Source organism: Streptomyces sp. NPDC051322 (assembly GCF_040689485.1).
GTDB lineage: Bacteria > Actinomycetota > Actinomycetes > Streptomycetales > Streptomycetaceae > Streptomyces.
Window position 1 is genome coordinate 1 of record NZ_JBFBAK010000017.1, and the last position, 57,671, is coordinate 57,671.

The window sequence follows — 57,671 nt, forward strand, 5'->3', positions numbered from 1 at the left end:
CGTCAACGTTCTGTGGGCCTTGATCCGTGACCGACGGTGCTATCAAGTCGCACCTCCAGTGACTATGACTGCTTGACAACAGCATTAGGAAGCGATGCGTTCGAAGACCGCGGCGAGGCCTTGGCCTCCGCCGATGCACATGGTCTCCAGGCCGTAGCGCGCCTCGCTGCGGTGCATTTCCCGGCTGAGCGTGGCGAGGATACGGGCGCCGGTGGCTCCCACGGGGTGGCCGAGTGAGATGCCGGAGCCGTTGACGTTGATTCGCTGCTCGTGGTCGATCGCGCCGAGGCCGAGCTCGCGGGTGCAGGCGAGGACCTGGGCGGCGAAGGCCTCGTTGATCTCGATCAGGTCGAGGTCGGCGAGGGTGAGTCCGGCGCGGCCGAGGGCCGCGAGGGTGGCCGGCACGGGGCCGATGCCCATCGTCGCGGCGGGGACACCCGCGCGTGCGAAGGAGACCAGACGGACGAGCGGGGTCAGCCCGAGCCGTTCGGCGGTGGCGGCGCTGGTGACCAGGCAGGCGGCGGCCGCGTCGTTCTGCCCGCTCGCATTGCCTGCGGTGACGGTGGCCTGCGGGTCGGCCTTGGCCATGATCGGGCGTAGCGCCGCGAGTTGCTCGGTGGTGGTGTCCGGGCGGGGGTGCTCGTCGGCTGTGACGGCCGTCTCGCCCTTGCGGGTGCGTACGGTGACGGGGACGGTCTCCGTGTCGTAGCGTCCCTCCTTCGCGGCGCGGGCGGCGCGGGCCTGCGAGCGCAGGGCCAGGGCGTCCTGGTCGGAGCGGCTGATGGAGTAGGCGCGGCGCAGGTTCTCCGCGGTCTCGATCATGCCGCCGGGTACGGGGTGATGGACGCCCCCCGCGGTGACTCGCCCTCGCGCCAGCGAGTCGTGGAGTTGGAGGCCGGGGCCCTTGATGCCCCAGCGTCCGTCGTGCGTGTAGTAGGGGGCGGCACTCATGACGTCGACGCCGCCCGCGATGACGATGTCGCTGAAACCGGCCCGGATCTGCATGGCGGCGTCGAGGACGGCCTGTAGACCGGAGCCGCAGCGCCGGTCGATCTGGGCGCCGGTGACGGTGTCGGGGAGGCCGGCGTCCAGGGCAGCGACGCGGCCGATGGCGGGGGCTTCGGCCGAGGGATAGGCATGTCCGAGTATCACCTCGTCCACCCGGGCCGGGTCGATCCTCGTACGAGCGACGACCTCGGCGATGACGCGTGCGGCGAGCGCGGCCGGTGTCTGCTGGGCGAACGCTCCGCCGAAACGCCCGATGGGTGTGCGCAGCGGCTCGCAGATGACGACATCGGTCTGGTCGGGCACGGCGGAGCACCTTTCGGCGGGTTCGGGTGTGTGGGGTGACCTTCGCACTGGACCACTGAGTCGGTCCAATATCGAATTTCCTCCCTTTCAAGACGCCACGCGTCTCAATCGGACGGCAGGGTCCTTCCTGCTGATCAGGTTGCCCCCGCGAGCCCGGCATGACCCGAACGAGCGGCCCTACGGGGTCGGCAGGGCCTCCTCGGCGACTGCGAGCACGGCGCGGAGCGCCGCCGAGGGATTGTCCGTGCGCCAGGCAAGCGCGGCCTGCCGCCGGATGGGTGGCCCGGCGAGGGACCGGTAGACCAAACCGTTCTGCTGGATGTGCCGGACGGAGGAGACGGTGAGCGTGACGCCGACCCCCGCAGCGACGAGGGCCAGAATCGTGTACGAGTCGGGGGCCTCCTGCACCACGCGCGGGTTGAAACCGGCGTCCTCGCAGACCAGGACCATCGCGTCGCGCACCGTGGAGCCGGCGTTTGCGGGGAAGGAGACGAACGGTTCGTCGGCCAGGATTCCGATCGGGATGCTCTCGAGGCGGGCGAGCTGGTGGTCGGAGGGCAGCGCGCACAGCAGCTCCTCCTCGTCGATCACCCGGTAGGCCACCCCGGGCTGGGTGACCGGGAGGCGGACGAACCCCAGGTCGAGGGAGCCGTCGGCGACCCGGGACAGGGCGACGTTCGCGTATGTCTGGCCTTTCATGGCCAGCTCGATCCCGGGGTGGGCGGCCCGCACGGCCCGGGTCAGCAGCGGCAGCGTCTCGTGGCTGGAAGCTCCGGCGAAGCCGATGGTGACCCGGCCGTACTCGCCCCGCCCGGCGGCCTTGGCCGCCCGTACCGCCGTGTCGAGGTCGTCGAGCACGGTCCGTACGGGTTCGAGGAAGGACTCCCCCGCGCTGGTGAGCCGCACCGAGCGGGTGTTGCGTTCGAAGAGCTGGACGCCGAGTTCCTTTTCCAGCTGCCGGATCTGCTGGCTGAGCGGTGGCTGGGCCATCTGCAGCCGCTTGGCCGCACGGCCGAAGTGCAGTTCCTCGGCGACGGCGGTGAACGCGGTCAGATGACGCAGTTCCATCGGTGCTTCCATTCATTAACCAGCTGTCTTGATTCGACCATAATTTGGTATTGGACAGCAATCAATGGCCGCTGACACGGTGAGGGCGACCAGCACGCACTCGCCAAGGAGCACCGTGGAGCGGACGGATACGGCCGACGGGCCCAGCAAACTCATGTCGATGAAGGAAGCCGTCGCCGCGTTCGTGCACGACGGAGCCACCGTCAGCCTCGAAGGGTTCACCCACCTCATCCCCACCGCCGCCGGGCACGAGATCATCCGCCAGGGCCGCAAGGACCTCACCGTCGTACGGATGACAGCGGACATCGTGGTGGATCAGATGATCGCCGCGGGCTGTGTCTCGCGGCTGGTCTCCTCCTTCGTGGGTAACTCCTCCGCCGGTTCGCTCGGCGAGCTGCGGCGCAGGATCGAGCGTGCCGACCCGGCTCCGCTGGCCTTCGAGGAGTACAGCCACTACGGGATGGTCTGCCGCTACCTCGCGGGGTCCCAGCGGCTGCCGTTCTACCCTCTGCGCAGCTACGGAGGCAGTGATCTGCCGGGCGTCAACAGCGATCTGCGCAAGGTGACGTCCCCCTATCCGGGGCCGGACGGGGAGCCGGAACACATCTACGTCGTGCCGCCCGTGAACCCGGACGTGACGATCATTCACGCCCAGCGGGCCGACCGCCGGGGCAACACCCAGATCTGGGGGCTGACCGGCATCCAGGCCGAGGCGGTGTACGCGGCGGACAAGGCGATCGTCGTCGTCGAAGAGGTCGTCGAGGACGACGTGGTCCGCTCGGATCCCAACCGCACACTCGTCCCGTCGCACGCCGTGGACGCCGTCGTCGTCTGCCCGCGCGGTGCACACCCGTCCTTCGCGCAGGGCTACTACGACCGCGACAACGACTTCTACCGGGCTTGGTCGCACATCAGCAAGGACCCCAAGCTGCTGCGGGCGTGGCTGGCGGAATGGGTGTACGCAACGGCCGATCACGCCGAGTACGTCGACAAGCTGGGCGAGGAGTTCTGGGCGGGGCTCGCGGTAGGCGAAGCGCTCAGCGAACCTGTGAACTACGGGCGGCGGCTGTGAGCGCGCCGCAGGAGAAGGAACGGGACATGACCACCACCGCACCGGAGACCTCGTCCGAACTGCTCTCCGTCGTCGCCTCCCGCGAACTGGCCTCTCGCCGCACGGTGTTCGCCGGCATCGGGCTGCCGACGCTCGCCACGGAGCTCGCCCGTCTGACGGTCGCGCCGCATATTGAGGTCGTGTACGAGTCCGGGGTCTGCGGGGCGCACCCCTCGCATCTGCCGGAAACCATCGCCGACGCCGTACTCATCTCGGGCGCGGAGGCCGTGTTGTCGATGCCGGCGCTGTTCGGCTGTGTACTTCAGGGCGGCCACATCGACGTAGGCTTCCTCGGTGCCGCGCAGATCGACCGGTGGGGCAACCTCAACACCTCCGTCATCGGCGAGTGGGAGAGCCCCTCCGTTCGGCTCCCCGGTTCCGGCGGCGCCATCGAGGTGATGGCCAGTTCCCACGAGGTCTTCGTGGTGATGCGCCGTCACAACCCGCGCTCCTTCACCGGGTCCCTGGATTTCTGTACCACTCCGGGCCCGGACCGGGCACTCGCCGATGGCATCCGGCCCCTGGGGGCCGGAGTCACCCGGGTCATCACCGAACTGGGCATCCTGGCCCGCGCCGGCGTCGGTGAGGAGCTCCGGCTCGTCGCCGTTCACCCGGGCGTGACGGTGGATCAGGTGCGAGCGGCGACGGGCTGGGACCTCGAGGTCGCCGAGTCCGTGGACACGACGCCCCCTCCGACCGCGGCGGAGCTGCGGCTCCTGCGCGAGGACGTCGACCCCGACCGCGTGTACCTCCGCTGACAACGACCGCACCTGCCGAGAGGACGTAACCGTCATGCGTATCAGGATCGTCGGCGCCGGAGCCATGGGCCGTGGCATCGCCCAGTGGGCTGCAGCAGCGGGACACATCGTCGAGCTCGGTGATGTCCGGAGCGAGGCGGTGACAGCGGCCGTGGATTTCGTACGGTCCATGCTGGAACGTGCGGTGCAGAAGGGCAGGATGTCCGCCGGGGATTGTGCGGCGACCCTGGGACGCCTCGTTCCGCTGGATGACCCGTGGGCGCCGGGCCCGGATGTCGAGTTGGTCATCGAGGCCGTACGGGAGGATCTGGACACCAAGGCCGAGGTCTTCGGGAAGCTGGAGCAGGCCCTGCCGGACTCCGCGCTCTTCGCGACCAACACCTCGTCCCTGTCGGTGACCCGGATCGCCGCCTCACTGCGGGATCCGGGGCGGCTCGCGGGGCTGCACTTCTTCAATCCCGTCCCGCTGATGAAGATCGTCGAGATCGTGCCGGGCGCCGCCACCCGCCCGGAGATCCCGGCGGTCCTCACCACGCTGGTCGAGAGCTGCGGCCATCGCGCGGTGACTGTCGCCGACACACCCGGTTTCCTGGTCAACCACGCCGGCCGGGGACTGGTGACGGAAGCCCTGGCACTGCTGGAGGAGTCCGTCGCGGACCCGGCCGGGATCGACCGGATCGCCCGCGACGTCCTGGGCCTGCGCATGGGCCCGTTCGAACTGATGGATCTCACCGGTCTCGACGTCACAGCTGCCGTAATCGACTCGATCTGGCAGGGCTTCCGCTTCGAGGACCGGCTCCGCCCCTCCTATCTCACCCCGAACCGGGTGACCGCATGCCTGCACGGCCGGAAGACCGGAGAGGGGTGGTTCGCGTACGGCCCCGAGGCACCCGCCCCGGCGCCAGAACCGCCGGTGACGGGTGACCCGGACCGGCCGGTGTTCGTCGCGGGCGGCGAGGACGCCGGTGGGCTGCGGAGCGCGCTGACCGCCGCCGGAGCCACGGTCGAGAACGGCGCCGGACCGTCCGACGCCGCCGTCGCCCTCGTCCCCGTGTGGGGGACCACGGTGGCAGCGGCGGTGGCCTCGCTGGAACTGCCCGCCACGCGCACCTTCGGCGTCGACCCCATGCCCCCGGCCGGCCGCCGCCGGGTGCTCGCGGTGACTCCCACGGCCGGCCCGACCGCCGCGCGGGACGCCCGCGCTGTCCTGGCCAGGGCGCCGGAGGGCGAGGAGCCCTTCGCCGTGTCGGTGGTGCGGGATACCGCTGGCTCGGTGGCGCAGCGACTGCTCGCCTCGGTGGTCTCGGTCGCGGCATCGATCGCAGAGCGCTCGCTGGCCACGCCGGCGGACATCGACCTCGCCGTGACGACCGGCCTCGGTTACCCGGTGGGGCCGCTGGCCTGGGGCGACCGGATCGGTGCCGCGCGGATGCTGGCCCTGCAGCGTTCCCTGCACGCCACGACCGGTGACCCGCGGCACCGGCCGACGCGCTGGCTCACCGAACGGGCCCACCTCGGCCTGGCGCTGACGGACCGGGGCACCTCACCGGCCGATTGCTCCTGACGACTCACGTCAGACGGCTCGACGGACTCTGCCTCGATCCGGCTGTTGCTGCTCATCGATGCATTTTTTCCATGATCGGAAGTCACGCCGCACGTTTGACGGTCCCGGGCAGCGCGCCGGCCCGGCCGGGGGCTACTTCGTAACCTCCGTCCGCGTCGGCCGCGGCGGTCTGGGACCGGCATCGGCCAGTGCGTCCCGATCTGTCTCGCCGCGGTCCCCTGAGCCCGCCCGCAGTTCGTGGTGAAGGTCGTTAACAGGAACGGTCCGGTATTCGACCACGATCCGGCAATGCGACGCAGCGACGCTGTCCGTCGCTGGTCGGCCACCAGACCTTCCCCGCGAGCGGGGCCTCTACAGTGCCGGCAAGGGTGCGGTCCACGCCCCGCTCGGCCGGCTGCCGCCTGGACTCGGCCGACCGAGGTCGTCACGCGCGCCTCGCGCTCAACGTGGCGTCGCTGTCTCTCGGCGCTTGCATCGCGATCGAGATGGCGGTCCAATGCTGAAGATGACCACCGTTGGCGGGAGCAACCCAGCAGGCGACACGACCGAGGCTCAGACGTGTGCGAATCCTCTTGAGGAGTGCACGCTCGAGCAGCTTCGTCAGCGCAGGAGCATGAAGTGGCGGACGCACCCGGCAGACGTCCTGCCCTTGTGGGTGGCGGAGATGGATGTACCGCTCGCGCCGGCAGTCGCCGACGCGCTGCGCGACGCCATCGAGACAGGTGACACCGGTTACCCGTCCGGAACAGAGTTCGCCGAGTCGCTGGCCGGCTTCGCCTCCCGGCGATGGAATTGGGACGGGGTGGACGTCGACCGAGTCGGCCTCGTGCCGGACGTGATGATGGGTGCGGTCCAGGTACTGCGGCTGATCACCGATCCCGGCGACCCGGTGATCGTCAACTCTCCGGTGTACGCACCCTTCTACGCTTTCGTCACACATGACGACCGCCGGATCATCGAAGCGCCGCTCGGGCAGGATCTACGGATCAACCCGGACACGCTGGAGGAGACGTTCCGGCGCGCCCGGGAAGCGAGCGGCAAGGGCAAGATCGCCTACCTCCTCAGCAACCCCCACAACCCGACCGGCACGGTGCACACCTTCGAGGAGCTCGCCGCCGTGGCGGAGCTGGCTCACCGGTACGGAATCCGGGTCGTGGCCGACGAGATCCACGCCCCGCTCGTACTGCCGGGCGCACAGTTCACGCCCTACCTGAGTGTGCCCGGGGCCGAGAACGCCTTCTCGCTCATGTCAGCGACCAAGGGCTGGAACCTCGCCGGGATCAAGGCGGCGCTCGTCATCGCAGGGTCTGCGGCGGCCGATGATCTGCGCCGGATGCCCGAGGAAGTCAACCACGGCGCGAGCTACCTGGGCGTCATCGCTCATACGGCGGCCTTCCGCCACGGAGACAGGTGGCTCGATGCGTTGCTGGCGGGGCTCGACGCGAACCGAGCCCTGCTCGGCCGGCTCATCGCCGAACACCTGCCGGGAATCGGTTACACCAGGCCCGAGGGAACGTACCTGGCCTGGCTCGACTGCCGGTCCCTCGGTCTCGACCCGGAAGGCACCAGGGACCTGGCAGCCGTCACCGACCTGGCCGGCCCTGCCCAACTGTTCCTTGAGCACGCCAGGGTGGCCCTGTCATCGGGCCACATTTTCGGAACGGGCGGAGCCGGACACGTCCGCCTGAACTTCGCCACCTCCCAGTCCATCCTCACCGAGGCGATCGTCCGGATGGGACGCGCCGCCGCGCTCCACAAGCGTTAGAGCGCCATCCGACTCATCCCGCCTGCCGCACCCGGTAGCGCAGGTGCTGCACGCCCGGTCCGCTGAAGGCACGGGTGGGTTCCAGCTCGATGTGCCCGGGCGGCATGTCCTCGAACAGCCGGCGGCCCTGCCCGAGCAACACCGGGACCAGATGGATATGCAGTTCGTCCAGCACCCCCGCGGTCAGCGCCAGCTGCGCGGTGACCGCGCCGTGGACCAGCACGTCCCTGTCGCCCGCAGCTTCCTTCGCCATGCGCACCGCGTCCTTCACGTCGCTGACGCAGGTTCACCGCGGGCCATTGCAGCGTGGCATCGGGCTGGCGGCGGGTCAGGACGAAGATCGGTACGCCGTCGTGGTGGTCACCTCCCCAGCCGCCCGCGTTTGCGAACGTCCGCCGGCCGGTGACCACCGCCCCGGTGGCCAACGCTTCGTCCATGACGTCGCGGTTCACGCCCGACAGGCGGGCGGCGGCGTCGAGATGACTGCCCTCGGCGTCCATCCCGAACCACTCGTGCAGGCGGTCCCCGCCATCACCGATCCCGTTGCCCGGCCCGTCATTGGGTCCGGCGATGAATCCGTCGACCGACATCGACATGTACAGCACAGAGTTGCTCACAGCTCCTCCTCGGCGGCAGCCACGTAAAGCCTTCGCCCAGAGTTCTGGGCGAAGGCTCTGCACTACGCCTGCGAGGCGTGTGGTCAGTTGTCCTGATTGATCTGCACCCTTTGGCATGCGTAGCTGACATCACCGTCGAAGCCTTGATCGGCCCACGGTGCAGCGCAGGGCGCGGAGCCGTCGGCCAGAGTGCCCGCGGTGGTGCCCACGATCTCGGTCAGGGGGCTGTCTTGGGCGACGCCGATCGGCCCTGGGTCTGCTGTGGCTGTCGTGGCACCGCAGAGGATTGCGGCCCCGGCCAGCAACGCGGCCGCTCCCAGTCTTGTCCCACGCATCAAGGTTGCTCCGTTCGTTCGTGTGGGCACCGGATGTGGCACCACTCACACCAAACGACTTCAGCCTGGTCTTGGTCACGCCATCAGCAGCCCAGCCAACGCCGCACCACCGCACGACTTGCCATGACGCACGCACGGCGGCTACCGGCCGGCTGCGTCTGAAGGCGGATGACGACTGCGGCGGCACATTCACGGACTACTACGTCGTACCCGCCGTAGGCGGGCACGACGGAACCATTCCGCTGACGTGCGCCCGCACGCTCTGATCGAGGGTCCAGTTCTGGCCGACGAGATCGTGGCCGAAGCTGTGGTGGGCTTCCTCGTCGGCGAGGGTGAAGCCGAAGCTCTGGTAGATCTTGCGCGCCGCCATCAGTACGTCGTTGGTCCACAGCGTCACCTGCTCGTAGCCCGCCTCACTGGCGAAGGCCAGGCACTCCGCCACCAGACGTGACCCGAGACGAAGACCCCTGCCCTCCGGAGTGACGAGCAGGATCCTCAACTTGGCCACGTTCGGCCGGTCGCCCGCGACGAGGAAGATGCAGCCCACACGCCGGCCGTCGAGCTCGGCGATCCAGGCCGCCTCGCGAGCCGGCTCGTGCTTCGCGCCGTAATCGGCGACGATCTTGGCGACCAGAACCTCGAAGTCGGTGTCCCAGCCGAACTGCTGGTGGTAGACCTCGCCATGGGCCATCACCACCCATCCCAGGTCACCGGGGCGGTCGGCGCGACGCACGACGACTTGCTTCTGATTTTGCTGCGACATGAGCTGCACTCCTGGCCCCTGATCGTTCTCTCTACTGAAACAGTTGTTTCAGTTAGGCTAGTCGCATGCCCCAGGAAGCGCCAACGCCCTCCGCCCGGCAGACCGAACTGCTGGAGGCGGCGTACCAATACGCCCTCGCCCACGGCCTGACCGACCTGTCACTGCGCCCGCTGGCCGAGGCGATCGGCTCCAGCCCGCGAGTCCTGCTCTTCCTCTTCGGAAGCAAGGACGGCATCGTGCGGGCGCTCCTGGCGCGCGCCCGCACCGACGAACTGGCACTCCTGGAACAGGTCGGGCAGCCCGATCGCCCCGCTGGTCTCGTCCCGGCCGTCGAACGGGTCTGGGCATGGCTCGCCGCGAAGGAACACCGGCCACTGCTGCGGCTGTGGGCCGAGGCGTACGCGCGCTCACTCGTCCAGCCCGACGGAGCCTGGGCCGGGTTCGCCCGCGCTACGGTGGAAGATTGGCTCGGCGTCCTGGCCGACTGCCAGTCACCTTCCGAACGTAACAGGGAGGACGGTGCCACCCGCCGCACCCTGGCCCTGGCCGTACTGCGAGGCGCCCTGCTCGACCTCCTCGCCACGGACGAGGAGAAGCGGCTCACCGAGGCCGTCGAGCACCAGTTCGCCCTGCTGCGGGACTGAAACGAAGGCCGGGGCGCTCGACCTGATCCTGCTGGTCCTCCGTATGCACCGGAGCCCGCGCCGCTCATCAGCGCGAATCCCGTGCGAGGTTCGGCTCCCCGCCCAGGCAGCTGCAGAAATCCACGAACCGGCGCGCTTCCAACCGGAGCCACATGAGGGTCATCAGCTCGGAGACCGGGCACACGCCGTCGGGTCCGGTCCTGCACTCCGCGGGAGCAGATCGCCGACCGCGACCGCGGCCGGCCGCGCCGCCACGCCGGATTCGCCCCGCACGGCCCGTTCGGAGTCGTGATCACCTGGCTGGGAAAAGGATTGGACGGGGTGTTGCTCGGACTTGTAGCTTGCAGTGGACCGTGACACCGCCCCAGGAGGTGAGACCCATGAACGCTGTATCGATGTGGGTGCTCCCCCTTCCCGTCACGGCCGGCGATTGACGTAGGTGTCGCCGGGAGCGCCTCGACTAACAAGGCACTCCTGAAAGGCAACACCTATGGACTCTTCGCAGTTCTCCGCCGAGCCGTCGTCGAACGATACGGTCGAGCGCGACTCCACCCGGGGCGATGTCCCCGGACTCCGGTCGCCGGCCTCCGGCGCCGATCGCGCGCCCATGTTCGACGTGATCATTGCCGGGTGCGGGCCGGCTGGTGCGATGCTTGCCGCCGAACTGCGGCTGCACGATGTGCGGGTACTCGTTCTGGAGAAGGAAACCGAGCCCGTGTCGTTCGTCCGCATCGTGGGTCTGCATATTCGCAGTCTTGAGCTGATGGCAATGCGCGGGCTGCTGGATCGCATGCGCGAACACGGAAGACAGCGTCCGGCCGGCGGCTTCTTCGCCGGTATCAACAAACCCGCGCCCCAGGGCCTGGATTCCGCGCACGCCTATCTGCTGGGGATCCCGCAGCCGGTCATCGTTCGCCTGCTCGAGGAGCATGCGATCGAATTGGGTGCGCAGGTCCGGCGCGGTTGTGCGGTGGCCGATTTCGGGCAGGACGACGAGGGTGTGACCGTCGAGTTGGCCGACGGGAAACAGCTGCGTTCGCGCTATCTCGTCGGCTGTGACGGCGGGCGCAGCACGGTGCGCAAACTGCTCGGCGTCGGCTTCCCTGGTGAGCCCTCGCGGACCGAGACGCTGATGGGCGAGATGGAAGTGGGTGTGCCGCAGGCGGAGATCGCCGCCAAGGTGGCCGAAATCGGTGAGACCAATAAGCGATTCTGGCTCAGGCCCTTCGGCGAAGGGGTTTATAGCGTCGTAGTCCCCGCCGCGGGAGTCAGCGATCGCATGGAACCGCCCACCCTCGAGGATTTCAAACAACAGCTGCGCATCATCGCCGGAACCGATTTCGGCGTGCACTCCCCGCGCTGGTTGTCCCGCTTCGGGGATGCCACCCGGCTGGCCGAACGTTATCGGGTCGGGCGGGTGCTGTTGGCCGGCGATGCGGCACACATCCATCCGCCCACCGGCGGACAGGGCCTCAACCTGGGCGTTCAGGACGCATTCAACCTCGGATGGAAACTGGCTGCCCAGATCCGCGGCTGGGCGCCGGAATCACTGCTGGACACCTACCACGCCGAACGTCATCCGGTCGCCGAGGACGTGCTGGACAACACCCGCGCCCAGATGGAACTGCACTCCACCGAACCGGGCCCGCAGGCCGTGCGGAGGCTGCTCACCGAACTGATGGACTTCGACGAGGTGAACCGCTGTCTCATCGAGAAGATCACCGCGATCGGCATCCGCTACGACTTCGGCGAAGGCCCCGACCTGCTCGGCCGCCGCCTGCCCGACTTCGGTGTGAAACACGGCCACCTCTACGATCTGCTGCATCGCGGCCGCGGCCTGCTGCTGGACCGCACCGAACGCCTGACCGTCGGCGGCTGGTCGGACCGGGTCGATTATCTCGCGGATCCCGCTGCGGTACTGGATGCTCCGTGCGTCCTGCTACGCCCCGACGGCCACGTCGCCTGGATCGGCGACGATCAGCAGGACCTGGACGACCACCTCTCCCGCTGGTTCGGCAGGCCCGCCAACTGAACGAGCAACCCCGGTCTCCGGGTGGCTCCCATGCTACTGAAGGGCCTGTCCGGCGGATTATGTGACTATCTCCGTCCTGAGTCGTTGGCATGACCATGGGGCGGGGAGATCACACGATGACGAATGGGCCCGCCCGAAGATGCCTCTGCCGAAGTCCGGTAAACAGGGGTGGCGTTGGGCGAGCCTCCGCAGGGTCATCAACGGAACCCTCTACCGGAATCGGACTCGGGTGCCGTGGCGGGATCTGCCTGCCCGTTTCGGCAAGTGGAAGACCGTTTACGAGCGGCACCGACGCTGGTCAGCGGACGGCACGTGGGATGGGATCTTCGCGGCCGTCCTGGCCGGACGCCGACGCGGAGGGCCGTATCGACTGGTCCATGGTGAGCGGGGATTCCACTTCCTGTCGGGCTCACCAGCACGCCGCCGGGCCCGGAAGAAAGCACCACGCCTCCCGCAAAGAGATCAAGTCCCCGGCAGCACCGGTCCGACGAGGGGCTCGGAGGCTCCCGGGCGGCGTGACCTGCAAGATCCACCTCGCCCGCGAAGGCGGGCGCCGCCCGCTCGCATTTCTGATCACACCGGGCCAGTGGGCGATGCCCCACAGCTCATCCCTGTCATGAGACGCGTCCGCCTCGCCCGCATCGGCGGCGGACATCCGCGCACCCGCCCGGACCACCTCGGCGGAGACAAGGCGCCAGATCAAGCACACCAACCCCGAACCGAAGTACCAGCGGGCCAACCGCCGACGCCGCGGCAACAAGGGCGGCCGTCCCGCCGGCTTCGACAAGACGATCTACAAACGCAGGAACGAAGTCGCGCGGACGATCAACGCCCGCTTTAGCAGGCCAGCATCTTCTGGATGGCCTGACGTGTCACTCCAAGCTCTCGTGCGATGTCGGCCTGCGACAGGCCATGGTCGATGAGGCCCTGCATCAGAGCACGCCGCTCGGCCGCGAACTGCTGGGCCAGGCGGGCGTGGTGGATTGCTTGCTCTCGCACCTCCTTGATGCGACTGAAAGTCGGTTCATGCACGGAGAGGTCCTTGGTGTCTGCCATGCCCCCAGAATGACAACCCCTAGTTGTCACGTCAACCCCCCGTTGTCACCTCGCGCTCCAAAGATTCGCCGGAGAGGCGCTAGGCCGGTCACGCCGTAAGGTCCGCCCGCCCGGACCCCGCCTAAGGCCGCCCGCCCGCCACCTCCTGGCCCGCCCGATCCGCATGCGCTCCGGCCTCTCGCCGCGCGCCGGGTGCGGAGAGCAGTGCCATGCCGGCTGTGGCCGCCGCGGCGACCGCGAACCCGGCATGGGCTCCCGCCGCGTCCACCGCCCGCCCGGCGAGCGCGGATGCCGCGGCGGCACCGGCGGCAGTCGCCGAGTTGAGCCACGTGAAGGCCTGGGTGAGGACGGCGTCGGGAACAGTCGCCTGTGTCAGGACGGCGGCCAGGATCAGCAGCACCGGCACCGCGAGGCCGGTCACGGCAAGCGCGGCGGCGAGCGGCACCGGGGCATCCAGGAAGGTCAGCGGGAGACAGGCGACAACGAGACAGACGGCGGCGACGGCGCGCTGCCGCATCGGCGAGCCCGGCCACCGGCGCGCACCGTAGGCCCAACCCCCGACCAGATTCGTGCAGTTGGACACCGCGTACAGCAGCGGCGCGGCGTCCGGGGTGCCGCGGCCGACGGCGTAGGCGGTCACGGAGACCTGCATCGCGCCGAAGAATACGCCCAGGGCGAGGCCGATACCGACGAGCCGGGCGAAGGCGGCGCGGCGCAGGGCCCGTCCCGCGCCGCGGCGTTCGGCGTGGCTGGCGACTGGGGGCGCGGTGCGGCGCTGGGCGGCGAGGGCCAGGCCGCCGCCGACCACGAGGGCGGCGGCGAGGAGGACGCCGAGGCCCGGCCTCCCCGCGGCGCCGAGCACGCTCACCAGGGCGGGCCCCGCCAGGTAGGACAGCCCGTTGGCGAGTGCCTCCAGGGCGAACGCCCTCGGCAGGGCGGCGGCCCGCTCGCCAGACAGGAGGGCGGACCAGCGAGCGGCGGCCAGGGCACTGAGCTGGGGCAGTGTGGCGCCGACGAGGAAGCCGGACACCAGGTCCGGCGCCGCGCCCGTCAGCAGCAGCGCCACCGCCCCAGCATGCGCGAGCAGGATCCAGGGCAGGGTGCGGGTCTGCCCGAACCGGTCGATGAGCCGCCCGAGTTGCGGCCCCGAGATCGCGTCCGCGACGGCGAACCCACCGGTGACCAGGCCCGCAGCACCGTACGACCCGGTGCGCGCGTGCACCAGCCACACGATGCCGAGGGCTGTCATGGCAAGTCCGACGCGTCCGATGACGGCGGCGAGGAAGAAGGAAGAAGCTCCGGAAGTCCGCAGCAGGGTACGGTAGTTGGCCGAGGGCACGGCACGTCCCTTTCGCCGCCCGGCGGGACGCGCCACACGGGGTCGTCGGCGTCCGGATGTGCCGACCCGTGGCTGCGCCTGAAGCCGTCCAGTGCTGGCGTGGGGCGGGGACGCGCGTCCCACGCCGACTCCGTCACCGGGCGAGTGTTTCCGATGGTCTACGACGCTCGTCCGCGTCTACGTCTCCTTCTCTGGCCACGCAGTACGAACACGACGAGCCTAGACGGGAGCAGGCACCCACCGCCAGGGCCGCGAGCTCACGCGCCGGGTGACGGATCCGGTTCCCACTCCAGGAGCCGCACCGCGGCCACCGAGCGGATGTGCCTGCGCATCGCAGTCGCAGCGCACTACCCGGTGTGCCGCCCTCGACCGCTTCCAGGATCGCCCGGTGCTGGGCGAGCGACCGCCCGGTGTCCTGCTGGCCTGCATTGGCCTGGTGTTCCACAGCAGCCACCCCAGCGCGCATCTGCTGCTGGCACTGATCCTCGGGTACGTGGCGTTCTTCGCGGTTTCCTTCGGCACCATCACCTATGTGATCATGCCGAAATCTTCCCGACGCACATCCGCGGAGTGGCCGCCTCCATCGCCACCTTCGCTCTCTGGGGCGGCAACTACCTCGTCTCCCAGTTCTTCCCGATGCTCGTCGAGGGCATCGGCTCCTCCAGCACCCGCGCCGCCCCCAACGATCCACGCCGTACGCGTTCGAGGTGAGTGGCCCCTGACCCGCGGACGGTGACGGGAAGTACCACAAGGGCGGCGCACCACCTGACCAGCTGGCACACCCCTGATCGCTCCTCCCCTTCGTCGCCTCCGATGAGTGCCCCGCCATGCCTTGTCGCCCGCGACGAAGCCGGGGCCCGGCGTCTGCACCTACCTTCCGGACATCACCGGTTCGAGAAGCGGGCAGCCGCCGTGCCGCGTGGCGCGGCCGTTGCCGCTGATGACAGCAACCGAAAGGAGCAGCAGATGGCAGTGCGCACAGCACGGATCGGCGCGGTGGGCCTGGTGGCAGCGGCGGCTTTGACCGCAGCTTCGTTCACCTCGCCCGCGGCGGCCGGCGTCGGCTTGGGACATGCGCGGACCCAGCAGGCCATGGACGCCGCGGTCAAGGACGGGGTGCCCGGGGTCACTGGGCAGGTCAATGACGCGTACTCGGTCTGGATGGGCACGTCGGGCGTCGGGAACCTCACGACGGGTGCACCGCGCTCGGCGGTCGACCGCTACCGGATCGGCAGCATGACCAAGACCTTCGTCGCGACCGTGATGCTCCAGTTGGAGGCAGAGGGCAAGATCGACCTCGACAGCACAGTCGACACATGGCTGCCTGGGGTGGTCCAGGGCAACGGCAACGACGGCCGCCGGATATCCGTACGGCAGTTGCTCAACCACACCAGCGGGGTCCCCAGCTACACCGCCGACCCGGAATTTCTGAAGCGGGGCTTCACCGTGGAGTTCCTGGAGCACCGCTACGACACCTACACGCCCGAGCAGCTGGTGGACATCGCGATGCGCCAGAAGCCGCTCTTCGACCCGGGCACAGCATGGAGCTACTCGAACACCAACTACATTCTGGCCGGAATGATCATTCAGAAGGTCACGGGCCGCCCGTACGAGGACGAGATCAAGCGGCGCATCATCAACCCGCTCGGCCTGTACGCCACCTCCGTCCCCCGCACCGCCTCGTCGATGCCGGCGCCGAGTTCCCGTGCGTACTCCAAGCTTTCCCTGGCACCGCAGCCGACGGATCGGACGTACGACGTCACCGAGCTCAATCCGTCGGCCGCGGCCTCCGCGGGCGCGATGATCTCCAGCTCCGGTGACCTGAACCGCTTCTACTCGGCTCTGCTGGGCGGCAAGCTGCTGCCCGCGAAGCAACTGACGGAGATGAAGACCACCGTCCCGGTCAGCGGAGCCGGTCTGATCACGGCCTACGGGCTGGGGTTGATGAAGTTCTCGCCGTCCTGCGGTGCCGAGGTCTGGGGGCACGGCGGCAACATCCAGGGGTCGGCGTCCCAGGCCGTGACCTCGGCGGACGGCAAGCACTCGCTGTCCTTCAACTTCAACGGCGACTGGGCGGGGAACAGCCAGGCGGTCATCGAGGCCGAGTACTGCCCGAAGTGAACAAGGACAGCCGCACATGAGGCAGGGGTGGGCGACTGGACCACGGTCCGGTCCCCACCTCTGCCTCCTCCCCGCTTCCCGTCCGGGCGGCTGGCCCTGGCCTGCCAGTCAGCGTGCAGACGTGTCGTGGCGGCGCAGCAGGCGCAACTGCAGCATCAGTGCGAAGCGGACGTCGGGGTCGGTGAGGTCGGCCCGGGCGACTTCGGTGGCGCGGCGCAGGCGGTAACGGAAGGTGTTCTGGTGGACGTACATCGCGTCGGCGGAAGCCGGGACGTCGCCGAAAGCGTTGAGCCAGGCGCAGAGTGTGTCGACCAGTTGGGAGTCGTGCTGCAGGTCGTAGGCGAGCAGCCGGGCCAGCGGGCCGGTCGGCGGATCGCCTCGCTCGGCTGCGAGGTCGGCTAGGTCCAGCAGGAGCCCCTCGACGTGGACGTCCGAGATACGGGCGAGCTGCCGGGGGCCTCCGTGGGTGCGCAGGACGCGTAGTGCCCGGTCGGCTCCTTCTCGGGAGCGGGCCAGGGCGCTGCTGTCGGGGGCCGCGGGGCCGATGCCGATGAGCGGTGTCAGCCGGTCGCCGATGCGCGTGAGGAAGTCGGTGCCGGTACGGGCTGCCCTCTCCTCCGCGTCCGTCTGGTGGAGTGGCACGGGGAGGATTCCGTAGGCGACGTCGCCGATGAGCGCCGTGGCTGCGCGGGCGTGGATCGCGGAGAGATGCATGGCGAAGGCGTCGGCCAGGCGCTGGCGTTCGGCCGTGTGCTGGGCGTGCAGATCGGTCGAGCCGGTCAGCTCGGGCGGGTCCGGCACGGCCAGGGCGAGGACGACGCCCGCGTAGTCGGTCAGACCGAGCCGGCTCAGCGCCTCAGCGGCGCCCGGTCCGCCTTCCAGGGCTGTGGAGACCAGGTCGGTACGCAGGCGCCGCTCGACGTCGGCGCCGGCCCGCAGGCGCAGCATGTGCAGGGCCACCAGTTTGGCCGCATCGCGCAGCGCCTGGCCGCGCTGCGCAGTGAGCGGGGTGTGGACGACGGCCCAGATGGAGCCGAGGAGTTCGTCCCCGGCGCGTACGGCGATCGCGGCGCGCGGGATATGGAATCCGTCGCTCTCGGGCGGGTCGACGTGGACCGGCTGGTCGCTGCGGTAGAGGGAGCGGAAGATCCCCCGGTCTTCGAGGAAACGGGTGAAGCGTTCGGGCACCTGGCGGCCCAGTACGGTTTCCACCCGGGAGGGGTCGGCCTCGTCCTGGCCTCCGGAGAAGGCCAGGACACGGGAGCTGCGGTCCTCGATGGTGATGGGGGCGTCGAGGAGTGCGGCCACCGCGTTGGCCAGGGCGAACAGATCGCCGGACGGCGTGCCGCCCAGTTTCTGCGGGCCCGCCTCGCCGACGTCGCCGTCCGCGAGCAGCGAGCGCAGCAGCGCAGCGAGCTGGGCCCAAGAGGCTCCGCGGGTCAGCGCGAGCAGGGCCACCCCGGAGCTCTCCGCCGCCGCCGTCACCACGGCGTCGGTCGGCACCGGGGCGCGGACCACCAGCGCGGCAGCGCCGGCGTCGCCTAGGGCGGTGAGCAGCCGGGCGGTCTCGCCCGCCCCGTGGACGCCGATGCCGAGTACCAGCGCCTGCCGGGGCAACACCGGTTCGTCCTGTGCATCGTGGATGACCACCCCGCCGATGTCGTCGGCCGTGTCCGGGTCTCCGCACACGAGGTCGAGCAGGGTGGTGCCGAGGTCATCCAGGACCCGCCTGAGGCTGGCCCGCGGTTGTGTGTTCACTGCGCCCCGTACCCCCAGTCCCGCCGGACAGTGCTCACGGCCGTTCTTCGTCGGTGTGGACGGGATTGTGCGGTGTCTTCGTCGGCCGCCACAAGTACCTCGTCACAGGGGAATCCACTCGGTCTCGACGGTGACCTCAGCCAGGACCTCGGGGAGCGGCACGACTCCGAGTCCGGGACCCTCGGGGACCGGGAGGTGGCCGTCGGCCAGTACGAACGGCTCGGTGATGTCGGTGCGGTAGAAACGGTCGGAGGCGGAGACGTCGCCGGGCAGGGTGAAACCCGGCAGCGCGGCCAGAGAGACGTTCGCGGCACGGCCGAGGCCGGTCTCCAGCATGCCGCCGCACCACACCGGCACGCCGTGCGCGGCGCACACGTCGTGGATACGGCGGGCCTCCAGATAGCCGCCGACCCGGCCGGGCTTGATGTTCACGATGCTGCACGCGCCCAGGGTGATCGCCGCCGCGGCGGCGCGGGCGGAGGTGATCGACTCGTCCAGGCACAGCGGTGTGGCCAGGGTCCTTGCCAGCTGCGCATGGCCGAGGAGGTCTTCCTCGTCCAGCGGCTGCTCGATCAGCAGGAGCCCGTACGGGTCGAGTTGGGCCAGATGCCGGGCATCGGCAAGGGTGTACGCGGTATTGGCGTCGACCTGGAGCAGCAAGTCGTCGCCGAAGTGCTCGCGTACCGCACGTACCGGCTCGATGTCCCAGCCGGGCTCGATCTTGAGCTTGATACGGCGATAACCCTCGTCGAGGTAGTCGGCCACAGCCTCGAGGAGTTCCGGCACCGAATCCATGATGCCCACGGACACCCCGCACGGCACACGGTCGTGGACGGCACCCAGCTCGCGCGCCAACGGCACTCCTCGGGTGCGCAGTTCCGCGTCGAGTACGGCCATCTCCAGCGCGGCCTTCGCCATCCGGTGGCCCTTGAACGGCTCCAGGGCCGGGGTGACGCCGGTCGCATCCAGTCGTCGGCACCGCCCCAGTGCGGGAACGAGGAATCGGCGCAGCACATCGGCGCAGGCGGCCACGTACTCCGAGGAGTACAGCGGGTCTGCCATCGCCACGCACTCGCCCCAGCCCTCGGCGTCGGTGCTCACCGCGCGCAGCAGCAGCGCCGTGCGCTCCGTCTGTGTACCGAACGAGGTACGGAAGGGGGCTACCAACGGCAGCCGGACCTGGCGGACTTCGACTCCGGTGAGTTTCACTGTGCGTCCTTGTCTTCGAGGAGGTACCAGCCGGTGCGGTCGAACCCCGTCACCTGCCACCTGTCGGCGAGCAACCCGCCGAGGACATCGCGTACGGCGGAGCGCCACGTCGCCGCGGACCGCGGGTCGCTGTGACGCAGCGACTCGATGTCCTGCGGCACAGCGACCAGAGTCCGCGGCCCGCGGACGGGGTGAGCCTGCGGCCGGCCGTCGTCCGTGGCGCCGAGAGCAGCGGTGGCGCCGCCTGCGCGTTCGGCCACGGCGTCGGTGGCCGGGTGGCGGCCGTGGCAGGCTGCGGCGGCCTCGGGCCCGGTCAGCTGCCACTCCACCAGGAGACGATCGGTGTCGTCGGCGCCGTTGATGGCGTCGTGCATCCGGCCGTAGAAGTTGGGCAGGTACTGCGCGGGCCGGGCCGCGAGCTTGCCGATGTTGAAGTAGGCGTTGCGCCGTATCAGCGGATCGAATGTCCAGGACACCTGGGCCGCGCCGCGCTGGAGCGCCCAGCTGCGCTGGTGGGTTTTGAGGGCGAAGCCGACACTGCGGCCACGCATCCGGGCGGAGACGCCGGCGATGTGGCTGTGCAGGGCGCCGTCGGGCGGCGGGCCGAAGAAGCCGATGCAGGCGCCGACCAGTTCGTCGCCTGCCTCTCCGTCGAAGGCGGCCGCGACGTAGCTGCCGGCCTTGTCCATCGCGCGCAGCAGCTCGGTGGTGGCCAGCGCGTTCTCGCCGGCGGGTTTCCAGATGCCTTCGAAGAGCCGGCAGGCCGCTTCCAGATCCGCCAGGGCGCTGATCGGCCGCACGTGGCAGCCGGCCGCGTGCGCGGCTGCATCGGCCGCTGTCAGCGCGTCCGCCACGAGCCGGTGGCCTGCTTCGGGAGTGAAGGGAGGCGCAGCGGATATGTCCGTCATCAGGTATTTCCGCCGATCGTTTTGGCGTCACTGTCGCGCGCGGTCAGCGGGGACGCGGCGAGCAGGTCACCGATGAGTGCCGCCAACAGTGCTGTTCGGCGCGGGAGCTCAGCGACGAGCACATGCTCGTCGGCGGCGTGCGCGCCGCCGCCCACCGCGCCGAGTCCGTCCAGGGTCGGGATGCCGATACCTGCGGTGAAGTTGCCGTCCGATGCTCCCCCCACAGCGGCAGCCGAAATGGGGTATCCGCTGCTCGGGCGAAGCCGAGAGCCCGGGTCGGGGCCGAGGCCGAGCTCTCCGGCCAGTTGCCGGGCACGGCGGTACAGCGCCTCCGATGCGGCAGGGGTCAGGGGCGGGCGGTTGGGTCCGCCGGTCACCTGCACCGTCGCACCGTCGAGTACGGGCCGCAGCCCGTGGAGCGCGGTGTCCACACGCATCTGTTCCGCGACGTCGCGCACCCGGACGTCGACGGAGAACCGGCCGTGGGCGGGGACGGTGTTGGTGGTGGTTCCGGCGCTCAGCAGCGTCGGCGTGACCGTGGTGCCTGCGTCGATGCCGGACAGTGCGGCGACCACGAGTATCTGGTGGGCGGTCTCGATGGCGGCGTTCACTCCGCGCTCCGGTTCCAGTCCCGCATGGGCGGCCCGGCCGCCGACTCGTATCTCGTACTGGGAAACTCCTTTGCGCTCGGTCTTCAGCGCGCCGCCGTCGGCGGATGCCTCCAGGACCAGCGCCGCGGCGCAGCCGGCCGCCTCGGACTCGATCAGCTCCCGCGACGACGGCGAGCCGAGCTCTTCGTCGCCGGTGACCAGGAGGGTCACCCCGTCGAGGGCGACGGCGCCGAGCGCGGCGATGGCGTGGAAGGCCATGACGAGTCCCGCCTTCATGTCGAAGCAACCGGGCCCGCGCAGCACGCCGTCGCGGACCGTGAACGGGTGGGCGGTCAGGGAACCGACGGGCCACACCGTGTCGTGGTGGCCGAGCAGCAGGACGCGCCGGGGGCCACTGCCCAGACGCCAGCGCAGATGGGTGTGGCCGTCCACCGTGATGACGTCGGGCGCGGCGCCGAGGTACGGTGCCGCGATCGTGGCGACTGCCTCGGCGCTGCGGGCCACGGCGGTGAGGTCGGCCGACGGCGACTCGGTGCGTACCAGACGTCCGATCTCGTCGATGATGGCGGGCAGCGCGGCCTCGTACCGGTCCACGGGGATGGCTTCGTGCGGCATCTGCATGCCGTGCGGCTGCTTCACGTCAGGACACCTTCGGGGTCGCACGGACGCCGAAGTGCACGTACGGCTCACCGGTCGGCAGTGCGTAGAAGGTCACGGGGGTCGCTGTCCTGCTGCCGGGCAGCGTGACGACGAAGAGGTCGTCCGACACGGGCACCAGTGCGCCCTCCTGCACCGTCTCGGGCACCAGAGCGGCGAGTGGACCTGTCACCGTGTGGCGCAGCCGCAGTCCGCCGGTACCCTCAAGGATTTCGATGCGCGCACCGGCCCGCTCGTATCGGCCCAGGTGGCGGCCGGCGTCCACCGTCACCGGCTCGACCGGCGGCCGGAGCGGCTGCGGCAGGGTCACCCCGGCCAGTTCGGCGAAGATCTCCCTGAACAGTTCCAGGTACAGGTCGTGGGCTCCCCCGCCGTTGGTGAGCAGGGTGACGGCAAGGTTCTGTCCGGGCAGCAGGCGCAGGAATGCAGACTGGCCGATGGTGTTGCCGTCGTGTCCGAGGAGCCGGTGGCCGCCGCCCCCGTCGAAACGCATCCAGCCCAGTCCCCAGGAGTCCCCGAGGGAGTGCACATCCGGCAGGTCGACCTCCTTCTCGGTCATCGCGTACACGGCCTGCTGCGACAGGACGCGGGTGCCGTCGGCGGCGATGCCACCGGCCAGGTGCATACGGGCGAAGGCCAGGACGTCGGAGGCCGTCGCGGTGATCAGTCCGGCCGGTCCTGCGGAGCGGGGCAGGCTCCATACCGGGACCGGCCGCGGGTCCTCGTCGCCCTGGGCGTCGTGCCCCATCGCGGTGCGGAAGCGCAGCGCCTCCTCCGGCAGCGTGACGGTGTGCGCGAGCCCCAGGGGGGAGAACAGCCGCTCCTTGAGGGCGCTGTCCCAGTTCATGCCGGTGAGCCTTTCGATGACCCGGCCGGCAAGTACGAAGCCCGAGTTGCAGTACGAGAACGTCGCCCCCAGCGGATGGATCTGCGCCGCTGCGCCCAACTCGTCCACGTAGCGCTCGACGCAGTCGTCACCACGGCCGGTGTCGGTGAAGATGTCGCCGTCGATACCGCTGGTGTGTGTGAGCAGTTGGCGCACGGTCAGCTGTTTCGCCGTGTGCGGGTCGGCGAGCCGCAGCTCCGGCAGGACATCGGTGAGGGGGGCGTCGAGGTCGAGCTTCCCCTCGTCGACCAGCTGCATGATCACGGTGGCGGTCCACACCTTGGTGATGGACCCGATCTGGAAGAGCGATTCCTCGGTGGCCCGCACACCGGTGTCCTTGTTGAGCACGCCACAAGCGGCCAGAGCGGCTTCGTCACCCCGGGCGATGCCCAGCACCGCGCCCGGTACCCGGTGCCGGGCCGCCAGTTCGCCGAGACGTCGCTTCCAGTGCGCGGCGTCCAGCCGGGTACGCGCCGAGCGTCCGGGTTCACCGGCGTGGCGCTCCACCCAGTCGACGGTGCGACGGGCGAGGTCGCCGCGGTGGGAGGGCGGTCCGTCGAGCAGGAACAGGTGCGAACCGCCCGGGTAGAGCACCAGCCGGGTGGGCACGCCGCGCTCCCTCAGCGCGGCGAACCACTGCTCGGCCTGCCCGACCGGACAGCGCTCGTCAGCCGCGCCGTGCACCACCAGCGTCGGAGTGCGGACATGCTCCACCCGCGAGTACGGGGAAAGTTCGGCCCAGAGCCCACGGTTCTGCCACGGCGCGCCGCCCAGTTCGGCCGCCGCCAGCGGGTGGGCCTCGTCGCTGGTGCCGCATATGCTGGTGAGGTCGCTGACCACACCACCGGCGACCGCTGCGGCGAAGCGGTGGTCACGGCTGGTGAGGTAGCAGGTCATGAAGCCGCCGTAGCTGTAGCCGGCCACGGCCAGTCGCTGTGGATCGGCGATTCGTTCGGCGACCAGGGTGTCCAGCGGTTCGAGGAAATCCGGCGCGTCCGCCGTGCCCCATGCTCCGCGTGCGGCGGTGAAGAACGCCTCGCCGTACCCGTCGCTGCCGCGGGGGTTGAGCAGCAGCACCGACCAGCCGCGTGCCGCCAGTACCTGGTGGTACGGGCGGAAGGGGTCCGCTGCCCCGTTCCAGGCGTTGTGCGGCCCGCCATGGATGTCGAGCAGCAGCGGCGCCGGGCCCGTGGTGGCCGGGTCTCGCAGCAGCCAGCCGTGCACCCTGGTGCCGTCGGACACGGTGAACTCCCTGTCCTGCGGCTGCAGTAGCTCCACATCCCCCAGTTGCGCCCCGTGCCGGGTGAGCACCTGCTCCCGGCCGGTGGACACCTCGACGGTCACGATCTCGCCGTACGAGGTGGGAGTCGCCACGACGACGGCGGCGGTGTCACCGGCGGTGGACAGGCCGGAGACGACACGGCCCGCACCGCCGACGAGCACCCGGGGTTCGCCGCCGTCGGCGTCGCTCGCGTACAGGTGGGTGCAGCTGCGCTCCCGCAGGCAGAACAGCAACCACCGGCCGTCGTCGGCCGGTCGGGGCAGGGCACCCGGGTAGCCGGGGCCACCGGGCATCACATTGCGGTCGAGCCCGGCGGTGAGGTCGGCCGGTGCGCCGCCGTGCACCGGCAAGCGCAGCACACTCGCGTGGCCGATCGCAGTGTCCGTGCGCCCCACGACCAGCAGTGCCGCACCGTCCGCCGTCCAGTTCACGGCGTGCGCGGTGCCCGCGCCGCAGCCGACCGGCCGCGGTTTCGCACCGGAAGTCAGGCAGTCCACCACGTACACCTCGGAGCGCAGCGTCAGGTCGGCATCGGCGCCGCGCGCCGCGCAGAAGGCGAGGCTGCGCCCGTCCGGCGACCAGGCGGGGCTTTCCGCGTGCCAGTCGCCGTGGGTGACCTGCCGGACCGCGCGGCTGTCGAGATCCACCAGGTGAAGGTGGCTGCGGGCCATGCCCCACAGGCCCCGGCCGTCGGCCTTGTAACCGAGCCGGTCCGTCACGACAGGGGCCAGGGCCGTTCCGGGAGCGGCGGTCTTCTGGTTGCTGTCGACCGGGGACGGGAAGGCGATCGTGGTGCCGTCCGGACTCCACACCGGCGCACCGGCGCCCGATGGAAGGTCCGTGAGCGGCTCGGGTTCACCGCCCTCGGCGGGGAGCAGCCACAGCTGCGGGGGGCCTTCGCCGCCGCGCAGGAAGGCGATCCACCGGCCGTCGGGAGACCACGCCGGCGCGGTGTCGGCGGGGCCGCGGGTGAGCGGCCGTGCCGCGCCGCCGCCCGTCGGCACTATCCACAACGCGCGGTCGTTGCGGTCGTGTTCGCGGTCGGCGGTGCGCAGCACGTAGGTGATGCGCGTGCCGTCCGGGGACAGCGCCGGCTGCTCCGGAAGCGCGATGGCGTAGAGGTCGTCGAAGCCCAGGCGTCGCGTCACAGTGTGCTGTCTCCTCGTGGACGGAGCGGATAGGGGCGGATCGCGAGAGTCACAACGTGCCTTCCGTACGCGGCTGTTGCGGCAGCGCGAGGTCCGCGGTGGCTGCGAAGTGACACGCGGCCCGGTGGGGCCGTGCGGCGGCGTCCTCGGCAGGATCGCTGGTGCGGCACACGTCGCGCCCGGCATGGATCCGGGGGCCGGCGGAGCAGCGCAGGTGGTAGCGGCAGCCGATCGGCGGGTGATGCGGGTCGGCAGGCTCGATGGCGATAACGGCGTCGGTGACCGGGTCCGCGCCGGTTTCCGACGCAGGGCTACGGGTGGGCACGGCGGCGAGCAGGTCGCGGGTGTAGGGGTGGCGCGGGTCTGCGAGGACTTCCTCGGTGGGCCCGGCCTCGACGATCCTGCCGAGATACATCACAGCGACATGGTCGCTGAGATAGCGCACCACGGCCAGATTGTGCGAGATGAACAGCATGGTCAGTTTCATCTGCCGCTGCACGCCGCGCATCAGGTTGAGCACGGCGCCCTGGACGGAGACGTCGAGGGCGGAGGTGATCTCGTCGGCGATGACGACCTGCGGCCTCCCGGCCAGGGCCCGGGCGAGTGCCACGCGCTGCCGCTGGCCGCCGGAGAGCTGCCCGGGCAGCATCGGGGCCCGGCCCGGATCGAGGTTGACCTGCTCGAGCAGGCGGGCGACCTCGGTTCGGCGAGCCGCCCCGCCGCGGCCTCGTATCCGCGGCAGAGCCTCGGCGATGGATTCCCCGATACTCATCCGCGGATCGAGGGAGGAGTACGGGTCCTGGAAGACCATCTGCAGTGGGCGGCGCCGCCCGCGCAGCTGACGTACATCGGTCCCGTCCAGCAGGATGCGGCCCGATGCGAGCGGGGCCAGCCCGACCGCGGCGCGGGCCAGTGTCGACTTCCCCGAGCCCGACTCCCCCACCAGGCCGACCACTTGCCCGGCCGGCACGGTCAGGTGGGCGCCGTCCACGGCGGTCAGGGCATGGCGGCGGGGCCCGTAGCGCACGCTCACTCCGTCGAAGACGAGCTCGCTCATGCTGTGCCTCCTGTCGTGGTCTCTTCGACCAGCGCGGTCTCGTCCTGGACGGGGTGCCAGCAGGCGATCCGGTGTCCGACGGTGTACGTGACCGGCTCGGGGTCCGCACCGCGACAGCGGTCGTCGGCGTGGGGGCAGCGCGGGGCGAACGCGCACCCTTCCGGCACCTGGTCGGGCTCCGGCGGACGGCCGGGGATCACGGCCAGCGGGCTCTCCCGGTCGGTGCCGAGGTCCGGTACGGCAGCCAGCAGAGCCCGTGTGTAGGGGTGCCGGGCCGCCTTGAACGGGTCGGCTGCGGGCAGGTCTTCGACGATGCGGCCCGCGTACATGACGAGTACCCGGTCGCAGGTCCGGGCGACGACCGCGATGTCGTGGCTGATGAGCAGAATGGCGGTGGCCCGCTCTGCCCGTACTTCGGTGAGCAGGCGCAGCACCTGCCGCTGTACGGTGACATCGAGGGCGGTGGTCGGCTCGTCCGCGATGATCAGCCTGGGGTCGCCCATCAGCCCGGCCCCGATCATCGCGCGCTGCCGCATGCCGCCGGAGAACTCGTGCGGATACTGGCGCGCACGCCGATCCGGAGCGGGTATGTGCACGACGCGCAGCCGGTCCACGGCCCGTGTGAACGCGGCGCGCCGGGACAAGCCTTGATGGTGTTCGGCGACTTCGGCGAGCTGGCGTCCCACGCTCATGACGGGATTGAACGAGGACATCGGGTCCTGAAAGACCATCGCCAGCGAGGTCCCGAGGAGGAGGCGCAGCTCCTTCTCGCCCGTGTCGAGCAGCGGCGTACCGGTGAACTCCAGGCGCTGGGCGGTGACGTGGGCCGGCGGTTCGACGAGCCGGGACACGGCCATCGCGGTCAGGCTCTTGCCCGAGCCGGACTCGCCCACCACGCCGACGGCCTCGCCCGGGTGTACGGCGAAGCTGACCCCGCGTACCGGGGTGGTCCACCCCGCGGGCCCCGGGAAGGCCACCCGCAGGTCGTCCACCGCGAGGACCGGTTGCCCTTCGCTGTCCGTCCGGTGCCCGGCGGCGCCCGGGGCGGGCGGTCGGAGGGGGCGGTGGCGGACGCTCCGGGGCGGCAGGGTACGTACGCCGAGAGCGGCGGCGGCCTCGCCGAAGAGGTTGAACGCCAGACCGGTGACGATGACCGCCGCACACGGCGCGAGCGCGGGCGCGGGGGTGAGGTTGATCCGGCCCAGACCCTCGCCGAGGAGCCGGCCCCAGTCGTAGTCCGGAGCCTGTACACCCAGGCCGAGGAACGAGAGGCCGGCAAAGGCCAGCAGCGATGTGCCCGCGCCGATGGTGGCGTTGACGGCCAGCGGCTCGGCGATGTTGGGCAGGATGTGGCGTATCAGGAGCCGGATCCGGCCGACGCCGACGGTCCGGGCCGCGGCCACGAAGTCCTGGCCCGCGACCGACGCACTCAGTGTCTGGGTGAGCCTGGCGAAGGCCGGGGCCATCGCCAGGCCGATCGCCAGCACCGCGCCGGTCGCGCCCACTCCGAAGATGACTGCGAAGAACAGGGCGAGCAGCAGGCCGGGAAAGGCGACGGCGATGTTCACCACGGAGGTCACAAGACGCCCTGCCCGGCGCGGCAGCACCGAAGGCGCCGTACCCATGACCAGTCCCAGGACCACACCCAGGGAGGTCGCGGTCACCGCCAGAAGCAACGACAGCCGGGTGGCCACCAGCACGCGGAAGAGGACGTCGCGGCCCAGGTCGTCCGTGCCCAACAGATGTGCGTCGGACGGCCCTTGCTGGAGCGCGGCGGTGTCCACCACGGACGCCCTGTCCCCCCACAGGACCGGAGCGAGGACGGCCAGGACGACCACCGCGAGCAGGAGCAGCCCGGCGCATGCGCCCACGGGGGTGCGGGCGGCCGCCGACCATCGGGAGCGGGGCGCGGACATCAGACCTCCCTGATCACGGAGCGCGGGTCGAGCAGGGCGAGGCCCACATCGACCAGCAGGTTCACCACCAGCACTCCGGTCCCGTAGACGAGCACAATGCCCTGCACCACCGGATAGTCCTTCAGCAGGATGGACTGCACGATCGTCGAGCCGAGGCCGGGCCAGGCGAACACGTTCTCCACGAGCACCGTCCCGGCGACCAGCGCCGAGAGCAGCAGACCGCCGACAGTGAGCGTGGCGGTCAGGGCGTTGGGCAGCGCGTGGCGCACGTACACGCTGCGCGGCGGCAGCCGCTTGGCGCGCGCGGTGCGCACGAAGTCCTGGCCCAGCACCGACAGCATCTCCACCCGGCAGATCCGGGCCAGCACCGAGGCGGGGCCCGTGGACAGGGCCACCACCGGCAGCACGTACGAGCCGGGCCCTTGCCGGCCCGCGACGGGGAACCAGCCGAGGCGAACCGCGAACACATAGGCCAGCACGACCGCGAGCAGGAACTCCGGTACGGCGGCCAGTAGCACGCTGCCCGAGGTGAAGGCCAGTTCGGCGCCGCGCCGGCGCCCGCCCCGGGTCAGGGCGGCCATCGCCGTGCCCAGCGGGACGGCGATCGCCATGGCCAGTACGAAGGCGAGGCCGGCCAGTTGCAGGGTCGCGGGCAGCCGGTCGCCGATCGTCTGCGTCACGGGCAGTCCGCTGATGGTGGAACTGCCCAGGTCGCCGGTGAACAGCCCGCCCAGGAAGTGCAGATACTGCTGCCCCAGCGGGGCGTCGAGGCCGAGTTCCGCGCGCCGCGCCGCGACCATGTCCGGCGAGGCGGTCATACCCAGTGCGGCGCGCACCGGGTCACCGGGGACGAGGTGGATCATCAGGAAGGCCGCGGTGAGGAGCACCCACAGCGACACCGCCAGGCGGGCCGCGCGCCTGATGCCGAAGAGCAGCCACCGGTGGTTCCACCAGTCGGTGGCCGATGCCTTCGGCGTCCCCGGGACGGCCGTCGCAGTCGTCATCGAGCCGCCCTCCTAGTTGGCGTACATGCGGATCGAGGACGGGACGATCGCTCCCTGACTGACCTTGAACCGAGCTGATTTGCCGAAGACGGGGGTGAGCGAGTTGTAGTAGGGCACCACATTGAGGTGCTTGATGAGCGCCGTCTCGGCCTGTTGCCACTGCGGGCAGCCGGCGGTGCCGACACGGGCCGAAGCCTTCTGCACGAGAGCGGCGTACTCGGGGTTGTCGACTCCGGCGAAGTTCAGGCCCTTGGGCGGCGTCGGCCCGGCCATGAACGGGACGAGCTGGTTGGGCGCGGTGAGCGCGATCGGGCCCATCGAGATGTCCCAGTTGCCCGAGCCGAAGAGCGTGCTGTTCAGTGCGGGGCTGTCCGCCGGCTTCAGTGTGACCTCGGCCCCCAGGCTCTTCCACTCCTTCTGGATCAGTTCGGCGCCCGCGGCCATGCTGGGCCCGTTCTGGGTGCCGTACATCAGGCTCAGTGTGAGCTTCTTGCCGTTCTTGGTCCGGATGCCACCGGGGCCCGGTGCCCAGCCGGCGGCGTCCAGGGCGGACTTGGCCGCCGTGAGGTCGTACGGGGGGAGGTTGCCGGTGACCGAGTCTCCGGTGCAGGCTCGTGGCTCTCCGGTGACCAGGCCCTGGGAGGGTTTTCCGGTGCCGTTGGTGATCACCTTGCCCACATCGGACAGGTGCAGTGCCTGGACCAGCGCCCGGCGCACCTTCTCGTCCGCTCCGGGGCGGGCCCCGCTCTGGTTGAAGTACAGCTCACCCAGCGGTGCCTGCACGTCGGCGTGGAACAGCTTCTGCGCGGCCAGCCGCTTCTGCTCGGGGCCGGAGACCGCGGCGGCGTTCAGCTCGCCGGACATCAGCAGGTTCGCGGCCGTCGTCTCGTTGGGGATCACCCGGATCGTCACCTTGTCCGGCAGCCCCTTGGCCCCTCGCCCGGAGGGGCCCCAGCTGTAGTCCTTGCGCCGGGTGAGCGTGTAGTGGTCGTTGGCCACGGCCCCGGTCATGGTGAACATTCCGGTGCCGCTCCCCTTGCCGCCCTTGGCCAGCACCGTGCGGTCCTTGAGGCCGTCGCCGCAGGCGATCGGCACGGAACCGACGTTGCGCAGCAGGAACGCGTCCGGGGCACCGCTGGTGAGCGTGACGGTGCGCTGCTTGTTGTCGGCTTCGGCTGTGGTGCCCGGCTGGATCAGCACACCGGCCAGGGGTGACTTGCTCTTCGGGTCACCGATGTAGTCGATGTTCGCGGCCACGTCGCTCGCGGTCAGCGGCGAGCCGTCGGAACAGGTGAGGCCGGGCCGCAGCGTGAAGGTCGCCGTCTTGAGCGTCGCCTGCCATTTCTGTGCCAGCCCGGCCTCGGGCTCTCCCTTGTCGCTGAGGTGGATCAGCGGGTCGTACAGGTAGAGGTTGATGCCGACGGCGATCGACATCACCGTCTTCGCCGGGTCGAGGGGGCCCGGGTCGGAGGCGTAGGCCGTGGTGAACGTCTTGCCGTCCGCCAACTTGCCGTCCCCTGAGGCGCTCGAGCCGGATCCCCCGCCGCAGCCGCCGGCCAGCAGTGCAGTGGCCGCCACCAGAGGCAGGGCACGTCCGGCGTGTGCCGTGGCGCCTCTCATATCGACTCCCGCCCGCTCATGGTGGGGAACTGCTTCCCTGCGGGCGTTACAGGCGGACGGTTGAGCTCATCCCATGCGGACATGCGGATCCCCACCTCCGAGGCTTCGAACCGGTGACCTCCGAAAGGTAGGACAGGGGCGGGGCCCGCACTTCGTCGTGCACGACAAGTCCGGGCGGCCCGGTTCATCGGTGCCGACGAACGGGTGACAGGCACTGGCACCGCCGGGCGCAGCCCACGGTGCCGGGTGTCCGCAGCGTGGCGTTGCCGGGGGGGCTGCTGCTGCCGGTCACCACCCTCGGACGCCATCAGCACCAGACCCTGATCGACTTCGTCTTCGGCAACCTCGACCCCGACCGGGCCGAGTGGACCGACGAGGACCGGGACATCGCGGAGATCATGGGCGGCTACTGGGCCACGCTTTTCCCTTACTCAGCAGGCCTGGTGACGACCATGCGCTCATCTGCGAGGTCTCCGACGGCAGCAGCACGGCCCCCCCATCTGCGCCATGCCCGCACCATCGACGAGGGCGGCCGTGGCCTGTTCCCCCTGTCCCAGACCGCCCAGCGCTGGGGAACCCGCTACTCAGCGGAGGGCAAAACCGTCTGGACCGCATGGCAGCCGGAGCCTGACGGCGGATGAACGCGGCGGGACATTTCATCGATACGAGCGGTACACGAAACTGATGACTTGCGGCACATCGTGATGATCCGCGCCGCATCGCTCGTTATCGCCGCGCCGTGTATGGGTCAATGAACACCCGCCGAACTCTCACACACTGGCGACGTTGATCAATTGTCATCCGTGGCCAGAAACCGGCCTGCGCGTAATTCGCACCGGCGCCCATTCTCGGGCGAACGGAACCGCATGTGTAACGCGGAACGCCCTTTCCGACGCAGACGGGAACACGGGCGTCTGCCGATGGCGCTCCGTTATCTCCTAGCCGAGGCGTGACAGGCGCGCCGGATTGGACCCCCACCGTGAACGACCCCGACCGCGTGCCTCCGCCCATGAACCAGCCGCCGTACGGCGGCTATCCCCCGAGCGGCGGTATGCCGCGCCCCGCCCCCATACGCGACTATGACTACCCGCCGAGCGGTCCGGCGCCCGCCCCTCGCCGGGACCGGCGCCGGGACGGCTCGGGCACGCGTCGCACGGCGTTGTTCATACAGACCCTCGGGGACGTCGCCGCCGTTTTTCTGGGCCTGTGGATTCTGCTCTACCTGCTCGACGCCAACCGGGCGAATCCCTTTGTCGGATTCGTACAGGGCGTGGCCGACTGGCTGGGCTGGTGGGCACAGGACATCTTCACAATGGACGTCGAGAGTTTGCGCGTCCTTCTCAATTATGGCCTTCCCGCAGTGATTTATTTGCTCATCGGCCACGGAATCGCCACGTGGATGCGCCGCGCCTCCGATGCGTAATGAATCGTGAAAGTACGTGAAGGCGGCCCGTCGGTTACTTCGGCGGGCCGTTTCAAAGCTGGTGTGCCGCTTCCCGGGTCAGCGACCAGTGCGCGCGGTCAGACGGTACCGGGCGCCTCGGCGAGTATCGAAGGACACCACGCACTCCTCGGGGCGGTCGGCACCGGCGCCGACGACGTCCACCGGGTGCGGGGTCCGGATGCGCACCGGGTTGCCGAGCAGGGAGCGCACCTCCGCGTGCGTGATCCCGTCCACCGTCCACGCAAGGTCGACCTCGAATCCGCCGCGGGCCAGCAGCCCGCGGAAAGAACCGGCGGGCCATGCTTCGGGAAGCGCAGGCAACAGGTCGATCTCGTCGGCGTGGCTCTGCAGCAGCATCTCGGTGATGCCGGAGATTCCTCCGAAGTTGCCGTCGATCTGGAACGGCGGGTGCAGGTCGAAGAGGTTGGGGGCGGTGCGGGCGGGGGTGAGCAGGTCCGACAGGTGCTTGTAGGCGCGCGCCGGTTCCAGGAGCCTGGCCCACAGGTTGATCTTCCAGGCGAGGGACCAGCCCTGACCTGCCGTTCCGCGCAGTTCCAGGCTCTTCGCCGCGGCCGCGGCGAGTTCCGGAGTCGTGCGGGGGTTGATCTGCGCGCTCGGGAAGACGCCGTACAGGTGGGAGACGTGACGGCTGTGTACCAGAGCGGCCTCCTTCCAGTCCTCCAGCCACTCCTGGATCTGGCCGAGGTATCCGATCTGCGTGGGCGCCAGGCGTTCGCGGATCTCGGTGACCCGTTCGACAAGTCCGGCATCCCGGTCCAGTACCTTCGCGGCCTGCCGGTAGGCGTCGAACAGGTCCCGCAGCAGTTGCATGTCCATGGTGGGACCGGCGCAGATACTGACGCTCTCGCCCTCGTCCTGGTGGTGGGTGACCTCGGGGGACTGCGAGGGGTTGGTGACGAGCCAGCCGGTCTTCGCGTCCACAACCAGCGTGTTGAGGAAGAACTCCACCGCGCCCTTGATCACCGGGTAGTTGCGGCTCAGAGCGCCCTTTTCGCCGGTGAAGCGGTAGTGGTCCCAGAGCATTACGCAGAGCCAGGCGCCGCCGGTCGGCCACATCCCGTACTGTGCGGCGTCCACGGGCGCGGTCCCCCGCCAGCCGTCCGTGTTGTGGTGCAGTACCCAGCCGGGTGCGTCGTACATCGCCTTGGCGGTGCGGGTTCCGGACTCGGCCAGCTCATGGACCATCTGCACGGCGGGGTCCCAGCACTCCGCCAGGTTCGCGGGGCCCGACGGCCAGTAGTTCATCTCGAAGTTGATGTTGACGGTGTACTTGGACTCCCAGGCCGGGTTGAGGCTGTCGTTCCACAGGCCCTGGAGGTTGGCGGGTTGGCCCGGCGAGCGGGAGCAGGAAGCCAGCAGGTAGCGGCCGTACTGGAAGTAGAGCGCGGCGAGCTGCGGGTCTTTTCCGTCGGCGAAGAGCGGGATGCGCTGGTCAGTGGGGAGACCGGTCCGCTCCGAGAGACCCAGGTCTATACCGACCCGGGAGAAGAGCCTCCGGTAGTCGGCCACGTGCCGGGTTCGCAGCTGTTCGTACTGCCGCCCGGCCGCTGGATCAAGGTGCCGGCGGGCTCTGGCCTTCGGGTCGGCGCCGGCGTCTCGGTAGTTGCGGTAGCTGGTTGCCATGGAGATCAGCAGGGTCACGCTGTCGGCGGCCTCGACGGTCAGCGCCCCTTGATCGGTGGAGACCTTGCCGCCCTCCGCTTGCGCGCGGGCAAGTGCGCGGAAGTGCACGGAACCGGGCAGGCCGTACCAGTCGCCGCTGACGCCGTCGAGCGCGACGGTGCGGGCGTCCACGGATGAGTCTGTCGCCCGCTGAGGGGTGGTGAAGCGGGCGGTCAAGCCGATAGCACCCGGGGTGTCGGCGGTCATCCGCACGACGATGACCTGGTCGGGGGTGCTGGCGAAGACCTCGCGCACATGGCGTACACCGCCGCGCGTGTAGCTTGTGCGGACGACCGCCTCCTCCAGGTCCAGCTCGCGTTCGTAGTCGGTCACCTCGCCCGTCCCGGTGAAGGTAAGTTCGAGGTCGCCGAGCACCTGGTAGGCGACCTGCTCGGAGGGGCTGCCGATGAACTTGGTGTCGACCAGCCGCTGCGCCTGGTTCCACTTCTCCTCCACCACCAGGCGGCGGATCTCGTCCAGTTGTGCTCCAGCGCCGGGACGGATGTAGTCGTGCGGACCGCCCGCCCACACGCTGTCCTCGTTGAGCTGTAGCCGTTCGGTGTCCGTACCGCCGAAGACCATGGCGCCGATCCGGCCGTTGCCGACCGGCAGTGCCTCCAGCCACTCCGCGGCCGGAGCCTCGTACCACAGGCGCATCGGGTTGGGGCCGTGGACGGAGCCGGCGGCCGGAGGTTCGGCGGTGTCAGCCACGCCCGGTGCGGCCTGCGCGGCTCCCGCGCTCAGGGCGACCGCCGCAGCTGATGCTCCGGCAACGGCTAGGACGTTTCGTCGGGACAACTCGGACATGGGGTGCCTCCATTGTGTTGTGCGGGCAGTAGGCGTGCCGATCCGGCCGCGCGGGCGGCGGGTGCCGTCCGCAGCCGGCCCGGCGGCGGCGCAGCCAGGCCGGCTTTGCGCGCGACCACCCGACCGGTGTCGTCGCGCGTCACTTCGAAGAGAGCCTCCATCGGCAGCGGACCGTTGGACTCGCATGTGCTCCGGCGCCCGGCCGGCGCGGCGCCGCCGCGTGGGGTGGTGGTCCCAGGCAGCCCGCGTAGTTCGGCGGCGTGACATGCCCCAACGGGGGTACGGGCCCGTTCGTCCGGACCGTCACCGGTCGCGGCGACCGGGCCCGTACTCCTCGGGGTGTCCGGTCAGCGACCGGTCACTGGGTGTCGCCCTCGGGCAGCGAGTACGGGAAGGACGCGGTGACGCCGATCTTCTCGTACTCCATCTTCGATGTGTCGAAGTCGTCTTCCCAGTTGGCGTTCTTGACGTCGTTGCACTGATAGCTCTGGTACTTCTGGTCGGTGACCTTGCCGACTTCGATGTTCTCGAAGCTGAAGCCACAACCGCCGGCGTCCATGTGCACGCCGCGGGTACCGCTGTCCGGCATGGAACTGTCCGGGATCACGTCACCGATGACGACCTGGCGCACATGGTTGTCGATCGTGTGCGGCTCGAAGTTGCTGACGCCGTAGGCGTAGAAGGCGCCCATGTCGCCGCTGTCCAGGCCGGTTTCGTCGATGCGCAGGTATTCGAAGGTGTTGTCACGGGCGTAGTCGTCCTCGGGCGCGACCTCGGGCCGCACTTCGAGGCTCACGCCGTAGCGCGCGCTGTGCTTGATGTGGCTGTGACTGATCGTGTTGTGACCGGTGTTCTGGAGCTCGATACCGGAGGCATCGCCTGGCACCAGTTCGCCGTAGTGGGTGATGTAGTTGTTGGTCAGCAGGTGGCCGTTGGAGGTGTTGCCCTCGCCCGGATACGGCCCCTCTACCTTGATCCCGTCGCCGCCGATGTTCTCCAGCAGGCTGTCCCGGACCGTCAGTCCGTCGTTCGCGAAGAGGGCGTACACCGCGTGGTACCCGGTGTCGGATATGTGCAGCCGGGACAGAGTGATGTCCTTGCTGTTGGTCACGGTGACGGCGCCGAAGCGGTTGCGAGGCAGCTCGATCTGCCGGTCGTACTCCGGATACTTGTGCGGTTCACCCGAGTCACCGTCGCTGATCCAGCCGTAGCGGTACCAGTCGACGAAGTCGGTGTACTGGAGGGAGAGCCCGTCGAGGGAGATGTTCTGCACGCGCCGGTCGGGGTCCGGCCCGGCCAGATTGAACAGGGTCTTCACGGTGGGCCGCAGCACGGTGACGTCATTGATGTCGCCGCGCGGCTTGTAGTAGACCTGTCCCTTCTTGAAGTCCATGTAGTACTCGCCCGCCTGGTCGAGAAAGTCCAGCGAGTTCTGCAGGAAGTAGCGTGAGCCGCCGCGGGAGTTCATGAGTGCGTAGCGGGTCCAGTACTTCAGCGTCATCTGGTTCTTCGCCGGGTTCCAGTCATGGATCGGAACGGTGTCGGTGAACCAGCTCCAGCTACCGCCCGACCACACGACCGCTTGGGCGTTGCTGAGGTCCCAGCTCGCGTCCCAGTCACCGGGTTTGGAGTACAGCCACTGATGGACAGCCTCCTTCTCCGGCTCCTCGAGCACGGAGGTCATGTAAGGAGCCCACTCGTCGTCGGACCTGCGGTTGGGGTAGCGGGCCGTGGTGGCACGCTTGCCGTCCTCGAAGAGGGTGTAGAAGGGTTTGTCGGTGCCGACGTCGGCACGGTAGATGCCGTCCTTGTACTCCTTCCATCCGGTGACCGGAGCAGCACCCATCACGCGGGCCTTGCCGGGGCCGTCGTAGGAGCGGTACACGACCCGGTGTCCATCGACGCCCGAGTCGCGGTCGTCGAAGTCGATGGTCTTGGAGACCGGGTAGTCGCCCGCGCGCAGGTTGACGTTGATGTCGCAGTGCATCCGGCCGGAGCGGTTGAGACCCTTGTCGCGGATGTGGTCGCGGGCTTCTGCAATGGTCTTGAAGGGGCGGCTCTTTGTGCCGTCGGCCTTGTCGCTCCCGTCGGGCGCGACGAAGAGATCGGTGGCCTTGCAGTCGGCCGGCTTCGCATTCGCGCTCGCGTGCGGGACATTCAGCGTCGCCCCGCTGACCAGCAGGGCGCCGGCCGCAAGCAGCAGCGGAAGTCTTGACCTTCGACTTACGAGGGTGTTGATGGGCATGAAGCCTCCTTGCCACGTGCGTTCTGTGGCTTTGTCGTTCGGCCCTGGACGGGTGGACGCCAGGTGTGGGCACAGGTCGTGCCGCACCCGGGCGTGCTCCTGTACGCGGTGACGAGGTCTGATCACGTCACCGCGGCTTCACGTTCGGCCTGTCGTCGCTCGCGGTCACCGGGCAGCAGGAACGCTCCGCCGGGCCATACGTACGTGATGGGCGCAGGAATGGATTCGGCCGGGCATGCGCGGGCACGGTGTGCCGTCGCGTGGGCCGTCATGACGGGGGGCAGTTGCCCCCTTCGGTGGATTCCAGGTGTCCTGGGCCGGGCTGGGGATGGTGTTCAGAGCGGACGGACAACGTGGCGCCGGCTCTTCCGGGCCCCACCTCGCCGGTCCTTCGTTCACGCAGCGTTTCCTCCTCGGCGGGCATCGCGGCGCACGATCTAGTGGGTCACTGATCGAGCACGATAAGTAAGATGTTCGGGCCCAGGCTCCGTCAATACACCGGCACGAACAATAAGTTGATGTGTGCGGGACTGCGTTACTGCGGCCTTCCGAGTCATAAATCCACGCATCTATGGAGTGGCGATGCCATGACAGTTCCCGATCCGCAGGCGTTTCCCCAGCTCAGCGAGGAGGACCGGGCTGCCCTGTCCGACTACTCACGTCAGCCACCCGGGACACTGCGGCTGCGCAGCAGCATCGTCCTGGCGTGCGCCGAAGGGCTGACCAACGTGGAGGTGTCCCAGCGGCTCCAGGTCAGTCCCGCCACCGTGGCCAAGTGGCGGGCCCGCTACCTGCGTCGGGGCATGCCCGGGCTGAGGGACGCACCCCGCTCGGGCCGACCGCGCAGCGTCACCAGGCGGGAGGCGGAGGCGCGCATCGCCGCTGTGCTCGCGCAGGCCGATAACGGCTCGCCGGTGCCCTCCACCCGCTCCCTGTCGGACACGCTGGGCCTGTCCCAGTCGACAGTGGCCCGCATCTGGCGGGAACAGGCCGCCGAGCTGCCCGAGCCGACACGGCCGCGGAACGCCGGGCCCAGCCCGGGGGCCGAGCCGGACGGGGACGGACCGGCGCCGGTCCCGGCTCGCATGCCGCGCCGGCTGCTCTCCGACCACGTGTACACGCTGCTGCGCGACTGGATCGTCAGTGGTGAACTCGTGCCGGGTCAGCGCCTGGTGGAGTCGGAGATCGCCCGACGGGTCGGAACCAGCCAGGCCCCGCCCCGTGAGGCGATCAAGCGGCTGGCGTACGAGGGTCTGGTGATTTCCCAGCCGCACCGGGGCACGCGCGTCGCGCGGATCTCCGAGCAGCAGGCCCAGGACGTACGGGACATCCGGGTCATGTTCGAGGAGTATGTGGCCCGCCGAACCGCCGGCCGGCTGGACGCCGAGCACACACAGCTGCTGACCGACGACGTGGCGCAATTGCGCCGATCTGTGGACGAGGGTGATATTGCAGCCTTCCGCAGCGCCGACATGTCCTTTCACCGCCATGTATGCAAGGCTTCCGGCAACGACGCGCTGATCCGCCTGTGGCGCATGATCGAGTCCAGTCTGTGGGATCTCCATGTGCTGGGCGACCCCCGCTATGTCGGCGGCTGGGGCGCGTTGGCCGAGCACCACGCGGAGCTCTTGGACGTCCTGCGCTCCGGCGACCCCGATGTCGCCGGGCCGATGTTCGCCGCCCATGCCGCGGGCGAGGTGGACCGCTACCTCCCCGATCCGGCCGAACCCGGCGCCCCTTCCGGGCAGTAGAGCGACCGCGGACCACCAGCCCATCTCACCGAAGGACACATCCGTGAGTGATCCGACACGCAGAAGACTCCTCCGCTTCGGAGCCATGGCCGCCGCCGCGGTCCCGCTGGCCCACGCCACGGGGGCGGCGGCCGCCGGCCGGCCGGGCCCCCGCTTCCCCGACGTCTGGTTTCCCGTCACCGCCCACGGCGCCGTGGGCGACGGCGTCACCGACTGCACGGCCGCGATCCGCTCGGCCCTACGCGCCTGCCACGAGGCCGGTGGCGGACACGTGCTGATACCCGCCGGCCGCTGGGTGACCGGCGCGATCCACCTGCTCAGCGGTGTCGACCTGCATGTCGCCGAGGGAGCGACGGTGCACTTCAGCACCGATCCGGCCGCCTACCTGCCGGTTGTGCGGACGCGCTGGCAGGGCATCGAGGTACACAACTACTCGCCCCTGGTCTACGCCTACGGCCAGCACGACATCGCCGTGACCGGCCGGGGGGTCCTCGACGCGCAGAGCGACAACGCGCACTGGTGGCCCTGGAAGGGCTCCGGACAGTACGGATGGCAGACGGGCATGCCCAACGAGCGTGCGGACTGGGCGACTCTGGAGCAGTGGGGCGCACAGGGAGTTCCGGTGACCGAGCGCGTCCTGGGCGAGGGGCACTTTCTGCGCCCCAGTTTCATCCAGCCCTATGCGTGCAGCAATGTCCTGATCGAAGGCGTCACACTGCGCAACTCCCCGTTCTGGAACATCCATCCGGTGCTGAGCCGGAACATCGCCGTCCGTGACGTCCGCGTGGAGTGCCAGGGCCCCAACAGCGACGGCTGCGATCCCGACTCGTGCGAGAACGTCATGATCGAGCGGGTCACCTTCGCCACGCACGACGACTGCATCGCCATCAAGTCCGGCCGTGACCAGGACGGCAGGCGTGTCGGGGTCCCCTCGCGACACATCCGTATCCAGGACTGCGTGTACCTCAGCGGCGGGGCCGCGGTGGCGATCGGTAGCGAGATGAGCGGCGGGGTATCGGACGTGGTCGCGCGGCGGCTCAGCCTGCCGTTCAACCCGGATCTGGACGAGGCGTCCGTCGCCTCGGTCCTGGCCGTCAAGTCGACGCCCACCCGAGGCGGGTACGTGCGGAACGTCCGGGTCACCGACGTCGACGCGCCGGCCTGGACTTACGTACCCTTCGAGGTCACCTTCCAGTACGCCGGGGACACCGGCGGGGTGCTGCCCGCGGAGGTGTCGCGCCTGTCTGTGGCCCGCTGGTCGGTGGGCGGTCGCTGCGAGTACCCGGTGCGTGTCCGCGCCCGTCCCGAAGCGCCGGTCAGCGATGTCCGGCTCGACCGGCTGACCTTCGGCGACGCCGCGCAGAGCATGGTGCTCCAGTCCGTCACAGACCTGTCCATGCACCGCGTGACGGTCAACGGCCGCCTCGTGGAAGGTCCCGTGTGAAGCCGGCCTTTCAGGTCATCACTTGTATGATACGTTACGACTGTTGAGGGGGGGCGGTGCAGGGCCTCCCCCCGGCCGTGCACCGCCATTTCCCTGCTCGAAGGACACACACCCCGAAACATCAGCACGGTGCGGTCATCGAGCGCGAGCCACGTGCCCAGGCACACTCCCCCACGGTCCGCGCCCGAGTTTCCGGACTACGAGTCACCGGCCCGGGGCGCATCAGCCACCACCGTGGTGTCCCGGAGGCGAAGGTGCCTCCGCCCAGGGGACGGCGAACGAGCACACAGAGGGGGAGCAGATGAAGATCACCGGATACCGGACCCTCCGGACCGTCCACAACTGGGGCCGCCCGGTCGGGGACGCGAACGGCTTCGTCGCGGGCGGTGTCACCGAAGTCCCGGTCGTGTTGGTCGAGACCGACGGCGGCCTCACCGGGGTGGGCCTCGGCGCCCACGCCGAGGCGCAACGCATCTTCCCCGCCATCGAGGGCCAGGATCCGCGCGCCGTCACCGCCCTCTACGACCGGATGCTGGCCCAGACGTTCAAGAGCGGCCACGGCGGCGCCGCCTTCGGGACCATCGGCGCCTTCGACATGGCGCTGTGGGACCTCAAGGCGAAGATGGCCGACGAACCGCTGTGGCGCACACTCGGCGCTGCCGACCGTTTCGTTCCCGGCTACGCCTCCGGCCTGGACATCGCCCTCTGCGACGAAGAGTTGGCTGCGCTGTACTCCGGCTGGGCCGAACGCGGCTTCACGGGCGCCAAGATCAAGGGTGGTCTCGACACGGACCGCGACATCCTGCGGCTCGGCGCGGTGGCGGAGGTGCTGCGCGCCAACACCCGTTCTCCCGCCCTGATGCTCGACGTCAACGAGACCTGGGGCAGGCACCAGGCGGTACGGCTGCTGGCCCGCATCGAGGACCGCGTCGATCTCACCTGGATCGAGGAACCGGTACGCCGGTGGGACGTGGCAGGGAACCGGGCCGTGAGCCGTGCCGCGCGCACCCCCGTCGCCACCGGCGAGAACCTGACCGGGCTGGAACAATTCCGTCCCCTGCTGGCCGGAGACGCCGTGCAGGTGGTGCAGACCGGAAGCGTCTGGGGCATCACGCACTTCCTGCGGGTCGCCACCCTCGCTCACGGACACGACCTGCCGGTCAGCCCGGTCGGCTACGAGGCCAACCCACTGGCACACGCTGCCGCCGCGGCCCCCAACCATCTTGTCACCGAAGTGCAGGACACCTCAGCACCGGTGGGACTCACCGTGGACCAGGTGATCGCCGACGGCGGCATCGTACTCGGTGATGCCCTGGGCCTCGGCATCACGGTGGACGAAGCAGCCGTCGCGCGACTGAACGAGACCGCCGGTTGGGCCCAGCCCGACGGACCCCATGTACGTCCGTCCGTCGCTGGTCTGCGTCTTGTGGCCGAGCCCGGCCTCGACGGCCGGGCTGCCGGCGACCGTGTCCGAGCCACCGTCGAACGCCTTCCCCGCGACGGTCACACCGAGAGGGGGATTGCCCCGTGACGCGCCCCCGCGCCGTCTTCGCCATGAACCCGCCGGGCCTGACCCGCGCCCTCTTCGACGAAGACGCCCTCACCCGCATGCGCGGTGCCGCCGATATCGACACCGACCTCGTCCTCACGGAGCTGGAATCCCCGCAGTCACGGGACGCGCTGGCCGGGGCGGAAATTCTCGTCGCGGGCTGGGACGCGCCCGTCGTCCGGGCGGCCCATCTGCCGTATGTCTCCCGGCTGCGAGCCGTGGTCTACGCGGGCGGGGTCGCCGCGACTTGCCTGGAGGAGCCCGAATTCTTCGCCGTCCGCGGCGTGGTCGCGGCCAACGCCCGCGTCGCCAACTCCGGGCCGGTGGCAGAGTACACGCTCGCCGTGATCCTCCTGGCCGGCAAACGGGTACTCCCCGCCGCGCGGGAGTTTCGGCGGGCCAGGAACCTTCCGGACCACTTTGCCGCGCCCCCGACAGGCGGGAACTACCGGCAGACCGTAGGCATCGTCGGAGCCTCCACCGTGGGCCGCGCGGTGCTCGCCCTGCTCCGCCCCTTCGACCTGGACGTGCTCCTGTACGACCCCACGCTCACGACGGAAGAGGCCATCTCCCTCGATGCGCGGCCGGTGACGCTCGACGAACTCATGAGGAGCAGTCAGGTGATCTCCCTGCACCAGCCGCTGACCCCCGAAACCCGAGGTCAGATAGACGCACGGCGGCTCGCCCTTATGCGCGACGGAGCGACGCTGGTGAACACCGCGCGGGGAGCCGTCGTCGACCAGGACGCCCTGACGGCAGAGCTGCGCACCGGCCGGATAGACGCCGTGCTCGACGTCACCGATCCGGAGCCGCCAACCGCCGACAGCGAGCTGTGGACACTGGACAACGTCGTTCTCACCCCCCACATGGCGGGCTCCATGGGCGGTGAGCTGCACCGCATCGGCGATTCCGTCGCCGACGAGGTGGCACGGTTCGCCGCAGGCCTCCCATTCGCCCACCCGGAGGACCTCGCGGCCTCCGGGCGCGCCAGGGTTCGGTGAGAAGGATGCGTACCCGTACCTGCGCCCGCGGTCTCGCACTGACCGAACTCGGCCTGGGAGCAGCCCAGTTGGGCAACCTCGCCCGGACGACCAGCGACGAGGACGCCCAAGGCGCCGTCGACGCGGCCTGGGAGAGCGGCGTCCGCTATTTCGACACAGCCCCGCACTACGGGCTCGGACTGTCCGAACGCCGCCTCGGTGCAGCGCTCGCCCAGCGCCCCCGGGCCGAATACACCGTCTCCACCAAAGTGGGCCGACTGCTGGTGCCGAGCCCGCAGACCACACACCTCCAGGACGACGGCGGTTTCGCGGTGCCTGCGGCCTTCCGTCGCAGCTGGGACTTCAGCCGGGACGGGATCCTGCGGTCCCTGGAGGGCAGTCTGGAGCGTCTCGGCCTCGACCACGTCGACATCGTCTATCTCCACGACCCCGACCACCACTGGCAGGAGGCCTCCACGACCGGCGTCGACACCCTCATCGAACTGCGTGACCAAGGCGTGGTGACGGCGGTCGGCGTCGGCATGAACCAGGCCGCCATGCTCACCGAGTTCGTCCGGCGCTGCGATGTCGACGTCGTCATGGTGGCCGGTCGTCACACCCTGCTCGACCACGCGGCCCAGGACGAGTTGCTGCCGCTTGCGCAGGTACGCGGCGTGGGCGTCGTCGCCGCCGCCGTCTACAACTCCGGGCTGCTTTCGGCCCCCCGCCCACCACTGCACGCTACCTACGACTACCAGCCGGCCTCTCGTGAACTGCTCACCCAGGCGGCCGTGATAGCCGACGTCTGCGAAGATCACGGCTGCAGCCTGCCGGAGGCCTCCATTGCCTACCCCCTGCTTCACCCCGGGGTCATCTCCGTGGTGCTCGGCGCGCGGGACGCCGGCCAGTCCCGTACCAACGCCGACCGGCTGGCGGCCTCCGTCCCCGACGCGCTCTGGGACGAACTGACCCGCCTCGGTCTGCTGCCCGACGGGTACGCTGCGCAGGCGGCGGGAGGACGGTCATGACCGTCATCGACGCCCACCAGCACGTCTGGGACCCCATCCGCGCTCCGTACGACTGGCTCGGCCCTGCCATGGCACCGATCGACCGGGCGATGGGGTTCGCAGACGCGCGGCCCGCGCTGCGGGCAGCCGGCGTCACGGCTACGGTGCTCGTGCAGGCCGCCGACAACGACGCCGACACCGACCACATGCTGGCCACCGCGGCGGCGCACCCCGAAGTGGTGGCCGTCGTCGCCTGGGTTCCGCTGGACGCCCCCGGCCGGGCCCGCACCCGCCTCGCGGCGCTGCGCCGGGACCCCCACGTGGTGGGCGTACGCGCCCTGGTCCACGAGGATCCCGACCCGGACCGGATACTCCGCCCGGACGTCGGCCAGGGACTGGCGCTGCTCGCCGAAGCGGGTATGACGTTCGACTACGTCACCTCGTCGCCCGCGGCCCTGGCCCATGTGCCGGAGCTGGCCGCCCGTCATCCCGAGCTGCGTCTGGTCATCGACCACCTCGGCAAGCCTCCGGTGGGCGGCGGCGCCGCGGAGCGTGCCGCATGGCGACGGCTGATCGCCGCTGCCGCGCGCCACCCCTGCGTCCACGCCAAGGTCTCCGGCCTCTACGCCAACCGCTGGCCCCTCGGCGCGTGGACGGTGGAACAGGTGCGCCCGTTCGTCGAGGACGCGCTGGAACTCTTCGGTCCCCGCCGTCTGATGTACGGCGGCGACTGGCCCGTCTCACTGCTGGCCGGCGGCTACGAGCGCACCTGGGAGGCGTGCCGGAAACTGCTCGCCCCGCTGGATTCCGACGACCGCGCGGCAGTGCTGGGCGGCACGGCCGCCCGCTTCTACCGCATCAATGCCGGTCTGCTGGATGCCGCACGCGCCTCGGCCGTGTAAACCACCCCGGAGGGAACGCCATGGAACACCGCACGACCAGGCCGGACACGGCCGCACTCGCCGGCTGGCTGCACACCTGGGTGACGGACGAAGGGGCGATCAACGGCTTCCACAACCACAGTGTGTGGGGCACAAACCCCTTCACCTTCCTGGATTTCACCTGCGGACACACCACTTTCGCGGGCCCGGCCGTCGGTGCCTTCGGGCAGGCCGTGGCCGAGCAGCCCGACGAGCGCGGCATCGAGCTGCTGCGGCGATTGCTGCGCTACCAGTCCGTCGAGCTGCAGCCCGACGGCCAGTACCAGCACATCGGCTTCCAGGTCGGCGAGTCGGCCACCACCGGCCTCATCCACAACGCTGTCGGCAGCCTCGGCATGCTGCTCGCCCTGAAGCACGCCCGCCATCTGCTGCCCGCCGTCGAGGTGCGCGCCGCGCTGGCAGCCGTCCGCCACAATCTCGACGCGTGCGAGATGTACGGGGGCGGGCGGGCCGGCGAAGACGGTACCTGCAACCAGGAGTACGCCCGGGTCTGGGTCAAGCAGCTCTACACGGAGCTCTCCGACGACAAGACCTACTCGGACCAGATACCCGAGGACCTCGACACCCTGGTCCGGCTCTTCCACCGCCGCGGCGTGCCCGACGCGGACAGTGCCGGCACGTTCCGCACCGTACGGGACCGCGCCGAGGGCGGCATTCTGGAACCGGCCGAGTACTACGGCCTCATGATCGTCCCTCTGGTGCTCGGCTACCGCGCTCAGGGCGACCCGGAGCTGCTGGCCGAGGCGAAGCGCCTGTGCCGGCATGTGGCCCGCTCCGCCTGGACCGACACCACCGGCGCCACCCGTTACCACCGCTACTGGTACGTCCTGGGCGACCGTCTCCTGAAAACCGACACGCCCATGCTGATCGCGGGCATGGGGCTGACTCTGTACGGCATCCACGAGGTGCTGGCCGAGGGACCGGACCCCGAACTGGAAGCGTTCACCGAGGCGTGCCTGGCGACCTATGCCGGCTACCAGACGCCCGGCGGCTACTTCGCCTCCGCGAGCGGCTGGCACAACGAGGCCGATATCGCCCCCAGCACCGCCTGGCACGCCCACGATCTGATGTTCCTATTGGCCAGGCTCGGTCCGGGTGAAGGTTTCTGGGACAAGGTACTCGCACCCAGGGACCGGCAGTCGGTGCTGGTCAGCGACCGCGCGTTCTGGGCCGAGTCCGGTGTCCACTGGTGCGTGCGCTCCCCGCTGACCGCGGGGGACCTGCACATCTACGGCCGCAAGGACAAAGGCACCTTCACCCGGGAGTTTTTCGCCTGGACCGACCGCGAGCCGCTGCCCGAGGACCTGCGTTACCCGGGTGCACCCGAATTCTTCGTCGCCAACGACGGCATCTACCGCGTCGACGGCGACGAGGCCCCCACGGACATCACGGCCGTCGGCCCCCTGCCCTACCGGGGGCGGCTGTGACGCCCGACCCCAATGACCACGCCTCACTGTCCAGTGGATGTTGATCCCCAGCTTTCCCTACCGAGGAAAAAAGAGATGACAATGATGTCTGCCAACCGAGGGAGCAAAGCGCGCGGCGTCGTCCTTGCCGCCGTGGTTCCGCTGATGCTCCTCACAGCCTGCTCGTCCGGCACCGGCGCGTCCGGCAGCAAGGACGGCGAGATCCGGATGATGGTCAATCTGACCGACAACCTCGATCAGTCCTACTGGGAGAAGCTGGTCAAGCCGTTCGAGGACAAGACCGGCCTGAAGGTGAAGATCGAGGGTCCGACCGGTAAGTCCGTCGCCGAGTCCTTCCCTCAGCAACTGGCCGCGGGGACCGCTCCCGACGTCATCCAGTCCATCTTCCCGGACGACGACACGGCGCCGGAGCTGGTCGACCTCAGCGGTGAGGACTGGGCCAAGGACACCCCGATGTTCGACGAGTACGCCATCGGTGACGCGCACTACGCGGTCGGCGTCGGCACACAGCCGCAGTCACTCGTCTACTACAACAAGTCCGCGTTCAAGAAGGCCGGCATCACCGCGACTCCCACGACCTGGAAGGAGCTGACCGACGACCTGGGCAAGCTGAAGAAGGCCGGCTACACGCCGATGCAGACCGCCGGCGACTACCAGACCGGCCTCCAGCTCCAGCAGATCTACCACCCGACGCTCAACCAGCTCCACCCGAAGTGGCAGAGCGCCGTCAAGGACGAGAAGCTCACCGTCGGGGAGACGTACAAGCCGGCATTCCAGATGTATGCGGACTGGATCGACGCCCATTACATAGCCAAGAGCGACGTCGGCCTCAACCCCTCGCAGGCGGACGGCAACTTCGTCGCCGGCAAGGCAGGTCTCTACACCAACGGCAGCTGGTTCGCCGCCACTCTGGCCAAGGCCGGGACGCTGCCCTTCGATGTGGGCGTGTTCTCCCCGCCGGCCGCCGACGGCAAGAGCTATCCCGGTCCGCAGGGCGCCACCATGGCCAACCCGTACATGGTGCACAAGGGCGCGGCGGACGAGGACAGCGCCAAGCAGCTGGTCGAGTTCCTGGTCACCGACCCGGCGGCCGTCAAGGCGCAGCTCGGCTCCGACGGGGTGTTCCGCAAGGACTCCGACGTCAAGCAGACCGGTGTCGGCTCCCAGATCCAGGCCATTCTGGACGATGCTCCGGCGCTGGTCGCCGTCGGTGAGGGCCAGGGCAACGTCCGGCTGCCCGTGACCGGCTTCAACCCCAAGTTCACGGAGGTCGCGCAGAGCCTCTACACGGGAGCGAGCCCGGCCGACGCGGCCAAGGCCATCGACCAGTGGGTCGACGAGAACCGCTGACCATGGCACGCAAACTCTCTTCGAAGCCGCGGGGATGGCGCCACGCGGCCGCCGCCGTCAGTATGGTCGTCCCCGCGGTTCTGATATACGCCGCCCTGCTGGTCGTACCGGTGATCTACGCGTTCTACTACAGCTTCACCGAGTACAACGGATTCCCCACCCGTGTCCCCGAGTTCATCGGTCTCGACAACTACCGCACCGTCTTCAGCTCCGACGACATGACCAGCACGATGGTCATCACCGTCGTGGTGGCCGTGGTGGGGGCGATCGCCGTCAATCTCGCGGCGCTGAGTCTCGCGTTGCTGCTGCAGCGCACCAACCGGTTCAACACCTTCGGCCGTGTCGTCATGTTCTACCCGCACGTGCTCAGCGCGCTGGTCGTCGGCTTCCTTTGGCAGGCCATCCTCGGGCCCCAGGGCGTGGTCAACACCATGCTGGAAAAGGTCGGCACCGACAGCCTGCCCTTCCTCAGCGACCCTGACTGGGCCCTGTGGTCGATGATCCTCGTCATCGTCTGGTCCCTGTTCGGCGTCCAGCTGGTCCTCTATCTGGCGGGGCTCCAGGCCGTGTCGGCGGATCTTCTGGAGGCGGCGAAGCTCGACGGCGCCGGCCGGTGGCAGACCTTCCGTGCCGTCACCTGGCCTTCGCTGGCGTCCACGGTGACGGTCGCCGTCATCACCTCGGGAATCTCGCTGCTGAAGACCTACGACGTCGTCGTGTCGTTGACCGGGGGCGGTCCCGCGGGGTCCACCAAAACCCTCGCCTACTCGATCCTGGCGGTCTCGTTCCCGCAGCGGAACATCGGCCTGGCATCCGCCCAAGCCGTGCTGCTGATCCTCGCGGCTGCGGTCCTGTCCCTCACGGTCCTCTTCCTGCGCAGGCGCGCCGAGGACGACGCGGAGTCCATCGGATGAAGAAAACACTCACCTCGGCCGCCACCCTGCGGGTGGCGCTCATCACCCTGCTGGCCGTCGGCATGCTCGTGCCCATGTACATCCTGGTGATCAACGCCTTCAAGAGCCAACAGGACATTCTCAGCAACCCGTTCACGCTGGACCTCGGTACGGCAACGTTCCAGCACCTCGCGGACGCCTGGAACAACCCGGACTTCAGCATCCTCAAGGGCTACGGCACCACCATCGCGCTGGTGCTCTGCGTGAACGTACTGGCCATGGTGGTGTGCGCCCCCGCCGCGTACGTACTGGCCCGCACCCCGACGCCGGTCTCCCGGCTGCTGCTGTTCTTCTTCATCGCGGGGATGTTCATCCCGACCCAGGTGATCCTGGTGCCGGTCATCTTCGTGCTCCGCGCCGTCGGGCTGATGGGCACGATGCCCGGTCTCATCCTGTTCATGACGGCCACCACCATCCCGTTCACGCTGTTCGTCTTCTTCGGCTACATCCGGATGCTGCCCCGGTCGCTGGACGAGGCCGCGTCGATCGACGGGGCCGGCAAGTACTACACGCTGTGGCGGATCATCGTGCCACTGATGCGGCCGATCATCGCTACCGTGTTCATCCTGAACTCGCTGAGCGTGTGGAACGACTTCGCCAGCCCGCAAATGATCCTCGGTCCCGGCAGCGGCGTCTACACCGTCACCACCGGCGTGTACGCGGCCGTCGGCCAGTACTCCACGGACTACACCAAGGTGTTCCCCACCTTGCTGCTCGCCGTGATCCCGATCCTGGTGATCTTTATCGTGATGCAACGTCACGTCATGAGCGGCCTCGCGGCGGGAGCCGTGAAGGGATGATCCCGGCCACCGCGCCCGGCCGGCGGAGGTCCTTCCCGAACCGGCCCTGCCTCCCCCGAAGGAGTCCCCTGCCATGCCCGCACCCCATGCCCCGCGCCGCGTCGCCTCGGTGATCCGCTTGCTCCCGGAACAGGAGGCGAAGTACCGGGAGTTGCACCGCGTGGTCCCCCAGCCGGTGCTGGACGCCCTCTTCCGCGCCCACATCACCTCGTACTCCATCTTCCTGCGCGACCACACGTTGTTCGCCTACTACGAGCACACCGGCGACGACTACGAAGCCGACATGGCCGCCGTCGCCGCCGATCCGGACACCCAGCGGTGGTGGACACTCACCGATCCCTGCCAACAGCCCCTGGACTCGGCGGAGCCCGGGGAACGCTGGGTGCAAGCCGAAGAGGTCTTCCATCTGGATTGATCCGCGACCCTCCGCTCTGTCCGGTCTTCTCCGGCGCTCCGGCGACGTCTGCGGACAGCCAGGTGCGCCCGTGGATGGACTCGCGTCAGGTCCCGGACGTGCCAAGCGGCCGCCGTCGAGCCCATGCGGAAGTGATGTGGTCCCGCATCGCCTCGGCCGCTGCGTCGGCGTCCCGGGCGATCAGCGCGGCTGCGACCCGTGCATGCGCCTGGTGCGTGAGCTCGATGTCCTCGCGCGTCGGGTCGCCGCTGTACTGGGGGGAGCGCACGGCCTTTCCCTGGATGCTCGACACGATGGCGCGCCCGAAGGCGTCGCGCGACGCGCGGTGGATAATCTCGTGGAACTCGATGTCGGCGCGGGAGTAAGCCGCCGGGTCGTCCCGGAGGGTCGCGAGCTCGTCGAGCTTGGACGAGAGCGCTGCCAACTGCGCGTTCTCTATGACCCGGGCGGCGCGTGCGGACATGGCACACTCCAGAGTCGTCCTGATCTCGATCAGGTTGTCGAGGAAGAACAAACGGTCCTTCCGCTGGAAGAGAGCGTCGAGGATCAGGGGGTCGAGAAGACTCCACTGCTCCTGATCGAGCACAACTGTCCCCCAGCCCTGGCGAGTCGCGACGAGGCCCTTCTCGGAGAGCGTCGTGGTCGCTTCACGGATGACGGTGCGGCTCACCTCGTACTGCTCACACAGGTCGCCCGCCGACGGAAGCGCGGTCCCGGGCGGATACTCGCCGAGCACGATGGCCGTCGCCAGGCTCTGCACGACGGCAGCGGCGAGGGGCGGCCGGCGCCGCTGATGGCGGGACACGGCAACGGCGTCCGCGGATGGATTGCTCATCTGGTCAGCGACTCCCCATGTGTGGTGCGAGTGTGCCCGGCCCCCGCTGTGCGAGGACTCAAGGCTAACGGAACGTGCAAAGTCATCACTCGTATCATAAGTGATGAGCGATAGCTCCTGGGAGGGGAACGGCCGCACCGCGCCGCATCCGCGGTGAGGGCGCACGCGCTCCCCGCCGGGGCCACGGTGGGCTTCACTCACCGGCGCGAACGTCGAAGGCGGGCTCGGCATCGACCGGGACATAGGGTGGGTGCTGACGCCTCGGTCCTCTCCCCCACCGACGGCCGGTGGGACGAACCGGACGAGTTCCCCGTGGTTGGACGCGCCGCTCGGCCCGGCCACCGCGTCGCGGACCTGGAAGTGCCGCCGACGGCGAGGATGGTGGACGGCGCCCGGAGTGCACGGTCCGCTCCATCAAGAGCTTTCGCGGGCGACGATCCGGTAGCCCACGTCACGGTGTGGCGCGCTGACCGGGGCACCGCGCATCCGCTTCAGCAGAAGCTCGGCCCCCAGCTCGCCGATGAGAGTACTGGGTACCGCCACCGTGGTCAGCGCCGGGACGAGGTGCCGGGCCAACTCGAAGTCGCCGAAACCGGCCAGAGCGAGCGTGCCCGGCACGTCGATCCCCCGCCGCACACACGCCTGCAGGGCTCCGGCGGCGAAGACGTCGCTGGAGAACATCACAGCGTCGGAGTCCGGATACCGCTCCAGCGCCAGGTCCAGCAAGGCGACGCCGGTATCCATGGTGACCGGCTCCGGTCCCGCGTCCACCGTGCGCGGGGCCGCCCCCAGCAGCTCGCGGACGGCGGTCGCGTAGCCGTCGAGGCGTTCTGCGGCCCGGGGATCGCCGGAGGTGTGCCGGCCCGCGAACGTGATCCTGCGCCGGTCCCGCCCGGCGAGATGCGCGACCATCGCGGACGCCGCCGCCGCGTTGGAGAAGCCGACCAGCAGATCCACCGGCTCGTCCGACCAGCCCCAGGTCTCCACCACGGGGACTCCGGCCGCCCCCAGCAGGGCGAGGGTACCCGGGGTGTGGTCGGTCCCCACCATGAGCAGTCCGTCAGGCCGCCGACCGAGGAAGCTGCGCAGCACGTCCTCCTCGTGCTCCGGCTGATAGTCGGTCGTGCCGACGAAGATCTGGTAGCCATCGGCAGCGAGGGCGGTCGAGAAGGCGTGGACCGTGTCCGCGAAGACCGAGGCGTTGATCTGCGGAACCAGGACACCGACGGTGCGGCTCCGGTTCGACGCCAGGTTGCTGGCTGCGAGGTTGGGCACATAGCCGGTCGCTGCGATGGCCGCCTCGACCTTGGCGCGGGTCGCGTCCGGCACCGACCGCGGGTCGCGCACGACACGGGAGACCGTCTGGGCCGACACACCGGACGCCGCCGCCACGTCCGACAGGGTCACGGAACGGGTCGCGGAACGCTTGCGGGGGCGGAGGGGCGGCTGAGTCACACCGGAAACGATATCCAGTGCTCCCGCCGCTGGCCCCTCTTCCCGGTGCTGCCGACCGGTCGTCACGCCGTGCGTCACAGTGCTCCCCGAGCGGACAGCGACCGCATCAGATCGGCGAGGCCGAAGTTCCACGGTTCGCAGGCGTCACTCGGCCTGATCCGGTTGACGAGTGCGCCGAGTCGGGGCGTGGCGATGGTGACCAGGTCACCGTCGTGATGGGTGAAGCCCTCGCCCGGTGTGTCACGGTCCTCCACGGGTGCGAACATCGTGCCGAGGTAGAGCACCGCGCCGTCGGGGTACTGATGGTGCGGGCCGATCAACTGGCCGACGAGTTCAAGGGGATCGCGGCTGATGGCAGACATCGAGGACACCGCGTCGAGCCGGTACCCGTCGTCGCCCTCGACGGTCAGGGTCACCGCCGCCTTCCGCACGTCGTCGATGCCGAAGCTCCGGTCGAAGAGCCGCACGAACGGCCCGAGGACCGCCGAGGCGTTGTTGTCCTTCGCCTTGGCCAACAACAGGGCGGAACGACCCTCCACATCTCGCAGATTGATGTCGTTTCCGAGGGTCGCGCCCACCACGGCCCCGGCGGAGGAGATGACGATCACCATCTCCGGCTCGGGATTGTTCCACCGCGACGAAGTGAGGACCCCGGCGTCCGTCGCGCCACCGATCGCTGCGAGCACCGGGGACTTGGTGAAGATCTCGGCGTCAGGCCCGATGCCGACCTCCAGGTACTGGCTCCACATTCCCCGGGCGACCATGAGCTCCTTCAGCGCGGCGGCCTCCTTGGAGCCGGGCCGCAGGGACGCCAGGTCGTCGCCGAGCAGGCCGCGGATACGCTCGCGCACTTCGGCTGCTCCGGACGCCTCGCCCCGTACGCGTTCCTCGATCACCCGCTCCAGCATCGACGCCACAAAGGTCACGCCGGCGGCCTTGACCGCCTGTAGGTCCACCGGTGCGAGCAGCCAGGGATGTTCCGGATCACGCGTGCCTGGCGGGGTGTTGACCAGCAATTCGTCGAGTCCGGCGATGCGCTCGCCGTCGGCCGCCCGCAACTGCGCGGCCGGGTCGGGTGTTTCGCACAGATCCCGGACGGTCGGGAAGGACGCCGTCACGTCGTGCACGCCGCTCTCGCGGACCGCGACGACGGAGGGTCCGATGCCGGATCGCCAGACCCGGCCGACGAGTGCCCCCTCGGTACCGTCGTCCGGCAGGGTGGTCGCGGCGTCGGGCCAGTGTTTCATGACGTTCCTCTCAGGCCTTGCGGAAGACGGGCGGGCGCTTCTCGGCGAATGCGCGGCGGCCCTCGGCGGCATCCTCGGTGGCGAAGCAGATGGTCTGCAGGTCCCGCTCGTAGGCGAGAGCCTGGTCCTCGGGCAGGTTCCCAGCGGCCCGCAGGTTGATCTTGGCGGTCTCCGCCGCCACGGGGGCCCGGGAGGCGATCACTGCAGCGAGGGCGCGGGCCCGGTCAAGCAGCTCTTCGGGGGCAACCACCTCGCTGACCAGGTGCCATGCCAACGCCCTTTCAGCGTCGATGCGTTCGCCGGTGAGCAGCATGAGTGCGGCATTGCTCGGGCCTGCTGCGCGGCTGAGGAAGGCGGCCATGCCGCCGCCCCCGATCCAGCCGAGCGTGATCTCCGGAGCCCCGAACGACGCCGTCCGTGAGGCGAGACGGATGTCGCAGGAGAGGGCGGTCTCCAGCCCGCCGCCGAGTGCGTAGCCGCCGACCGCCGCGATGGTGGGGGTTCGCGCCTCACGAATGGCGTCGCAGTAGTCGAGGCGGTTGCGGAACTCCCACGGCGTGCGATAGCCGTCGAGTTCGCGGATGTCCGATCCGGCGCTGAAGGCGCGCCCGCCCGCACCGGTCAGGACCACGGCACGGACGTCGTCCGTGGTATCGCACCACTCGACGGCACGGACCAAGGCGCAGGACATCTCAGGGGTGACGGCATTCAGCTTCTCGGGCCGGTTCAGGGTGAGGGTGGCCACGCGGTTGGCCACGTCGAGCAGTACGTGTTCGGTACCGAGGCCGGGCGGGGTACTGACAGTGTCGGTCATGTTCGCCTCTTCTTCGTGGTCCGGCTCGTGCGGTGGAGGACGCGCATCCGGTCGAGTGCGGCCCGGTGGCTGGTCTCCTTGGCGAGGACGGCCCGGACGACGGCCGAGGCCGCTGCCTGGAAGCCGATGTAGCCGGCGTGCCGGGGGCGGACCCAGGCCTGCTCACAGGTGGCAGTGGTGCGGCGGTAGAAGTCCGCGGCAACGATCGCGGGGTCGGTCCAGGCGGCACGCGCGCTGGGCTGCCCGTTGTGTTCGGGCAGGAACTCCCGCTGGGCGGATGGGGACATCAGCCAGCGGACATGGTCCAGCAGCTCGGGAGTGGTGGTGCAGCGGGAGCTGACGGCGAGGCCGGTGCCGCCGAGGGTGGAGCCCGGCCGTCCTCCCGGTCGCGCGGCGGGAGCGTCAGTGAACGCCAGCCGGTCGGCGTAGGTGACGTAGCCGTACACCAGTGGGCAGTGCGCCACGCGTTCGGTGCGCGACATCAGCTCCAGCAGGCCGATCGGGTTGAGGGCGCGCGTTTCGGCCGGTGCGAGAGCGTCGACGGCCGCCATGAGGTCGAGGACCGCGCGTCCCGTCCCGTCGCTGATCAGCACCTCCGGGTCTGCGGCCGGCTCCTCGCCGAGTGCGACCGCGATGGAGGCGAAGGTGAGGAAGGCATGCGGTCCGGCGAGCGACAGGGCCACCGGCGCACGGCGGGCGAGGCGCTGCACCTCGTCCCAGGTGGCGGGGGGCTCCCCCACAAGATCGGGCCGGGTGGCGGCGACCTGCGTGGCCGCGTCCAGCGGGAGCGCCCACTGCCTGCCGTGCATGGTGTACGAGCCCATGGTGGGACCGATCGAGCCGGTGCGCCAGCGGTCCAGCTCCTCACGGCCGAACAGGTCGTCGAGCGGGCGAAGACAGCCGGACGCGAGCGCCTCACCGAGGTGGGGATGGTCGAGCACGACGAGGTCGTAACGGGCGCAGAGCTCGTCGACGGGGTGGGATTCGAAGCCTTCCAGCGGCTGGACCGACCAGTGCACGAGGTCGCCGGCCGCGGCGGCGAGGGCGTCGTGGCCGCGTGGATGGTCCCACGTCAGCCCCGTGTAGGTCACGACGTCTCCGCCACTGCGCCGGAGGCGAAAAGTTCCTCGATCGCCCCTTCGTCGAGGCCTGCTTCGGCCAGGATCTCGCGGGTGTGTTCGCCGGTGAGCGGCGCGCCACGGTCGATACGGGGCGGAGTGGCCGAGAATTTGTACGGAAATCCCGGCACCTTCACGCGGCCCTCGGTGCGGTGGTCGTAGGTGACGAAGGTGCCGTTGTGCCGGATCTGCGGGTCATCGACCAGGTCCGCGTAGCCGTAGACCGGGCCGGCCCAGATGCCCGCGGCTTCGAAAGCGTCGAGCCAGTGGCGCGAGGTCCGGGCGAGCAGCCGGGACGCGGTGCGGGAAAAGATCTCGTCGCGGTGGGTCCAGCTGTGTTCCTCGTCCTCCATGGACAGGAAACTGTTTTCGCCGAGGAGCTCACCGAGCGTTTTCAGGGGCGGGAAGGCGAGGACGATGTAGCCGTCGGCGGTCTGGAACGCGCCGTAAGGCGCGCGGATGTAGACGTGCGCGTGCGGCTCCGCGGATCGGGACTGCGCCAGTCCGCCAACGGTGTGCACCGACAGTTCCTGCATCTGGAGGGTAGTGACGGCGTCGAGCATGTTCACCGTTACGAGCTGGCCCTGACCGGTGCGTTCGCGGTGCAGCAACGCGGCGAGCACGCCCTCGAACGCGGTGGACGCCGTTACGGCGTCCACGAGGTACTGCCCCGCGGCCCGCGGCGCCTCGCCGGCGCAGCCGGTGGAGAGCATGGCACCGGACATCGCCTGGAGCAGCAGGTCTTGGCCGGGGCGCTGGGCGTAGGGCCCGTCTTCGCCGTAGCCGGAGATGGAGACGTACACGAGTGACGGGTTGATCGCGGCCAGCGAGGCGTAGTCGACGCCGAGGCGGTCGGCTACGCCGGGCCGGTAGTTCTGCAGGAAGACATCGGCGCCGGCCACGAGCCGGCGGAGCACCTCTTTGCCCGCCGGATCCTTGAGGTCGACGGCGACGGAGCGCTTGTTGCGGTTCAGCGACAGGAAGGAGACGTTGATCCGGTTGCCGGCCGCACCACCCGCCGCGGCGTGCCGCTGCCACTCACCGGTGACCGGCTCGACCTTGACCACGTCGGCCCCGAGGTCGCCGAGCCGCTGTGCCGCGAAAGGACCGGCCATGGCGATGGAACAGTCGAGGACCCGGTACCCGGCAAGTATCCCGGGCGTGTCGCGCGTCGTCATGGGACTCCTTGGAGGAGGGAAGCGGAAAGGGAGGCGAGGGCGAAGAGGGCAGAACACGCCACCTCATCGCGGCATTTGTTGTTCCCGGGCTCTGTTGTTAGCGCTACCGGCAGCGCTAACATCCACGCTAGGCGGGCACCGCTCGGAGTGTCAACGCCTCGATCCGCCCCCGCGGCACCCGGTCGGAACCGGGAAGATGGGACCACCGATGAAACAACCACAAGTAGCACTCGTGACCGGCGCCGGTGGCGCCCTGGGCCGGGCCATAGCCTGCCGCCTGGCCGCCGACGGCCACGATGTCGCCGCGCTTGACCGCGACACCGCATCGCTGGAACAGACGGTCGAGCAGGTCCAGAAGGCCGGTGCCCGCGCGCTGGCGCTCACCGCCGACCTGCGCGACCCGGAGGCAATCGAGGCGGCAGTCGAACGGGCCGCGGGCGAGCTGGGAACGCTGCGCGTCCTGGTCAACAACGCCGCCGTGTACCCGAGCCGGCGGTTCCTCGACGTACCGCTCGCGGAGTACGAGGAAGTGGTCGCGGTCAACCAGCGTGCTTACTGGGTCGCGGCGCAGGCCGCCACGCGCCGCATGGCCGGCACAGGCGGCGGGGCGATCGTGAACATCGCTTCGATCACCATGCACGGAGGCTGGGACTCGCTCGCCGCCTACGTCTCCACGAAGGGCGCAGCCGTCGCGTTCACCCGCGCGCTCGCCCGCGAGCTGGGACCTGAGGAGATCCGCGTCAACTGCGTCTCCCCCGGCGCGTTCCCCACCGCGGCCGAGGAGATCCACGACGACCCGGAACTCTACCGGCGGCACGTGCTCGATCATCAGGCGCTGAAGCGTCGCGGCCGTCCCGAAGAGCTGGCCTCCGTGGTGTCGTTCCTCGCCGGACCGGATTCCTCCTTCGTCACCGGCCAGTGCGTCGAAGTCAACGGAGGGTGGGTGATGGCGTGAAGCTGAACGGACGCGACTACGACCGCCATTCCCTCGCCCGGCTCGCGGGCGACCTCGGCGCAGCCGGCGGCGTGCGGTCCGTCGTCCTGGACGACGGTTCAGAACGCGGCATCCGCACGCTGGAGTTCCGCACCGGTTCGGGCCTCTCCTTCGACGTTCTCGTGGACCGGGCCATGGACCTCGGCGGGGCAGAGTTCGAGGGCCGCGGCTTCGGTTGGCGTTCCGCGACCGGGTTCCGCCATCCTGGCCTGCACGAATACCGCGACGACGACGGCCTGTCGATGATGCGCAGCTTCTCGGGATTGCTGCTCACCGCTGGGCTCGACCACACACTGTTCGGCGCCGAGGTGGACGCCTCGCAGTACCGCTATCCGCCGCGCCGTACCGTCTCCCACGGATTGCACGGCCGGGTCGCCAACCTACCGGCCCGGCTCACCGGCTACGGCGAGCAGTGGCAGGACGACGGCCGCTGCGTGCTCTGGGCGGAAGGCGAGGTGCGCCAGGCGGCGATCTTCGGTGAACATCTGCGGCTCACCCGCCGCATCGAGGCCGACCTCGGCGGCACGGAAATCCGGCTCATCGACCGGGTGCGCAACGCGGGCTTCGACCCCACACCGCACATGTACCTGTACCACATCAACATCGGTTGGCCCTTCCTGGACAAGGGCGCGCGCTACCAGATGCCGCTGCGCCGCACCTTGTGGGAGAGCGACAGCGTCGCCGAGCAGGGCGT

46 protein-coding genes and 3 pseudogenes (1 of these 49 running past the window's edge) are annotated in these 57,671 nt (G+C 69.8%); 24 read left to right on the plus strand and 25 right to left on the minus strand.

Going from position 1 to position 57,671, the window contains the following annotated elements; translation table 11 throughout:
- Positions 1 to 84: 84 nt before the first annotated feature.
- Together AB0436_RS28665 and AB0436_RS28670 are read right to left on the minus strand one after the other, a co-directional pair.
- Positions 85 to 1,311, minus strand: a complete 1,227-nt coding sequence (locus tag AB0436_RS28665) for an acetyl-CoA C-acetyltransferase (protein WP_366470855.1) — start codon at positions 1,309 to 1,311, stop codon at positions 85 to 87.
- Positions 1,312 to 1,488: 177 nt separating this feature from the next.
- Positions 1,489 to 2,379 carry a LysR substrate-binding domain-containing protein gene (locus AB0436_RS28670; RefSeq protein WP_366470856.1) on the minus strand — a complete coding sequence of 297 codons (891 nt, stop codon included), beginning with the start codon at positions 2,377 to 2,379 and terminating at the stop codon, positions 1,489 to 1,491.
- Between the two features lie 154 nt (positions 2,380 to 2,533).
- On the opposite strand from AB0436_RS28670, the gene AB0436_RS28675 reads away from it, so the two are divergent.
- The 4 genes from AB0436_RS28675 to AB0436_RS28690 all read left to right on the plus strand — a co-directional run bounded on the left by AB0436_RS28675 (position 2,534) and on the right by AB0436_RS28690 (position 7,577).
- Positions 2,534 to 3,451, plus strand: a complete 918-nt coding sequence (locus AB0436_RS28675; RefSeq protein WP_366470925.1) for a CoA-transferase — start codon at positions 2,534 to 2,536, stop codon at positions 3,449 to 3,451.
- A gap of 26 nt (positions 3,452 to 3,477) precedes the next feature.
- Positions 3,478 to 4,248, plus strand: coding sequence for a CoA-transferase (locus tag AB0436_RS28680; RefSeq protein WP_366470857.1), 771 nt, complete (start codon positions 3,478 to 3,480; stop codon positions 4,246 to 4,248).
- 34 nt (positions 4,249 to 4,282) lie between these two features.
- Positions 4,283 to 5,812 carry a 3-hydroxyacyl-CoA dehydrogenase gene (locus tag AB0436_RS28685; protein WP_366470858.1) on the plus strand — a complete coding sequence of 510 codons (1,530 nt, stop codon included), beginning with the start codon at positions 4,283 to 4,285 and terminating at the stop codon, positions 5,810 to 5,812.
- A 505-nt stretch (positions 5,813 to 6,317) separates the two neighbouring features.
- Positions 6,318 to 7,577 (plus strand): MalY/PatB family protein, encoded by a 1,260-nt coding sequence (locus AB0436_RS28690; protein WP_366470859.1) that lies wholly within the window; start codon positions 6,318 to 6,320, stop codon positions 7,575 to 7,577.
- Positions 7,578 to 7,590: 13 nt separating this feature from the next.
- Here AB0436_RS28690 and AB0436_RS28695 read toward each other — a convergent pair whose 3' ends face one another.
- From AB0436_RS28695 to AB0436_RS28705, 3 genes are all read right to left on the minus strand, one after another.
- The gene (locus tag AB0436_RS28695; protein ID WP_366470860.1) at positions 7,591 to 7,830 is read right to left on the minus strand and encodes a dihydrofolate reductase family protein; all 240 of its coding nucleotides are present in this window, start codon (positions 7,828 to 7,830) and stop codon (positions 7,591 to 7,593) included.
- Positions 7,831 to 8,277: 447 nt separating this feature from the next.
- Positions 8,278 to 8,529 (minus strand): hypothetical protein, encoded by a 252-nt coding sequence (locus tag AB0436_RS28700; protein WP_366470861.1) that lies wholly within the window; start codon positions 8,527 to 8,529, stop codon positions 8,278 to 8,280.
- A 199-nt stretch (positions 8,530 to 8,728) separates the two neighbouring features.
- Positions 8,729 to 9,292, minus strand: coding sequence for a GNAT family N-acetyltransferase (locus AB0436_RS28705; protein ID WP_366470862.1), 564 nt, complete (start codon positions 9,290 to 9,292; stop codon positions 8,729 to 8,731).
- Positions 9,293 to 9,357: 65 nt separating this feature from the next.
- On the opposite strand from AB0436_RS28705, the gene AB0436_RS28710 reads away from it, so the two are divergent.
- From AB0436_RS28710 to AB0436_RS28720, 3 genes and pseudogenes are all read left to right on the plus strand, one after another.
- Entirely contained in the window at positions 9,358 to 9,936 is a 579-nt protein-coding gene (locus AB0436_RS28710) for a TetR family transcriptional regulator (protein WP_366470863.1), read from the plus strand.
- A 490-nt stretch (positions 9,937 to 10,426) separates the two neighbouring features.
- Positions 10,427 to 11,968 carry a rifampin monooxygenase gene (gene rox, locus AB0436_RS28715; RefSeq protein ID WP_366470864.1) on the plus strand — a complete coding sequence of 514 codons (1,542 nt, stop codon included), beginning with the start codon at positions 10,427 to 10,429 and terminating at the stop codon, positions 11,966 to 11,968.
- Between the two features lie 139 nt (positions 11,969 to 12,107).
- Positions 12,108 to 12,798 (plus strand): annotated as a pseudogene (locus AB0436_RS28720) (IS5 family transposase); the annotation flags it as partial.
- 7 nt (positions 12,799 to 12,805) lie between these two features.
- On the opposite strand, the gene AB0436_RS28725 reads toward AB0436_RS28720, so the two are convergent.
- The 3 genes and pseudogenes from AB0436_RS28725 to AB0436_RS28735 form a co-directional block, all read right to left on the minus strand.
- Positions 12,806 to 13,024, minus strand: coding sequence for a helix-turn-helix domain-containing protein (locus AB0436_RS28725; protein WP_366470928.1), 219 nt, complete (start codon positions 13,022 to 13,024; stop codon positions 12,806 to 12,808).
- A 121-nt stretch (positions 13,025 to 13,145) separates the two neighbouring features.
- A complete protein-coding gene (locus AB0436_RS28730) occupies positions 13,146 to 14,363 on the minus strand; it encodes an MFS transporter (RefSeq protein WP_366470865.1) in 1,218 nt (405 codons plus the stop codon).
- Positions 14,364 to 14,620: 257 nt separating this feature from the next.
- A pseudogene (locus AB0436_RS28735) lies at positions 14,621 to 14,787 on the minus strand (FCD domain-containing protein); the annotation flags it as partial.
- Here AB0436_RS28735 and AB0436_RS28740 point away from each other — a divergent pair.
- Positions 14,718 to 15,074 (plus strand): MFS transporter, encoded by a 357-nt coding sequence (locus AB0436_RS28740; protein WP_366470866.1) that lies wholly within the window; start codon positions 14,718 to 14,720, stop codon positions 15,072 to 15,074. The pseudogene AB0436_RS28735 and the gene AB0436_RS28740 overlap by 70 nt on opposite strands.
- Before the next feature lie 255 nt (positions 15,075 to 15,329).
- Positions 15,330 to 16,484, plus strand: a complete 1,155-nt coding sequence (locus AB0436_RS28745; protein ID WP_366470867.1) for a serine hydrolase domain-containing protein — start codon at positions 15,330 to 15,332, stop codon at positions 16,482 to 16,484.
- A 108-nt stretch (positions 16,485 to 16,592) separates the two neighbouring features.
- Here AB0436_RS28745 and AB0436_RS28750 read toward each other — a convergent pair whose 3' ends face one another.
- The 9 genes from AB0436_RS28750 to AB0436_RS28790 form a co-directional block, all read right to left on the minus strand.
- A complete protein-coding gene (locus tag AB0436_RS28750) occupies positions 16,593 to 18,242 on the minus strand; it encodes a helix-turn-helix domain-containing protein (protein WP_366470869.1) in 1,650 nt (549 codons plus the stop codon).
- Between the two features lie 102 nt (positions 18,243 to 18,344).
- Entirely contained in the window at positions 18,345 to 19,451 is a 1,107-nt protein-coding gene (menC, locus tag AB0436_RS28755) for an o-succinylbenzoate synthase (RefSeq protein WP_366470870.1), read from the minus strand.
- Complete coding sequence (locus tag AB0436_RS28760) at positions 19,448 to 20,359, minus strand: GNAT family N-acetyltransferase (RefSeq protein WP_366470871.1); 912 nt, start codon at positions 20,357 to 20,359, stop codon at positions 19,448 to 19,450. Before AB0436_RS28760 ends, menC begins: the two co-directional genes overlap by 4 nt.
- Positions 20,359 to 21,585: a M20/M25/M40 family metallo-hydrolase gene (locus tag AB0436_RS28765; protein WP_366470926.1), complete on the minus strand. Its 1,227-nt coding sequence runs from the start codon at positions 21,583 to 21,585 to the stop codon at positions 20,359 to 20,361. Before AB0436_RS28765 ends, AB0436_RS28760 begins: the two co-directional genes overlap by 1 nt.
- A 25-nt stretch (positions 21,586 to 21,610) precedes the next feature.
- A complete protein-coding gene (locus tag AB0436_RS28770; protein ID WP_366470872.1) occupies positions 21,611 to 24,943 on the minus strand; it encodes a serine hydrolase in 3,333 nt (1,110 codons plus the stop codon).
- A gap of 49 nt (positions 24,944 to 24,992) precedes the next feature.
- Positions 24,993 to 26,000 (minus strand): oligopeptide/dipeptide ABC transporter ATP-binding protein, encoded by a 1,008-nt coding sequence (locus AB0436_RS28775; RefSeq protein WP_366470873.1) that lies wholly within the window; start codon positions 25,998 to 26,000, stop codon positions 24,993 to 24,995.
- On the minus strand, positions 25,997 to 27,916 hold the full coding sequence (locus AB0436_RS28780; RefSeq protein WP_366470874.1) for a dipeptide/oligopeptide/nickel ABC transporter permease/ATP-binding protein: 1,920 nt from the start codon (positions 27,914 to 27,916) through the stop codon (positions 25,997 to 25,999). The genes AB0436_RS28775 and AB0436_RS28780 overlap by 4 nt, the downstream gene beginning before the upstream one ends.
- Complete coding sequence (locus tag AB0436_RS28785) at positions 27,916 to 28,920, minus strand: ABC transporter permease (protein ID WP_366470876.1); 1,005 nt, start codon at positions 28,918 to 28,920, stop codon at positions 27,916 to 27,918. The genes AB0436_RS28780 and AB0436_RS28785 overlap by 1 nt, the downstream gene beginning before the upstream one ends.
- Positions 28,921 to 28,932: 12 nt before the next feature.
- Positions 28,933 to 30,540: an ABC transporter substrate-binding protein gene (locus AB0436_RS28790; protein WP_366470877.1), complete on the minus strand. Its 1,608-nt coding sequence runs from the start codon at positions 30,538 to 30,540 to the stop codon at positions 28,933 to 28,935.
- 457 nt (positions 30,541 to 30,997) lie between these two features.
- Between AB0436_RS28790 and AB0436_RS28795 the strand changes: the two are divergent.
- A pseudogene (locus AB0436_RS28795) lies at positions 30,998 to 31,181 on the plus strand (ATP-binding protein); the annotation flags it as partial.
- Between the two features lie 338 nt (positions 31,182 to 31,519).
- The gene (locus tag AB0436_RS28800) at positions 31,520 to 31,963 is read left to right on the plus strand and encodes a hypothetical protein (protein WP_366470878.1); all 444 of its coding nucleotides are present in this window, start codon (positions 31,520 to 31,522) and stop codon (positions 31,961 to 31,963) included.
- A 78-nt stretch (positions 31,964 to 32,041) separates the two neighbouring features.
- Here AB0436_RS28800 and AB0436_RS28805 read toward each other — a convergent pair whose 3' ends face one another.
- Together AB0436_RS28805 and AB0436_RS28810 are read right to left on the minus strand one after the other, a co-directional pair.
- Positions 32,042 to 34,474 carry a glycoside hydrolase family 95 protein gene (locus tag AB0436_RS28805; protein WP_366470879.1) on the minus strand — a complete coding sequence of 811 codons (2,433 nt, stop codon included), beginning with the start codon at positions 34,472 to 34,474 and terminating at the stop codon, positions 32,042 to 32,044.
- Positions 34,475 to 34,832: 358 nt separating this feature from the next.
- The gene (locus AB0436_RS28810; protein ID WP_366470880.1) at positions 34,833 to 36,719 is read right to left on the minus strand and encodes a right-handed parallel beta-helix repeat-containing protein; all 1,887 of its coding nucleotides are present in this window, start codon (positions 36,717 to 36,719) and stop codon (positions 34,833 to 34,835) included.
- Positions 36,720 to 37,306: 587 nt separating this feature from the next.
- On the opposite strand from AB0436_RS28810, the gene AB0436_RS28815 reads away from it, so the two are divergent.
- The 11 genes from AB0436_RS28815 to AB0436_RS28865 all read left to right on the plus strand — a co-directional run bounded on the left by AB0436_RS28815 (position 37,307) and on the right by AB0436_RS28865 (position 49,336).
- Positions 37,307 to 38,470 (plus strand): FCD domain-containing protein, encoded by a 1,164-nt coding sequence (locus AB0436_RS28815; RefSeq protein WP_366470881.1) that lies wholly within the window; start codon positions 37,307 to 37,309, stop codon positions 38,468 to 38,470.
- 43 nt (positions 38,471 to 38,513) lie between these two features.
- Positions 38,514 to 39,914, plus strand: coding sequence for a glycoside hydrolase family 28 protein (locus AB0436_RS28820; RefSeq protein ID WP_366470882.1), 1,401 nt, complete (start codon positions 38,514 to 38,516; stop codon positions 39,912 to 39,914).
- A 301-nt stretch (positions 39,915 to 40,215) separates the two neighbouring features.
- Entirely contained in the window at positions 40,216 to 41,445 is a 1,230-nt protein-coding gene (locus AB0436_RS28825; protein WP_366470883.1) for a mandelate racemase/muconate lactonizing enzyme family protein, read from the plus strand.
- On the plus strand, positions 41,442 to 42,464 hold the full coding sequence (locus tag AB0436_RS28830; protein ID WP_366470884.1) for a hydroxyacid dehydrogenase: 1,023 nt from the start codon (positions 41,442 to 41,444) through the stop codon (positions 42,462 to 42,464). The genes AB0436_RS28825 and AB0436_RS28830 overlap by 4 nt, the downstream gene beginning before the upstream one ends.
- Before the next feature lie 5 nt (positions 42,465 to 42,469).
- Complete coding sequence (locus AB0436_RS28835; RefSeq protein WP_366470885.1) at positions 42,470 to 43,471, plus strand: aldo/keto reductase; 1,002 nt, start codon at positions 42,470 to 42,472, stop codon at positions 43,469 to 43,471.
- Positions 43,468 to 44,352, plus strand: coding sequence for an amidohydrolase family protein (locus AB0436_RS28840; RefSeq protein ID WP_366470886.1), 885 nt, complete (start codon positions 43,468 to 43,470; stop codon positions 44,350 to 44,352). Before AB0436_RS28835 ends, AB0436_RS28840 begins: the two co-directional genes overlap by 4 nt.
- A gap of 20 nt (positions 44,353 to 44,372) precedes the next feature.
- On the plus strand, positions 44,373 to 45,818 hold the full coding sequence (locus AB0436_RS28845) for a hypothetical protein (RefSeq protein ID WP_366470887.1): 1,446 nt from the start codon (positions 44,373 to 44,375) through the stop codon (positions 45,816 to 45,818).
- A 75-nt stretch (positions 45,819 to 45,893) separates the two neighbouring features.
- Positions 45,894 to 47,168: an ABC transporter substrate-binding protein gene (locus tag AB0436_RS28850; RefSeq protein WP_366470888.1), complete on the plus strand. Its 1,275-nt coding sequence runs from the start codon at positions 45,894 to 45,896 to the stop codon at positions 47,166 to 47,168.
- A gap of 2 nt (positions 47,169 to 47,170) precedes the next feature.
- Positions 47,171 to 48,082 carry a sugar ABC transporter permease gene (locus AB0436_RS28855; protein WP_366470889.1) on the plus strand — a complete coding sequence of 304 codons (912 nt, stop codon included), beginning with the start codon at positions 47,171 to 47,173 and terminating at the stop codon, positions 48,080 to 48,082.
- Positions 48,079 to 48,921, plus strand: coding sequence for a carbohydrate ABC transporter permease (locus AB0436_RS28860; RefSeq protein ID WP_366470890.1), 843 nt, complete (start codon positions 48,079 to 48,081; stop codon positions 48,919 to 48,921). Before AB0436_RS28855 ends, AB0436_RS28860 begins: the two co-directional genes overlap by 4 nt.
- A 73-nt stretch (positions 48,922 to 48,994) precedes the next feature.
- On the plus strand, positions 48,995 to 49,336 hold the full coding sequence (locus tag AB0436_RS28865; protein ID WP_366470891.1) for an L-rhamnose mutarotase: 342 nt from the start codon (positions 48,995 to 48,997) through the stop codon (positions 49,334 to 49,336).
- Positions 49,337 to 49,421: 85 nt separating this feature from the next.
- Here the strand turns inward: AB0436_RS28865 and AB0436_RS28870 are convergent, their stop codons facing one another.
- The 6 genes from AB0436_RS28870 to AB0436_RS28895 all read right to left on the minus strand — a co-directional run bounded on the left by AB0436_RS28870 (position 49,422) and on the right by AB0436_RS28895 (position 55,983).
- Positions 49,422 to 50,171, minus strand: a complete 750-nt coding sequence (locus AB0436_RS28870) for an FCD domain-containing protein (protein ID WP_366470892.1) — start codon at positions 50,169 to 50,171, stop codon at positions 49,422 to 49,424.
- A 414-nt stretch (positions 50,172 to 50,585) separates the two neighbouring features.
- Entirely contained in the window at positions 50,586 to 51,626 is a 1,041-nt protein-coding gene (locus AB0436_RS28875) for a LacI family DNA-binding transcriptional regulator (protein WP_366470893.1), read from the minus strand.
- Between the two features lie 74 nt (positions 51,627 to 51,700).
- Entirely contained in the window at positions 51,701 to 52,873 is a 1,173-nt protein-coding gene (locus AB0436_RS28880) for a fumarylacetoacetate hydrolase family protein (protein ID WP_366470894.1), read from the minus strand.
- Positions 52,874 to 52,883: 10 nt separating this feature from the next.
- The gene (locus AB0436_RS28885; protein ID WP_366470895.1) at positions 52,884 to 53,687 is read right to left on the minus strand and encodes an enoyl-CoA hydratase/isomerase family protein; all 804 of its coding nucleotides are present in this window, start codon (positions 53,685 to 53,687) and stop codon (positions 52,884 to 52,886) included.
- Positions 53,684 to 54,778 carry an extracellular solute-binding protein gene (locus AB0436_RS28890; protein ID WP_366470896.1) on the minus strand — a complete coding sequence of 365 codons (1,095 nt, stop codon included), beginning with the start codon at positions 54,776 to 54,778 and terminating at the stop codon, positions 53,684 to 53,686. The genes AB0436_RS28885 and AB0436_RS28890 overlap by 4 nt, the downstream gene beginning before the upstream one ends.
- The gene (locus AB0436_RS28895; protein WP_366470897.1) at positions 54,775 to 55,983 is read right to left on the minus strand and encodes a CoA transferase; all 1,209 of its coding nucleotides are present in this window, start codon (positions 55,981 to 55,983) and stop codon (positions 54,775 to 54,777) included. Before AB0436_RS28895 ends, AB0436_RS28890 begins: the two co-directional genes overlap by 4 nt.
- A gap of 232 nt (positions 55,984 to 56,215) precedes the next feature.
- On the opposite strand from AB0436_RS28895, the gene AB0436_RS28900 reads away from it, so the two are divergent.
- Both AB0436_RS28900 and AB0436_RS28905 read left to right on the plus strand, forming a co-directional pair.
- On the plus strand, positions 56,216 to 56,938 hold the full coding sequence (locus AB0436_RS28900; protein WP_366470898.1) for an SDR family oxidoreductase: 723 nt from the start codon (positions 56,216 to 56,218) through the stop codon (positions 56,936 to 56,938).
- A protein-coding gene (locus tag AB0436_RS28905) for an aldose 1-epimerase family protein (protein WP_366470899.1) crosses the window boundary here: on the plus strand, positions 56,935 to 57,671 show its 5' portion. 331 nt of this gene lie beyond the right edge of the window; the window shows 737 of its 1,068 coding nt (coding positions 1-737); the start codon lies at positions 56,935 to 56,937; its stop codon lies off the right edge, out of view. Before AB0436_RS28900 ends, AB0436_RS28905 begins: the two co-directional genes overlap by 4 nt.

Excerpts from the sequence above, each read along its gene's own strand:
- AB0436_RS28805 (WP_366470879.1), bottom strand. The coding sequence starts at position 34,474 with ATGTCCGAGTTGTCCCGACGAAACGTCCTAGCCGTTGCCGGAGCATCA.
- AB0436_RS28835 (WP_366470885.1), top strand. The coding sequence starts at position 42,470 with ATGCGTACCCGTACCTGCGCCCGCGGTCTCGCACTGACCGAACTCGGC.
- AB0436_RS28680 (WP_366470857.1), top strand. The coding sequence starts at position 3,478 with ATGACCACCACCGCACCGGAGACCTCGTCCGAACTGCTCTCCGTCGTC.
- AB0436_RS28785 (WP_366470876.1), bottom strand. The coding sequence starts at position 28,920 with ATGACGACTGCGACGGCCGTCCCGGGGACGCCGAAGGCATCGGCCACC.
- AB0436_RS28670 (WP_366470856.1), bottom strand. The coding sequence starts at position 2,379 with ATGGAACTGCGTCATCTGACCGCGTTCACCGCCGTCGCCGAGGAACTG.
- AB0436_RS28695 (WP_366470860.1), bottom strand. The coding sequence starts at position 7,830 with ATGGCGAAGGAAGCTGCGGGCGACAGGGACGTGCTGGTCCACGGCGCG.
- AB0436_RS28815 (WP_366470881.1), top strand. The coding sequence starts at position 37,307 with ATGACAGTTCCCGATCCGCAGGCGTTTCCCCAGCTCAGCGAGGAGGAC.
- AB0436_RS28895 (WP_366470897.1), bottom strand. The coding sequence starts at position 55,983 with ATGACGACGCGCGACACGCCCGGGATACTTGCCGGGTACCGGGTCCTC.
- AB0436_RS28850 (WP_366470888.1), top strand. The coding sequence starts at position 45,894 with ATGACAATGATGTCTGCCAACCGAGGGAGCAAAGCGCGCGGCGTCGTC.
- AB0436_RS28885 (WP_366470895.1), bottom strand. The coding sequence starts at position 53,687 with ATGACCGACACTGTCAGTACCCCGCCCGGCCTCGGTACCGAACACGTA.
- AB0436_RS28685 (WP_366470858.1), top strand. The coding sequence starts at position 4,283 with ATGCGTATCAGGATCGTCGGCGCCGGAGCCATGGGCCGTGGCATCGCC.
- AB0436_RS28855 (WP_366470889.1), top strand. The coding sequence starts at position 47,171 with ATGGCACGCAAACTCTCTTCGAAGCCGCGGGGATGGCGCCACGCGGCC.
- AB0436_RS28840 (WP_366470886.1), top strand. The coding sequence starts at position 43,468 with ATGACCGTCATCGACGCCCACCAGCACGTCTGGGACCCCATCCGCGCT.
- AB0436_RS28700 (WP_366470861.1), bottom strand. The coding sequence starts at position 8,529 with ATGCGTGGGACAAGACTGGGAGCGGCCGCGTTGCTGGCCGGGGCCGCA.
- AB0436_RS28845 (WP_366470887.1), top strand. The coding sequence starts at position 44,373 with ATGGAACACCGCACGACCAGGCCGGACACGGCCGCACTCGCCGGCTGG.
- AB0436_RS28825 (WP_366470883.1), top strand. The coding sequence starts at position 40,216 with ATGAAGATCACCGGATACCGGACCCTCCGGACCGTCCACAACTGGGGC.
- AB0436_RS28870 (WP_366470892.1), bottom strand. The coding sequence starts at position 50,171 with ATGAGCAATCCATCCGCGGACGCCGTTGCCGTGTCCCGCCATCAGCGG.
- AB0436_RS28790 (WP_366470877.1), bottom strand. The coding sequence starts at position 30,540 with ATGAGAGGCGCCACGGCACACGCCGGACGTGCCCTGCCTCTGGTGGCG.
- AB0436_RS28710 (WP_366470863.1), top strand. The coding sequence starts at position 9,358 with ATGCCCCAGGAAGCGCCAACGCCCTCCGCCCGGCAGACCGAACTGCTG.
- AB0436_RS28780 (WP_366470874.1), bottom strand. The coding sequence starts at position 27,916 with ATGTCCGCGCCCCGCTCCCGATGGTCGGCGGCCGCCCGCACCCCCGTG.
- rox (WP_366470864.1), top strand. The coding sequence starts at position 10,427 with ATGGACTCTTCGCAGTTCTCCGCCGAGCCGTCGTCGAACGATACGGTC.
- AB0436_RS28745 (WP_366470867.1), top strand. The coding sequence starts at position 15,330 with ATGGCAGTGCGCACAGCACGGATCGGCGCGGTGGGCCTGGTGGCAGCG.
- AB0436_RS28690 (WP_366470859.1), top strand. The coding sequence starts at position 6,318 with ATGACCACCGTTGGCGGGAGCAACCCAGCAGGCGACACGACCGAGGCT.
- AB0436_RS28760 (WP_366470871.1), bottom strand. The coding sequence starts at position 20,359 with ATGACGGACATATCCGCTGCGCCTCCCTTCACTCCCGAAGCAGGCCAC.
- AB0436_RS28775 (WP_366470873.1), bottom strand. The coding sequence starts at position 26,000 with ATGAGCGAGCTCGTCTTCGACGGAGTGAGCGTGCGCTACGGGCCCCGC.
- AB0436_RS28880 (WP_366470894.1), bottom strand. The coding sequence starts at position 52,873 with ATGAAACACTGGCCCGACGCCGCGACCACCCTGCCGGACGACGGTACC.
- AB0436_RS28765 (WP_366470926.1), bottom strand. The coding sequence starts at position 21,585 with ATGCCGCACGAAGCCATCCCCGTGGACCGGTACGAGGCCGCGCTGCCC.
- AB0436_RS28725 (WP_366470928.1), bottom strand. The coding sequence starts at position 13,024 with ATGGCAGACACCAAGGACCTCTCCGTGCATGAACCGACTTTCAGTCGC.
- AB0436_RS28810 (WP_366470880.1), bottom strand. The coding sequence starts at position 36,719 with ATGCCCATCAACACCCTCGTAAGTCGAAGGTCAAGACTTCCGCTGCTG.
- AB0436_RS28675 (WP_366470925.1), top strand. The coding sequence starts at position 2,534 with ATGTCGATGAAGGAAGCCGTCGCCGCGTTCGTGCACGACGGAGCCACC.
- AB0436_RS28860 (WP_366470890.1), top strand. The coding sequence starts at position 48,079 with ATGAAGAAAACACTCACCTCGGCCGCCACCCTGCGGGTGGCGCTCATC.
- AB0436_RS28705 (WP_366470862.1), bottom strand. The coding sequence starts at position 9,292 with ATGTCGCAGCAAAATCAGAAGCAAGTCGTCGTGCGTCGCGCCGACCGC.
- AB0436_RS28865 (WP_366470891.1), top strand. The coding sequence starts at position 48,995 with ATGCCCGCACCCCATGCCCCGCGCCGCGTCGCCTCGGTGATCCGCTTG.